Raw genomic sequence first — 48,517 nt, 5'->3', positions numbered from 1 at the left:
CCCCCGCCCACCCCGCACCCGGCCTACGGCCACCCGCAGCAACACCCCCAGCCCGCCCCCGGCTACGGCTATCCGCAACCGCCCGCGCAGCCCGCCCCGCCCGCCGCCGACTACGGCTACCCCCAGCTCCCCGCCCGGCAACTCGTCGGCTGGGGCGGGCAGGTGCCGTACAACCCCTACCCCCACAACAACGGCCTCGGCTCCACCCCGCCCTACGGCCCGGGGCCCTACCTGGAGCCGCAGGAGACGCGCCGCAGCAAGCGGTCGACCGCGCTGTTGGTCCTGGTCGCGCTGGTCGTCGCGCTGGGGGCGGGCGGTTCGGTGTACGCGCTGATGAAGGGCGGCGGCAACGGCAGCCGTACGGCGGCAGGTTCGGGAGGCCGGGCCACCAGCGCCGCGCCCACCACGCCGGGTCCGAGCACCGGGGAACCGTCGACGACGGACTCGCCGTCCCCCTCCGCGACACCGTCCGGCGCCGACGCCGTACCGAGCGGCTACCTCGGCACCTGGAACGCGTCCATCGACAACTCCACGGGCCACAACACGCGCCAACTCACCATCAGGCAGGGGAAGGTGGGGGACCCGGTGCTGAAGCTGGTCGCGGACGGCCCCGGCTACCACTGCGTGTTCAGCGCCGACCTCGCCCAACGGCCGGGCGGCAAGGGCCCGTTGGCGATCGGCGCCTCCACCGTCACTTCCGGACAGCCGCTGTCGTCCTGCAGCCCGGGCGCGGCCAGCGAGGTCACCCTGCTGTCGGACGGCAGCCTGGAGCGCGTGAACACCGGCAACGGCGAGAAGCTGACGTACACGAAGTCGGGCTGAAGTCCCTTTACTTCAGGGCCAGTTGAACGTCACCGGAACTTCGGCCGACAGCCCCTGCGGGTTTTCCGGGGCCGCTCGTACCGTGACCCCACGATCCGGCTGGGGAGCGGGGGCCCGCAGTGGAGTGGCTGAGCGCGGAGAACGTCGTCGCCGTGGGCACCGCGGTGCTCGGCATCGTCGCGTCCGGTGTGATGGTCTGGTACGAACGCCGGACGCCGCGCCGCAAGCGGATCGGCTACCGCGTCCAGATGGACAACCCCATTGGTGACGACGTCCGTTCGGGCCGCGCGAACAGACGCCTCGGCCTCTTCGACGAGGTCCCCGACATGTCCGACGCGACCCTCGTCCTGCTGCGCATCGAGAACGACGGTTCGCAGAGCATCGCCGACAACGACTACACGGGGCGTGAACTCCACGGTCTCACCGCGGTGTTCACCGACCGCACGATCCGCGGGGTCTCGGTGACCCAGCCGGTCGGCACCGACCATCTGATGGACCACTTCACCCCGGCGGCCGGCCTCGGCTACGACGCCAACACCCTGCGCATCCCGCGCGTCCCGCTCAACCCGCGCGACCACTTCAAACTGCTGGTGCTGCTGTCCGGCGGTGACGTCGGCTGCGACATACGGCTCATAGGGGGTATCCGCGACGGCGAGGTGCACCCCAACCGCAGCGCGACCCCGGATGACAAGGCGCCCCTGTTCAGCCGCGCCTCCCGGCTGATCACCATCATGCTCACGGTGTGCGTGGTGACGCTGGCGACGATCGTCGTGGCCCGCGACGACACCCCGCCGCCGATCGGCTGTGCGCACGGCACCCTCACGGTCACCGGTTCGACCGCCTTCGCGCCGGTGATGGAGGAGGCCGCGAAGAAGTACGAGAAGGACTGCGAGGGCTCCAAGGTCGTGGTGGATCCGCACGGATCGACGGCGGGCGTCAGGGAGTTGGACGCCAAGGGGCTCGCGTCGAAGAAGGGCTCACCGGCGGTCGTGGCCATGTCGGACGGACCGAAGCCGAGCGACATGCCCCAACTGAAGGAGCACCGGGTCGCGTTGTCGGTCTTCGCGATCGTCGTCAACAAGGGCGTCGGCCTCAAGAACCTGTCCACCGCGGACGTACGGCGCCTGTACCGGGGCGAGATCAAGAACTGGCGGGAGCTCGGCGGACCGGACGTGGCCGTGCACCTGGTCAGCCGGGACGCCAACTCCGGTACGAGACAGGTGTTCCAGCGCCGGGTGCTGAAACGCAGCGAGATCGCCAACTCCTCCGTCGACTGCGTCCACAAGGACGATCCGACGGCGCCCGTCATCCGCTGCGAACTCGACTCCACGGACCAGGTGCTGTCCGAGGTCGCCGAGGTCCCCGGCGCGATCGGCTACAGCGAACTCACCCTCGCCTCGGGCGCCAAGGGCCTGCACGTCCTCACCCTCGACGGCCACACCGCGTCCGTGGACGCCATCGAGCAGGGCACGAGCAGCTACCCGTACCGCGAGATCGAGTACGCCTACACCTACGGGATGCCCCCGTCCGACTCCCTCACGTCGAGCTTCCTGAACTATCTGACCCAGGGCGTCGGCCAGGACGTGATCCGCGTCCACGGCCACATCCCGTGCGGGACCGTGGAGGGCATCAAGCTGTGCACGTAGCCCACGTCAGCGGGGCTCGGGCGGACGCTGCCGCGGCATGTTCGGCCGGCTGCCGCCGCCCGGTCCGCCCGGGCCCGGCGGCATCGGGAACCTGCCGTGGACGACGGTCCCCTCCTGCCGCCCCCCGCCGGCCACCGTCGACTGGATGCCCAGCGGTGCCGAGCCCGTGCGGAACTCCACCATCCAGTCGGCCGTCTCCATCCGCACCAGCTCCGTCACGTCCTCCGAGAACCGCCGCAGCACCCCCAGACACCGGTCCGCGGCCTCGCTCGCCGTCCCGTCGGCCGGTCCCAGCACCTCCCGCACGCCCTCCGACGCCCAGTCGAACTGGAGCACCTGAAGACGCCGCTGCACCGCCTGCGCCGTAGCCACGTCCCTCATCCACCCGGACGTCATCCCGAAGAGCCGGTCCCCGGCCACGCACGCCGCCCCGAGCAGCAACGCGAGATAGCCCCAGGCGGCCAGCCCGGCCACCACCCCGGTGAGGTCGAGCAGCGGCAGCCCGGCCCCGGCGACCGCGCCCAGCACCGCGCCCGTACGCAGCACCCGCGCCCCGCGCCGCTTCCACACCCGGTCCGCGAGGTACCAGGCCGCCGTCTCCAGCGCCCCGCGCTCGACCCACCGGTACAGCTCGTCCAGCCGGGCCGCGGGCTCGCCCCAGTCACCGAGCGGAAACGTCCGCCCGGCCAGATCGCCACCCTCGGGCTGAATCTCCGGCTGACCCACCCGGCACTCCCTTACGTTGTGTGACACCTGATGCTGATGTGCCGGATCCTTCCTACCGCCCAATGGGTGGCGAAGGCTCCGGTTTCACCGCTTTTCCGCCCGGAAGTGGGTGTTGATCAGGTATAGGACGCGGTAAGGACTCACTCGAAAGAGTGCTGAAGCGATGACTGCTCGGACCACGTAGGCTCGTGCCGAGCGGGAAAAACCTCGCCCGGACAGCCGTACGAAACCAGGAGCTGATCGTGATTCCCGGTGGTGGCCAGCCCAATATGCAGCAGCTGCTGCAGCAGGCCCAGAAGATGCAGCAGGACCTGGCGAACGCGCAGGAGGAACTGGCGCGGACCGAGGTCGACGGACAGGCCGGCGGCGGCCTGGTCAAGGCCACCGTCACGGGTGCCGGCGAGCTGCGCGCGCTGAAGATCGACCCGAAGGCGGTCGACCCGGACGACACCGAGACGCTCGCCGACCTCATCGTCGCGGCCGTCCAGGCGGCCAACGAGAACGCGCAGACCCTCCAGCAGCAGAAGCTCGGCCCGCTCGCGCAGGGACTGGGCGGCGGCAGCGGTATTCCGGGTCTGCCTTTCTAAGACGACCCACGGCCAACTACGGTACGTACGTACGCACCGTAGGACCTCCAGGAAGGGCAGGCAGTCCGTTGTACGAGGGCGTGGTCCAGGACCTCATCGACGAGTTGGGGCGGCTCCCCGGCGTCGGTCCCAAGAGCGCGCAGCGGATCGCCTTCCACATCCTGCAGGCCGAGCCGACGGACGTCCGCCGGCTCGCGCAGTGCCTGATGGAGGTCAAGGCGAAGGTCCGCTTCTGCGCGACCTGCGGAAACGTTGCGCAGGAAGAGCTGTGCGGCATCTGCCGCGACCCGCGCCGCGACCTCTCGGTGATCTGCGTGGTCGAGGAACCGAAGGACGTCGTAGCGGTCGAACGTACGCGCGAATTCCGGGGCAAGTACCACGTCCTCGGCGGCGCGATCAGCCCGATCGAAGGTGTCGGACCGGACGACCTGCGTATACGAGAACTTCTCGCGCGGTTGGCCGACGGTACGGTCACGGAGCTGATCCTTGCCACGGACCCGAATCTGGAAGGCGAGGCCACGGCCACGTACCTCGCCCGCATGATCAAGCCCATGGGCCTCAAGGTCACCCGCCTGGCCAGCGGCCTCCCGGTGGGCGGAGACCTGGAATACGCGGACGAGGTGACCCTCGGCCGCGCCTTCGAGGGGAGACGACTCCTAGATGTCTGACGCCACACTGCATGCCACCGCGCAGGACCCGGACGACTTCGCGGTCCAGATCGCGGACCAGGTCGAGAGCTTCCTGGTGGCCGTGTCGGAGGTAGCGAAGGGCGAGGACCCCGACTCCGCGGTCCCCTTCCTCCTCCTGGAGGTCTCCCAACTCCTCCTGGCCGGCGGCCGGTTGGGCGCGCACGAGGACATCGTCCCCGACGAGCGCTACGAGCCCGACCTGGGCCCGGAGCCGGACGTGGACGAACTCCGCGAGCGCTTCGCGGTGATGCTGGAGCCGATCGACGTCTACTCGGAGGTCTTCGACCCCTACGAGCCGCGCAAGGCCCCGGTCCCGGCCCGCATCTCCGACGACCTCGCCGACCTCATCACCGACCTCCGCCACGGCATGGCCCACTACCGCGCGGGCCGCACCACGGAGGCCCTGTGGTGGTGGCAGTTCTCCTACTTCTCCAACTGGGGCTCGACGGCGTCGGCGACGCTGCGTGCGCTTCAGTCGGTGGTGGCTCATGTGCGGTTGAACCAGCCCCTCGCCGAACTCGACGGCTTGGACACTGACCAGAGCGTCATGGGCGACGAGACGCTGGAGTTCGAGGCGGGGCGGGTCATGGCGGAGGAGATCGGCGAGCCGCTGGGGATCAGGCCGGTCAAGTAGGGCTTTTCCACGGCACGTTGTGGGGCGCGGCGAGTACGCTGCGCCCCACAGTGCGTGTACGGGGACGAGGGGGACGCCCGATGGCCGATGAGGTATGGATGGGGCTGGCCGAGGCGATCGGGGCGATCCGCGCGGAGCTTCAGCAGGCGGCGCGGGACGGGGCGGGGCAGGAGATCCAGTTCCGGACGGGCCCGGTGGAGATCGAGTTCGCCGTGGACATGAAGAAGGACGGAGAGGCACGGGCGAAGGTCTTGGTGCTCCCGTTCGGCGCGGAGGCGAAGGTGGCCCGGTCGAAGGGCACGACGAGCCGCGTGAAGCTCACGCTCCAGCCGGTCGACGCCGACGGCGAGGATCGGCGTATCGCGGACGACTCCGGGGAACGCCCCAAGTAACGGGGAACACGGGGGTGTTGGCCTGTGGCTGTGGACGTGCGGCGGGTCGTGGAGATCTGGAATCCGGTCGGGAAGTGTTCGGGGACCGGTTACCTGGTCGCGGACGACATCGTCCTGACGGCTCTTCACAATGTGCTGGGCCGTGGGGTCTTGGAGGTCAGGGGTCTTGGCGGTGACTCCAAATGGCTTGCGGCGGAAGTGTTGTGGCCGCTGACAGAGCCACTGCCTGATCTGGAGCGGGAGCCGCAGGCTGACGGGGCGTTGGTCAGGATCACGGATCCGGGATGGGTGCCGCCGGCGGGTACTGAACCTGTCCGCTGGGGCCGGATCGACGGCGGCCCGGTCGTCGCGGATGAGGGGCGGCTTGTGTGCGTTGCGGTCGGCTTCCCCAAGTCCGAGGTACGGGACGGCATCCGGGACACGAAGGAGATCCGCGGCCACATCGAGAGGCTGACGGGGCTCAAGTCGGGTGGGCTGATCACGGCGTACGTCGACCAGGTCGCCGTGCCGGGTGTCTGGGCGGGCGCTTCCGGGGCGGCGCTCTTCGTGAGGGGGCGGCTCATCGGGGTCGTGACGATTGATCGGCGGCGGGATTACGACGGGGATCAGTTGACGGCGGTGTCGGTGGCTTCACTGGTGGCGCGGCCCGGGTTCGTGGCGGCGGTGGGGGAGTTGGTTCCGGAGGACGTTGCAACTGTTGAGCTTGAGGGGCCGCGGCGTACGGCGTACGACGTCGAAGTCCCGCCGGGCGTGAACAACTTGCCGGAGCTGCCCTCGCCGATCTTCGTCGGCAGGGTGGAGGTGATGGCCGAGCTGGAGCGGGCTCTGTCGGCGGAGTCGCAGACGATCACACAGACGGTGCATGGGCTTGGGGGCGTCGGGAAGACGACGCTGGCACTTCACTACGCGCATGAGCATGCGGGGGCGTATCGGCTGGTGTGGTGGATCCGCTCGGACACACCTGAGCTGATCGAGGCGGGATTCGCGGCGCTGACTGTGCGGCTGCGGGGCAAGGAGTCGTCAGACCTCACCACTACGCAGGCCGCCGAGTGGGCTGTCGGGTGGTTGCAGACGCACCCCGGGTGGCTGCTGGTTTTCGACAACGCGGAGAAGCCGGGGGATGTGCATGCCTGGACGGGTCAACTACGGGCATCCGGGCGTCACTTGATCACGAGCCGGTACAAGCGGGGTTGGGTGTGCGAGCCGATCTCGTTGCGTGTGCTGGATCAGGAGGCTTCGTTGGCCCTCTTGGCGGGTCTCGTCGGGGGCGGTGAGGAAGACGAGGCCCGTGCGCTGGCGGAGGAACTTGGTCATCTGCCGCTCGCTCTGGAACAGGCCGGCGCCTTCATCGCACAGAGGGAGGTCTCGATCGCCGCGTACCGGGCCATGCTGGAGCAGTATCCGGCGCGTGCGACGGCTGCGGCACCGGGCGGCTTTGACCCTGCGCGGACGGTTGCGCGGATCTGGCGCATCACGCTGGACGTGCTTGAGGAGCAGGACCCCAGGGCGGTGGAGATCTTGCGGATCGCGGCGTGGTACGCCCCGACAGGCATTCCGCGATCTCTGTTCAAACCGCTTGCTGAGGATCCGGTGGACCTTGCCCAGCTCCTGGGGTTGTTGGCCGACTACAACATGATCACGCTCGACCGGGCGGGGGTCGGCATCCACCGCCTGGTCCAGATGGTGGCCCGCACACTGTCGGCGGACGATCCGCATCGTGATCAGGTGCGCATCCTGGCCGCGCGTGAACGGGCCATGGAGCTGATGCTTGACGAGCTTCCGCGCGATCCCCGTAGAAACGTTGCGGGCTGGCCGACGTGGAGAGCTTTGCTTCCCCACGTCGAAGCCATCCTTGACGCGTACGATCCGGGCGAGGACACGGATGAGATTGATTCGATCCTCACTCTGGCGGGTCAGTTCCTCCAGGAGCAAGGGCAGTTGAGTCAGGCAACCGACTGCTTTGTCCGCTCTGTGGCAGCGGCTACCCGGCTCTTCGGTGAGGATGATCCGAGCACGCTGATTTCGCGGAACAACCTGGCCGGCGCGTACCGGGTGTCGGGGGATGTGGTGCGGGCGGTCCCGTTGTTTGAGCGGACGTTGGAGGATCGTGTGCGGGTGTTGGGTGAGGATCACCCGGACACGCTGATTTCGCGGAACAACCTGGCCGGCGCGTACCGGGTGTCGGGGGATGTGGTGCGGGCGATCTCGTTGTACGAGCGGACGTTGGAGGATCGTGTGCGGGTGTTGGGTGAGGATCACCCGGACACGCTGGCTTCGCGGAACAACCTGGCTTACGCCCATCAGGAGTCGGGGGATGTGGCGCGCGCGATCCCGCTCTACGAACAGGCACTTGCCGGTTGTCTTCGTGTACTGGGTGAGGACCACCCGACGACAAAGGCCGTCCGCGCGAATCTCGCCACCGCGCGCGCCCAACAACCCTGACCTACGCCCCCACCAGCGCCAGCACCGCCCCCAACCGCCCCGCCTCCACAAACGGCGCCGTAACCGTAGGCTCGCTGTACCACCGCAACGGCCACGTGTTCCCGTCGAGCGCCGGAATCCCGATGTACGTGACGGTACGAGTGCCCCGGCCGCCGAACTGCTGCACACCCAAAGGCCAGTTGTGCCGGTGCACCTCTCCGGGCGCCAGCAGGAAGTACATCCACCGGAACCCCGCCGCCTCACAGACAACAGGCCCCGCATCCCCGTCGGCGGCCTCGATGAGACGCGCGGCGACCCGTTCTCCCCGTACGCCTTCGATGCGTACGGCGTCGAAGTGGACGCCGGTGAGGCGGAGTTGGTGGCCGGACGCGGGGATCCAGTCCGGCAGGTGAATTGAGGCGGTCATGGTCACACGGTGGCGTACACGAAGCTACGCCCGGTAGTGACTGAGGTGATACACGCCGGGGTGTATCGGTCGGAGGTGGGTGCTGTGCCGGGTCAGCCCAAAGCCAAGTCCTTGCCGCCCGTGGCCTGGCGGTACAGCGGGAACCAGCTGAAGCGGTGGCGCACCAAGGCCAACGTGAGCCGGGAGGAACTGGCCGCTGCCTCCAACTACGCGCCGGACACCATCAAGTCGATGGAGCAGGGCGTACGGATGCCGACACCGCGCGTGCTCGACGTGGCCGATGGGATGTGCCGGGCTGAGGGGTTGCTGAGCGCGGCGAAGGACTACCTGAACAAGGAGAAGTTCCCGTCGCGGGCTCAGGACTTCATGGAGCGTGAGAAAGAGGCGATCACCCACTGGTCGTACGAAACCACGGTCGTTCCGGGGCTGTTGCAGACGCCGGGGTACGCGCGCACGCTGATCGAGAACCGCTGCCCGCCCCTGGACGAGGAGACGGTGGAGGAGCGGATCGAGGGACGCATCGAGCGACAGGCCATCCTCACAGGGCGGAAGCCGCCAGTGGCTCTGAGTTTCGTTCTCTACGAGGCGGTGCTGCGCAGTCCCCTGGTGGACACCGAACAGCTGCGTCGTCTGCTGGAGGTGTCCCGTCTGCGGAACGTCACGGTGCAGGTGCTCCCCTTCGAACGGGCCATCCCCTCGGCCCTCATGGGGTCCATGGTGCTGCTGGAGACCCGCGACCACGAGCGGTTCGCCTATGCGGAGGGCCCGTTCGCGAGCGAACTGTCGGCCGATCCGGAGGTTGTCAGCCGGGTGACCGAGCGACTTAGCATGATCCGCACGCAGGCTCTCAGTCCCGTTGAGTCGGCCCGTTTCGTCGAACGGATGGTGGATCAGCCATGAGTGACCAGCTGAAGTGGTTCAAGTCGAGCTACAGCGACGACGAGGGCGGCAACTGCGTCGAGGTCGCCCTCCCCACACCGCAGTTGACCGTCCACATACGCGACTCCAAGAACGCCACGGGTCCCGAACTGGCCCTCCCCGCCCCCGCCTGGACGGCATTCCTCTCCGGAGTCTCCGCAGCTCACCCCGGAGCTTGAGCCCCGGGCTTCGAGCTCTTTTCTTGGTTTCTGGGCTGGGTGAAAACAACCCAACCAACCAAGCCTGTACGTGAGTTGAGGGGGGTTTAATCCGAACGGGTGACATCCCGTGATCAGCTTGCGCCGCAACGTAAAGTCACTCTAGGTTCACGGCAAACAGCAAATAGATCGGCCCCGGTCGGTGCTACCAACACCGGCTCCGGGGCCTAGACCTACGGATCGAAAGAGACTCGATCGTGGCTTACGCCCAGCCTAGCCCTGCCCTGCCGTCCCCGTCGCACCCCATGGCCAAAACGGGCTACGGAAAACGCGCCACGGGTGACGAAGATCCGCACGCGGACCCGGACTTCGCACATCTGAGCCCCCGCGACGCCGAGTTCGCCGTCTTCATCGACCACCTCGACAACGGCCACGCCATGGGCCACAAGGTGATCGCGGCCGAGCATCCCCGTTACGGCCAACAGGCCTGCCGTACATCGCTCAAGAGCCTCACCGAGGCCGGCCACCTGCGCTGGATCAAGGAACACATCACCGTCGAGGACAACTCGATGCGGTGGGTGACGCGGACGTACTGGTCGCGTACGCCCAGGTCGGCGCAGTGGTGGGCGGAGTTCGCGCGCGAGCGCCACGGCAGGGACGTCACGCACGACTACCAGCCGGGCCTGGCGAGGACGGAAGACCCGACCCCGACCCCGACCCCTGCGCCGGAGAGCGACCGCGAGAGCGAGATCGACGGGACGCCGGAGACGGACCAGACCCCCGAGCCCAGCGCCGCGTACCGCGCACTCGCCCAACTCCGCGCCGCAGACCCCCGCATGTCCCTCTCCGAAGCCGAGTGCCGAGCCCTCGAACCCCTCGCCGCCGAGTGGCTGACACGAGGCGCTACCCCGGCCGACATGGCCCGCGCGCTGACCGACGGACTGCCACCCACCATCACGAACCCGGGCGGACTGGCCCGCAACCGATTGGAGACAAAGATGCCGCCGAAGAAGAACGACGCCGCCGAGACCCGCCCCCTCCGCGCCCGTGTGACCCGCGTGCTCATGGCGTGCGCCACCTGCGACGCCGACGAGCGGACGGCGAAGATCATCAACGGCATCTGCGAGGAATGCCGGGCGGAGCCGGACCTGAGCGAGGAGGAGGTCAAGAAGGGCTTCGAGGAGATCGCCTACCTGGGAACCACGACGGCCCGCCTCCTGAAGCAGAAGCTGGAGCGCCGTACGGGCGGGCCCGTGCCCGACACGTTCCGCCCCGTGCCGATCGAGGACCGCGTCCACTACCACTACCGCGACAACCGCGACCGCATCGCGAACGGCCTCCCGCCGAGGCGGTGGAATCCGTGACGGTTGGGAAGCGGCACGGAGGAGAGGGCGGCGGCGTATGAGCGGGCAGGAGGTGCCGGTCGGGCGCTTTGGAGCCGGGGGTCACAGCCCCCACAACCCCTTCCCCGCCGCCGTAACCCCACCCGCCAACGCCAACGACAACACCAGCAATCGCGCCCGCGGTTCGGGTATCCGCCCCGCCAGCCCCCGCCCGATCACCCCGCCCACACCCATCGCCGCGCCGACCGCCACCCACCGCGCCCCACTCAACGACGGCACCCCGTTCGCCGCCACCGAGAACGCGTTGACGATGACGCCGTAGAACTGGGCGTTGGGGACGAACTCCCGTACCGTCCAACCCGCGTTGACCGCGTAGAGGGAGATCGGCGGACCCCCGACCCCCGCCGCCGCGTTCATGAAACCGCCCGCCGCGCCCGCCGCGACGGCACCGCGAGTACCCCGAAGTGCCGACACCCGCGCGCCCTTCATCACCAGCAGGACAGCCACCGTCACCAACCCGCCCATCACCAACAGGAGGACGGGCGGCGGGAGTTGGCGGGTCAGCCACGCCCCCGCCGGCACCGTGCAGACCGCCGCCGCGCACAGCGGGACCATCGCGCGGGCCCGGACCCTGCGCCAGCCGCCCGCCAGGCCCACGACGCTGATCGCGCCCGCCGCGCAGTTGGCGAGGACGACCCCCTGTGTCGGGCCCAGCAGCAGCACCAGGGCGGGTACGGCGACCAGGGCGAAGCCCATGCCCGTCAGCCACTGGACGGAGGAGCCGAGCAGGACGATCGCGGCCAGCAGTATGTCCCCCGTCATGGGGCAACATCATCCAGGGTGAGGGTGTAGCCCGCTACACCCTCACTTCGGGACTGGGCTCCCTCGTTGCGGCACTCCGCAAACGGGATCGTTGGACGCATGAAGAACTTCCTCTCCTCCAAGCCCGTCCTCTGGTTCCTCTTCCTCTTCAACCTGGCCGTCGCCGCGGTCGCACCCTTCGTGGTCGACGGAACGCAGGGCGTGATGACCGCCGTCGGCATGGGTGTCGTGTCCCTCGGGGCCGGTGTCAGTCTCGTCCGGGACCGTGGTCAGTCGGCCACAGCGCGTTAATTGGAGCAGCCCTGGCCGCCCCCTGTACGTCCGCTGCACAGGCCCTAACCCGCCGGAAGCCAGTCTGGAGTCATCCCAAAACGCACCAGTACAACTGGAGTTGAGATGACCCGCCGGACCATGAGCAAGCGTGCAGCCGTCGTCACCGTCACCACCGCCCTGGCCCTCGGTACGCTCGGCACCGTCGCCGCGACCGCCGGGCCCCAGCACGACACCAAACCCTCCAAGAAGCAGATAGCCGCCCTCTTCGACGGCTGGAACGCGGCACTGCAGACCGGTGACCCCAAGAAGGTCGCGAACCGGTATGCGCCGGACGCCGTACTGCTCCCCACCGTCTCCAACGAGATCCGCACCGACCGTGCCGAGATCGTCGACTACTTCGAGCACTTCCTGCCGAACAAGCCGGTCGCGAAGAAGGTCGAGACGTACATCAACGTCCTCGACAGCAACTCGGCCATCGACGCGGGTGCCTACGACATCACACTCACCGACCCGAAGACCGGCAAGAAGCGTGTCGTAGAAGCCCGTTACACCTACGAGTACGAGAAGCGCGGCGGCAAGTGGCTGATCGTCAACCACCACTCCTCGGTGATGCCCGAAGGGTGATCGCGACGACAAGCCCTCCGCCGGCCGCGTCCCGCAGGGTCACCGTGCCGCCGTCGTCCGTCACCAACTGGCGTACGACGGCCAGGCCCAGGCCCGAACCGGAGCGCCCGGTGAGGCCCTGACCGCGCCAGAAGCGGTCGAAGGCGCGGGACTTGTCCGCGTCGGACATGCCGGGGCCCTCGTCCGTCACCGTCAACTCGACCTCGTCGCCCCGGGATTCGGACCGTACGGTGATCGTCGCGCCGTCCGGTGACACCTCCAGGGCGTTCGACAGCACGTTGTCCAGGACCTGTTCGAGATGACCGGGACTGGCCAGCACAAGCGGCCGGCCGTCGACAACACTCCCCCTGAGCGCGATCTCGACTCCGCGCTCGTCGGCGGCCGGTCTCCACACCGAGAGGCGTTCGGCCACGATCTCCCGCAGCGGCAGCGGTTCCGCCGCCGTCACCTTCGCCTCGGCCCGCGCCAGCACCAGCAGGCCGTTGACGAGGCGGCTCATGCGGACCACCTCGGCCGTCGCCTGATCGACGTCCTCCCGTACGAACTCGTCGTCCACGCCGTCCGCGATGTTGTCCAGCGAGAGTCTCAACGCCGTGAGCGGGGTGCGGAGTTGGTGCGAGGCGTCGGCCACGAAGATGCGCTGCGAGGCGATGAGGGTGTCGAGGCGTTCGCCCGCCTGGTTCAACGTCCTGGCCAGCGTCTGCGTCTCGTGCGGGCCTGTCACGGGCGTACGTGCCGTCAGGTCGCCGTCGCTGAACTTGCTCGCCATGTCGTTGAGTTGGCGGAGGGGGCGGGTCAGGCGGCGGGCGACCAGCGCGCCCAGTCCCGCCGCCACCGCCAGGACCGCGAGGGCGAGGATCGCGCGGAAACCCCAGATCTGGACCAGGCGCCGGGTCAGGTCGGAGGTCGGGTACGTGATGCGGACGGCGCCGACCGTCCGGCCGTCGCGCTGCGCCGGTGCCGTCACCTCGAGCTTTCCGTCGCCCCAGTGCGTCGCGGTCTTGGCGCGTGACGCGGGCAGTACCTCGGCCGTGCCGGGGGTCTCCTGCGCGTACGCCACCACCATGCGGTCCAGGGCCGCGCGCGAGGCCGCGTCGCCGCTCAGCAGCAGCGCCATCGTCTTCGCCTCGCGCCGCACCGACTGCTCGGTGTCGCCCCGGAGTTGGGCGGTCAGCGTGAAGGCGACCGGCACGGTGAACGCGGTCAGCGCCACGGCCACGAGCAGGACGTAGCTGACGATCAGCTGCCGGATCATGAGGCCGGGGGCCCCTCGACGATCTCCAGGCGGAAGCCCACGCCTCGTACCGCCTCGATCGTGATCGCGCCCGCCAACTTCCTTCGCAGCGCGGCCACATGGACGTCGAGGGTCTTCGTCGGGCCGAACCAGTTCGCGTCCCAGACCGCTTCCATGATCTGCTCGCGCGACATCAGCGCCCCGGGCTCCTCGGTGAGGAACGACAGCAGGTCGTACTCCTTGGGGGCCAGTGGCACCTCCTCGCCGTCGAGGCGGACGCGGGCGGCCTTGCGGTCGATGGTGAGGCGGGGGCCGTAAGCGTCGGGGCCGGCCGCTTCCGAAACCGCCCTCGGCTGTGCGCGGCGCATCACCGCCCTTATCCGCGCGATGACCTCGCGCACCCCGAACGGTTTCGAGACGTAGTCGTCCGCGCCCAGTTCCAGGCCGACCACCCGGTCCGTCTCGTCGCTGCGCGCGCTGATCACGATGATCGGTACGTCGCCGCGGGCGCGCAGCGCCTTGCACACGTCGAGGCCGTCGGTGTCGGGCAGGCCGAGGTCGAGGAGGACGACGTCGTAGGGGGCGGAGTGGCTCAGCGCCGCGCCGCCCGTGGTGACCCAGTCGACCTCGAAGCCGTAGCGGATCAGTCCGCGTCGTAGGGACTCGGCGACCGGCTCATCGTCTTCCACCAGAAGTACGCGCACACGGCGCACCTTAGTGCGGGAAACCCCCATCCCGGCTGTCACCTGTGACGCTCGGCACTTTTCCCGCACCCCTGGATTGGGCATGCGCTGACCTGGGCGTCCGAATCTCACCATGCGATACCTGGGAAGGGAATTTCGGGCGCTCGTTAAACTGAGCCGACACACCAGGACTGAGCGAGGAGCGCACGTGGGCCTTGTCGTGCAGAAGTACGGAGGCTCCTCCGTAGCCGATGCCGAGGGCATCAAGCGCGTCGCCAAGCGAATCGTGGAAGCGAAGAAGAACGGCCACCAAGTGGTCGTCGTCGTTTCCGCGATGGGCGACACGACGGACGAGCTGATCGATCTCGCCGAGCAGGTATCTCCGATGCCCGCCGGGCGTGAGTTCGACATGCTGCTGACCGCCGGAGAGCGGATCTCCATGGCACTGCTGGCCATGGCGATCAAAAACCTGGGGCACGAGGCCCAGTCGTTCACCGGCAGCCAGGCAGGCGTCATCACCGACTCGGTCCACAACAAAGCCCGGATCATCGACGTCACGCCCGGTCGGATCCGTACCGCGTTGGACGAGGGCAACATCGCCATCGTCGCCGGGTTCCAGGGTGTGAGCCAGGACAAGAAGGACATCACCACGCTGGGGCGCGGTGGCAGTGACACCACCGCCGTCGCGCTGGCCGCCGCCCTCGACGCCGAGGTCTGCGAGATCTACACCGACGTCGACGGGGTGTTCACCGCCGACCCGCGGGTGGTGCCGAAGGCGAAGAAGATCGACTGGATCGCCTTCGAGGACATGCTGGAGCTCGCCGCCTCCGGCTCCAAGGTGCTGCTCCACCGCTGTGTGGAGTACGCCCGCCGATACAACATCCCGATCCATGTGCGGTCCAGCTTCAGCGGACTTCAGGGCACCTGGGTCAGCAGTGAGCCGAAGCAAGGAGTCCAGCAGGTGGAGCAGGCCATCATCTCCGGTGTCGCGCACGACACCTCCGAGGCCAAGATCACGGTCGTCGGCGTGCCCGACAAGCCGGGCGAGGCCGCGGTGATCTTCCGGACGATCTCCGACGCCCAGGTCAACATCGACATGATCGTGCAGAACGTGTCGGCGGCCTCCACGGGCCTGACGGACATCTCCTTCACCCTCCCCAAGGCGGAGGGCCGCAAGGCCATCGACGCCCTGGAGAAGAACAAGGACGGCATCGGCTTCGAGTCGCTGCGCTACGACGACCAGATCGGGAAGATCTCGCTGGTGGGCGCCGGGATGAAGACGAACCCGGGCGTCACCGCCGACTTCTTCACCGCCCTGTCCGACGCGGGCGTCAACATCGAGCTGATCTCGACCTCCGAGATCCGTATCTCGGTCGTGACCCGCGCGGACGACGTCAACGAGGCCGTCCGCGCCGTGCACACGGCGTTCGGCCTCGACTCCGACAGCGACGAAGCCGTCGTCTACGGAGGCACCGGCCGCTGATGGCCACCACCGGAGCGACCGTGCGTCCGACGCTCGCCGTTGTCGGAGCGACCGGGGCCGTCGGCACGGTCATGCTCCAGATCCTGTCCCAGCACGCGGACATCTGGGGCGAGATCCGCCTGATCGCCTCTCCGCGCTCGGCCGGCCGCAAGCTGGCCGTGCGCGGGGAGCAGATCGAGGTGGTGGCCCTTTCGGAGGAGGCCTTCGACGGGGTCGACGTCGCCATGTTCGACGTCCCCGACGAGGTCTCCGCCCAGTGGGCGCCGGTCGCCGCCGCCAAGGGCGTGGTCGTCGTCGACAACTCGGGCGCCTTCCGGATGGACCCCGAGGTGCCCCTGGTGGTCCCCGAGGTCAACCCGCACAAGGTGCGCTGGCGCCCGCGCGGGATCATCGCCAACCCGAACTGCACGACCCTGTCGATGATCGTCGCCGTGGGCGCGCTGCACGCCGAGTTCGGCCTGCGCGAGCTGGTGGTGTCGTCGTACCAGGCGGTGAGCGGGGCGGGCCGGGCTGGGGTCGACACCCTGCGCCAGCAGCTCGCCCTCGTCGCGGGCACCGAACTGGGCACCAAGCCCGGTGACGTACGGCGGGCCGTCGGCGACAACACCGGGCCGTTCCCGGAGCCGGTCGCGCTGAACGTCGTACCGTGGGCCGGGTCCCTGCGCGAGGACGGCTGGTCCTCGGAGGAGATGAAGGTGCGGGACGAGACCCGCAAGATCCTCGGCCAGCCCGGGCTGCCGGTCGCCGTGACGTGTGTGCGCGTCCCGGTGGTCACCACGCACTCCCTCACCGTCCACGCCCGCTTCCAGGGCGAGGTCACCGTCGACAAGGCGCGCGAGATCCTCGCCACGGCTCCGGGTGTCGTCCTGTTCGACAATCCGGCCGCCGGGGAGTTCCCCACCCCCGCCGACGTGGTGGGCACCGACCCGACCTGGGTGGGGCGGCTGCGGCGGGCGCTGGACGACCCGACCGCGCTCGAACTGTTCGTCTGCGGGGACAATTTGCGCAAGGGAGCGGCCCTCAATACGGCACAGATCGCCGAGCTGGTGGCGCGCGACCTCGGGTGAGAACCGGACCCGCTCACTCCGCCCGGCCGTAAATCCGCTGGCCAGCGGCGCCCGGGTTTGTAGGATCACTGTGCGCGATGTGGCCGGATTAATGGTTGGGACCACTTGAATCCAGCCACCTCCGCATCCGAAGATTTCACTCCCCGCTTCCCGCAACCGCGCGGTGAGCGGGGAGCGTCTTTGCGGACGCCCTTCAGCGGGCGCGGGGATGCGGTGAGGGGCGTGGGGACGCCCCCGACATTCGTGACACAGGGGAAGAGCGGGTAGGCATGAGGGTGTTCGACGCACGGTCGGTTGTGCTGCCTGACACCAGACGGGTGGGTGGACTGTTTGTTTCGTCTGACATAAATGTGACGGTCGACGCGTACAACCCCCGAGGGGGGAAGCGCGTCCAACTTGCGTGGCTCAGGTACTCGACTTCACTGCGGCACGCGGCACGGCCCTACGGCCTCCGCGTGGATCCCGTGCGCCCGGCGGCATGCCGGTGATCGCGCCGATGCCCGCAGCGCGGCCCGCCCGCATCCCGAACCAGCGCGAAGGTGTCGACGACACCGTCGCGGCCGGAACGACCGTCGACCACCTCACCGAGACCTATCGGGCGCACTACCGCTCGCTGCTCGGCCTGGCCGCGCTCCTCCTCGACGACACGGCCTCCTGCGAGGACGTCGTCCAGGAGGCGTTCATCCGGGTCCACTCGGCGCGCAAACGTGTCCGTGACCCCGAGAAGACCCTGGCGTATCTGCGCCAGACCGTCGTCAACCTCTCCCGCTCGGCCCTGCGCCGCCGCATCCTCGGCCTCAAGCTCCTCTCGAAGCCGATGCCGGACATGGCCAGCGCGGAGGAGGGCGCCTACGACCAGTTGGAGCGCGACTCCCTCATCAAGGCGATGAAGGGCCTGCAGCGCCGCCAGCGCGAGGTCCTGGTCCTGCGCTACTTCGCGGACATGACCGAGGCGCAGGTCGCCGAGTCGCTCGGCATCTCGCTGGGCTCGGTGAAGGCGTACGGCTCACGCGGGATCGCCGCCCTCCGCATCGCGATGGAGGCGACGGCATGAGCGACAACGTCGACGGGAACGGCGCGCGTGCTCGGCGCGAGCCGGAAGTCCGGCGCGGTCCGACCTGGGCCCGCAAGGAAGAACCGAACGAATCGCACGCTGGGAACGGAATTGTGAACCACGGCCCCGACGAACAGAGCCCCACCGGGCCGAGCCTCGACGGGAACTCCGGAGGAGCCTCCGGAGGGGAGAACCCCGAGAACCCCGAGAACTCGGACAGCACCGAGAACCCCGAGACCGTTCAGGGGCGCGCCCCGGAAGGACTCGGGGGGCTCGCGGGGCTCGCCGCGCAACTCGGCGGACCCGCCGGCCTCGGCGACCACGACACCGAGGGATTCGCCCCGGACGAGCTGGCGCTGCGCCGGCTGCTGCACCAGGCGGTCCAGGAGGTCGAGCCGCGCGACGGCACGCTGGAGCACCTGCGCAAGGCGGTGCCGGCCCGCCGGGCCCGCAAGCGCCAGGCCGTCGTCGGCATGGCCGCCGCCGCGCTCTTCTTCGGCACCGCCATCCCGGCCCTCGTGCACGTCTCGAACTCGACGGGTTCCGTCGACCCGTCCATGGCGGGCAACAGCTCACAGGCCCAGGGCGGCACCAGCCAGGGCAAGAACCCGGACGGAGGTTCCAGCACCTCGGGCGGCTCCTCCGGGCAGACGTCGGGACAGAATCCGGGCGGCCACAAGAACGAGGGCGGGAGCAAGAACGAGGGCGCAGGCACCGCGAGCGCCAACCCCTCCTCCAGCACCGGGACGGCCGCGCCCATCTGCGGAGCCGCACAGCTCGGCTCGGCCACCTCGTCCGTGGCCGCCGCCGACGCGGGGGGCATCGTCTACGGCACGTTCACCGTCACCAACACCTCCGGCACCAGCTGTACCGTCGGCGGGCCCGGCACCGTGGGATTCTCCCCGCTGGGGGCCGCCGAGAGCAGCAAGATCTCCGTGAAGCAGCACGCCGCGGGGGACGTGGCGGCCGGTCTGCCCGACCCGTCGACGGAGCCCGCCGAAGTCGTGCTGCTGCCCGGCTCCGCCTACCAGGTCAAGTTCGCCTGGGTGCCCTCGGAGACCTGCCCCACCAGCAGCGGCGGCGACAGCGGCGGCACCACCAGCGGCGGCACCACGCCGAGTCCGTCGCCCTCGGAGGACGCCAGCACCACCAGCGGTTCCACGGCCGGTGACACCGGCACCTCCGCCCAGCTGCTCCCCGAGGACGGCACGCTCGACGGCAGTGTCCAGGTCTCCCACACGGCGCAGGCGGGCTCACCGACGACCTCGGTCGTCGTACCGAACGCGTGCGCGGGGACCATCTACCGGACGGGCCCGCTGCCGGGGTCGTAGGACACAGGACGGCCGTCGGTCGCCGGTCCACGGGGGAGCCGGCGGCGTCAGACGGTGACGCGGGCCGCCTGCTCGCTCTCGTCCTCGGGCAGCAGCCCGAGTTCCGCGTCCCGCGCGAACTCCACCTCGCGGCGCAGCAGCCGGAACCACATGAAGACGACGAAGCCCGCGAAGACGAACCACTCGCCGGTGTAGCCCAGGTTCTGGAACGCCTTCAGGTCGAGGCCGGTGTTCGCGGGCGCGGTCGCCGGTACGGCCGTCATCCCGGAGTCGGCCCTGTCGAGCGTGATCCACGCGTCGTACACGGGGTAGGGCACCAGGTTCACCAGCGAGGCCGCGCTGATCGCGGCGGTCTGGCCGGACGGCAGCCCGCCCTGGGCGCTGACGCCGTTGTCGCCGGGGGTCTCGGAGGCCTGGAGCGAGCCGGTGACGGTGACCTCGCCGGTCGGCGCGGCCGGTGCCTTCGCCGCGTCGGGCGTGCCGGGCAGCCAGCCGCGGACCACGGGCAGCGCCTTGCCGTCGTCGGTGCGCAGCAGGGTGAGGACGTAGTAGCCGTTCTTCCTGTCCAACTGGCGGTCGGGGACGAGGAGTTGTTTGCCGTAGCGGCCGGTCGCGGTGGTCTGCCGACCTGATGTGCTCTGGTCGACCGGCAGCAGTTCGGCGAGCGGGCGGGCGGCCTCCGTGCGGTCCGTCTCGACCTGCTTGGTGGCCTGGTGGCTGCTGTCCACGCGCGCCTGGAACCGGCTCAGCTGCCACGACCCCATGAAGATGCAGAAGGGGATGGCGAGCAGTACGAAGACGTTGATGCCCCACCAGCGCGATGTCAGCAGAAACCGGTACACGCCTTCCACGGTACGGGGCCGTCGCCGAGGCCTTGGCCCGGGGGTCGGCCCGGAGGTTCACCCGCCGTCGGCAATGCTCCGACCGGGTCTTGGTCGAAGTTATCCACAGGCTGAGGATCCAGTCAGTGCAATGTCTGTGAGGGCGGGCAGTATGGGGCCATGACTGAGAGCAACGGGTCCGCGTACACACCGGACTGGGAGAAGCGCTTCAGGGCGCCCCGAGTGTCCCTGCCCGACTGGGCGGAGGACGCACCCGACCGTTCCCTGTTCGTGTCGAACGCGACAGGGACGTATGAGCTGTACGCCTGGGACCGGGCGACGGGCGAGCAACGCCAGGTCACGGACCGGCCGAACGGCACGACGGACGGTGTGCTCTCCCCGGACGGGGAGTGGATCTGGTGGTTCGACGACAAGGACGGCGACGAGTTCGGCGTCTGGCGCCGCCAGCCCTTCAAGGGCGGCCCCGACGAACCGGCCGTCCCCGGCCTCGAACCGTCCTACCCGGCCGGGCTGGCCCTCGCGCGCGACGGCCGCACGGCGGTCGTGGGCCGCTCCACGGACGAGGACGGTACGACGATCCACCTCGCCCGCACCGGCGAGGAGACCGCACTGCTCTACCGCCACCGCGAGTCCGCGGGCGTCGGCGACCTCTCGCACGACGGCTCGCTGATCGCGATCGAGCACACCGAGCACGGCGACGCGATGCACTCGGCGCTGCGCGTCCTGCGCCCGGACGGCACGGCGGTCGCCGACCTGGACGACACCAAGGGCGGCACCGAGGAACTGGGCCTTGAGGTGCTCGGCTTCGCACCCGTGGAGGGCGACACCCGGCTCCTCATCGGGCATCAGCGGCGCGGCCGTTGGGAGCCCCTGGTGTGGGACGTGGTCAAGGGCGGCGAGACCGACCTGTCCCTGGACCTGCCGGGTGACGTGAGCGCCGAGTGGTACCCGGACGGCTCGGCCCTCCTCATCGCGCACAGCTTCGAGGCCCGCAGCGAGGTGTTCCGCTACGACCTCGCCTCGGGCGCCCTGGAGAAGGTGCCGACACCGCCCGGTTCCGTCTCGGGCGCGACGGCCCGCCCCGACGGCAGCGTCGAATACCTCTGGTCCTCGGCCGCCGAGCCGTCCGCCGTGCGCTCGACGACCGGCGAGGTCGTCCTGGACCCGCCGGGCCTGAAGTCACCCGGCTCGGTCCCGGTGGAGGACGTGTGGGTGGAGGGCCCCGGCGGCCGTATCCACGCCCTGGTCCAGAAGCCGGCGGGTGCGACCGGCCCCCTCCCGACCGTCTTCGACATCCACGGCGGCCCGACCTGGCACGACAGCGACTCCTTCGCGGCCGGCCCGGCGGCCTGGGTCGACCACGGGTACGCGGTCGTACGGGTCAACTACCGCGGTTCGACCGGGTACGGGCGGGCGTGGACCGACGCGCTGAAGGTCCGGGTCGGCCTGATCGAGCTGGAGGACATCGCGGCGGTCCGGGAGTGGGCGATCAGCTCAGGCCTCGCCGATCCCGACAGGCTGATCCTCACCGGCGGCTCCTGGGGCGGCTACCTCACCCTCCTCGGCATCGGCACCCAGCCCGACGCGTGGACGCTCGGCATCGCGGCGGTCCCGGTCGCCGACTACGTCACGGCGTACCACGACGAGATGGAAGCCCTGAAGGCCATGGACCGCACGCTGCTGGGCGGCACCCCCGAAGAGGTCCCCGACCGCTTCGAGGCGTCCTCCCCGCTGACCTACGTCGACAAGGTCACGGCCCCGGTCTACATCTCGGCCGGCGTCAACGACCCGCGCTGCCCGATCCAGCAGATCGACAACTACGTGGAACGACTGGAGAAGCGCGGCGCCGTCCACGAGGTGTACCGGTACGACGCGGGACACGGGTCGCTGGTGGTGGACGAGCGGATCAAGCAGGTGAGGTTGGAACTGGACTTCGCGGAGCGGCACTTGGGGGGTGGGACTCCGGTGTCCGCCTGACCGCGGGCAGTCGTGCCGCTGGGGCGGCCCGGGTGGGCGCGGACGGCACCCCGCAGCGCCGGGTCGCGGTCCCACCCGCGGCCGACCCCGGCGCAGGGCACCTGATCAGGTCGCGGCCCGGTCCCGCGGCCTGCGCCCCAGCAACTCCGCCAGCCCCCGCCGGGTAGCCGCAAGCACCACCCGGTCCGAGCCCCGCAGGACATACGTGTCGGGCAGGTCCCACACCAGCCCCGACCGCCGTACGTCCTCCGACGCGTCCCGGTTCGCCGTGTCCAGCGCCAGCACCCGCCAGGACCCGGCCCGGAACGCCTCGGCGACCGTCTTGCCCTCCAGCTGGGGATGCCCGCCCACGGTCATCGCCGCGAACAGCAGCACCCGCCGCTCGACGGGAATCGCGCCCAGGATCTGCCGCCCCATCATCGCCCCGGCGAACGCGGGCGCGGCCAGATGGGAGACGCTCCGGCTCCGGGTGAGGGCACCGGGGTGGGCGGCGCGCAGGGTGCGGTACACGGCGGTCGCGAAGTCGTCGTCGTAGAGGCGGAGCACGACGCGCAGATCGGACCGTACGGAGCGGGCGTAGAGGACGGCTTCGAGGTTGGTGGTGTCGGAGCTGGTGACCGCGAGCAGTGCGTGCGCGCGGTGGATCTTGGCGGACTCCAGGACGCCCTCCTGGGTGACGTCCCCGAGGATCACCGGCACCCGCAGCCGGCGCGCGACCGCGAGACCGCGCGCCTCGGGGTCGGCCTCGACGCACACCACGGGGATGTCGAGTTCGCGCAGCCGGGTCAGCACCCGGGTGCCGATCTTGCCGAGCCCCAGCAGCACCACATGCCCGCCGAGCCCGCGCGGCGGCTTGCGCAGCGCGGACGCCGTGCGGAAGGTGCCGAGGGCCTCGAGGACCGCGGCCAGCAGCACCGGCAGCATGAGCAACCCGACGAGACCGGAGAGGAGTTGAAGGATCTGCCGGCCCAGCGGCGCCCCGATCGCGGGGTCGTCGATCGCGAAGAGATCGAGCAGCGTCAGATAGAAGGCCCGCACGGGATGGATACCGGTCACCAGCCACAGCGACACGGCGAGCGCGATCACGCACGCCACCATGCCCGCCAGCGACCAGCGCAGCCGCCGCGAGAAGAGGGAGGAGAAGGGCGGTACGACACCGCCCCCGCGTCCGCCCGGCAACTGCGGCCCGGCGTACGACACTTGCTCGAGGACGACGGTCCCGCGCCCGGTGGCCGAGGCGACGGCCGCCGCGTCGGGCAGCAGGCGCGGGCCCTGTTCGCCCATGCCCTCGGAGCCGTCCGCGCCGGCCGGGTCGCTGCTGGTGGCCGACAGCAGGGCAAGGGTGGCAAGCCCGGGGTCGGCGACCTCGCCGGGCGCGGGCGGCGGCCGCTCCACCGCGCGCAGCAGCAGCCCGTCGGTCTGGACGACCTTGCTGGTGCCGGCGAGGGCGGTGGCGGCGAGCGCGGGCGCTGCGGTGTCCGCGTCGGAGAGGACGGTGGTGGAGGCGTCGAGCCCCGAGACGGTGCTGTCCCCGGTCGCCAACGCGGCCGCCTGGTCGAGGAGTTCCTCGATGTGCTGGCCCAGGCGCCGGTTGTAGAGGCGGAGCACGAGCCGGATACGGGGGTTGAGGCGGCGGGCGGTGAGGGCGGCGCGGATGTTGGTCTCGTCGTCGTCGTGCACGAGCGCCAGCGCGGTCGCCCGCTCCACGCCCGCCTCCGCGAACACCGCCTCGGTCAGCTCGGGGACCTCCAACACCCGCTCCCCGCGCGGAGGTTCGGGGGCGGGCGGTACGCCGTTGCCGTTCGCCCTGGCCACCGCCGCGTTGACCCGGTCGCGCAGCGCCACCGAGGCGGCACGCGCACGGCCGACGACCGGCGGCCGGGAGGTGGCCTCCGAGAGCGGTACGACGAGGGTGATCTGTTCGCCGTAGACAGCGCGCAGTTCGGCCGCGAGCCGGTGCGCGAGCGCGTCGTCGCCGCACACCACCATGTGTGCCCGAGGGGTGCCCGGAGGGGTCTGATGAGGAACGCTGCTCGCCACGAGGGGAAAGACTGCCCCAAGGAGGCGGGTGGTTCCAGTATTGCGCTGAACACCCGCGCCCCTGCTGCCGTATGCAGAGACAGGGAGCAAAACTCGCGAAACCCCGCACTTGCCGGAGGTAGCACACCCGTGGCCATCACCACCGAACCAGCCGCGCCGACCACGGAGACTCCGCCGACCCCGGAATCACCCCCGGAGCCGCAGGCACCGGCGAAGGAACCGCAGGCGCCGGCCAAGGACGGCTGGCAGCTCAACTCGCCGCTCGTGCTGACCATGGTGCTGCTCCTGGTGGTGCTGGCGCAGGGGCCGATCCGTACGGCCCTGTCCGCGCCCGTGATGCAGAGCTGGATGACGGTGTTCGTGGCCGTGGTCGTGCAGGCGCTGCCCTTCCTGGTGCTGGGCGTGCTGCTGTCGGCGGCCATCGCGGTGTTCGTGCCGGCCACGTGGTTCACCCGCGCGCTGCCCGACAACCCCGTGCTGGCCGTACCGGTGGCCGGGATGGCGGGCGCGATCCTGCCGGGCTGCGAGTGCGCGTCCGTGCCGGTGGCCGGGGCGCTGGTGCGCCGGGGGGTCACCCCGGCGGCGGCGATCGCGTTCCTGCTCTCCGCCCCGGCGATCAACCCGATCGTGCTGACCGCGACGGCCGTCGCCTTCCCGCGCAACCCGGAGATGGTCCTCGCCCGGTTCGTCGGCAGCCTGCTGGTCGCCTGTGTGATGGGCTGGCTGTGGACGCGGCTCGGCCGCACCGACTGGCTGAAGCTGCCCGCCCACGAGCCGCACGCGGGGGAGACCAAGGGGGCCGCGTTCTGGGGCTCGGTGCGGCACGACGTGATGCAGGCGGGCGGGTTCCTGGTGCTCGGCGCGATGTCCGCGGCGACGCTCAAGGCGGTGGCGCCCGCGAGCTGGCTGCGTACGGCGGCCGACAACCCGGTGGTGGCGATCCTCGCCCTCTCGATCCTGGCCGTCCTGCTGTCGATCTGCTCGGAGGCGGACGCGTTCGTGGCCGCGTCACTCACCCAGTTCTCCCTGACGGCGAAACTCGCGTTCCTGGTGGTGGGTCCGATGATCGACCTGAAACTCTTCGCCATGCAGGCGGGCACGTTCGGGCGCGGCTTCGCGCTGCGGTTCGCGCCCGCCACCTTCGTCCTCGCCATCGCGGGCGCGGTCGTCACCTCGGCGGTGCTCCTGTGAGCCGGCAGGCACAGGCGGCCGTCCTGTTCCTGATCGGCACGGCCCTGCTGCACGCGGGCCTCACCAACCTCTACCTCCGCTACGTCAAGGCCGGCCTCCAGCCGCTGCTGCTGCTCTCCGGAGGCGTACTCATCGTCGCGGCGCTGGCGACGGCCTGGTACGAGTGGCGCCGGGCGCGGGCGGAGAAGGCCCACGCGGAGGCTCACGCGGAGCCGGAGGGCGAGGGCCACGGTGGTCACGTACACCGCGAACCCCGCATCTCCTGGCTCCTGCTGCTCCCCCTCTTCGCCCTGATCCTGGTCGCCCCGCCCGCCCTCGGCTCCTACAGCGCGGTCCGCACCGGCACGGCCATCCAGCAGCCCTACGGCCTCTCCAAGCTCCCCGACAGCAACCCGCTCACCATCGGTCTCGTCGACTACGCGACCAGGGCGGTCTACGACCACGGGCACTCCCTCGGAACCCGTCAGCTCAAGGTCACCGGCTTCGTGGCCCTCGACAAGTCCGGCGCCCCCTACCTCGTGCGCATGGCCCTCAACTGCTGTGCCGCGGACGCCCAGCCGGTGAAGATCGCCCTGACCGGCAAGATCCCGCCGGTCCTGCAGCCCGACACCTGGCTGCTGGTCACCGGCACCTACTCCGCGAAGCAGACCAAGGACCCCGTCAACAACCGCCCCATCCCCTACCTCCAGGTCACCGAGGCCAAGCCGGTCCCGACCCCGAAGGACCCGTACGACGAGAGCTGGAACCAGTGACGCGGTAGGGCGCGGGGCCGTGGAACTCGGGATGCAGGAGCCGTAGGACGCAGGCTCGCTGAACCCCGCCCCAGGCCCGTGCCGCACGCCGACGCCGACCCGTGCCGGCCCCCCCGGTGCCTACCCGCGCCGGACCCCCCGCGCCGACCCGTGCCGGACCCCGGCCCAGGCCGTGCCGGACCCCGGCCCAGGCCGTGCCGGACCCCCGTGCCGACCCGTGCCGCACGCCGACGCTGACGCCGACCCGTGCCGGACCCCGGCCCAGGCCGTGCCGGACCCCGGCGCCGACCCGTGCCGCACGCCGACGCCGACGCCGACCCGTGCCGGACCCCCGCGCCGACCCGTGCCGGACCCCGGCTCCAGGCCGTGCCGCGGCTCGCGGGCGTACCGTGAAGGGACCGAGGATTTCTCGTGTGCCGGATCGCGCCGGTGCCGTCCTCGGCGAAGGACGACGCCGGGGCGGACGTGTCCGCACCCGGGGCAGGGCTCGCCCCATGACCGTGAATGTGCCCGGTCGGCCGATGACCGCGGACCTCGTCGGGCACGGCGGTGCGGACGCGCACGCCGGTGCCGACGCGGCCCAGGGGGAGAAGCCGTGGGCGCCCGGCCGGGAGCGCGGCCCCTCACCCCGGCAGGGGGACCGGCTCCGCCCGCTCAGCCGGCGCCAGGTCGAGGACCGGTTCGAGGACCTCGGCGATCTGTACGAGGAGACCTCCGGCGGCACCCGCGCCGGGACCCGCTCCCGCGCCGAGTTCCTGCGCCGGCTCGCGGGCGAGGTCCGGCGGCCCGGCTTCACCCTGCTGATCGCCGAGAACACCACCCTGACGGCCTTCGCCCACGGCTTCCCCGTGCGCGGCGCCGATCCCTGGTGGCAGGGCTGCGACACCCGTCTGCCCCGGACCGTGCGCGGCCTCGCGGTCACCGGCGGGCTCTTCGCGGTCTCCGGGATCGTCGTCCCGACCCGGGTGCGCACCCACTACCAGGACCGGGACTGGAACCTCGCCCGGCGCCTGCAACGCCGGCTGCTCGACGATCACGCGCCGGCCCTCGGCGTCGCCCTGCTGCCCGCCGCCGACACCGACACGCTGGCCGCGTACCGGGCCTGGGGCTGGCGGGACGTCGTGGCGGAAGCGCGTGATCCGCGGCCGCCCGCCGGGGCCTGCCGCGTCCTGCTCCTCGGTCGCTGAGCGCGTCAACCGGCGTCCACGGCCGTCAGGACATCTGTGCTCGCCGCGACAGAGATTCCCCGGGTGCGACTAGAGTTCCCGTAGGGGGAAACACGCTCCCCTGCGGCGGGCCGTCCCTCTCCGGTGGCCCGCAGGAAAGGTGTACATGCCCGCTGAAAGCCAGCAGCCCGCGGCCGACCGGCTCGACGACGACGACTACCCTGCCTACACCATGGGCCGGGCCGCCGAGCTGATCGCCTCCACCCCCGGTTTCCTCCGGTCACTGGGTGAGGCCGGGCTGATCACGCCGACGCGGTCGGACGGCGGGCACCGCCGCTACTCGCGCCATCAGCTCCGTACGGCCTCCCGCGCCCGCGAGCTGGTCGACCAGGGGACGCCCATCGAGGCCGCCTGCCGCATCATCAGCCTGGAGGACCGGCTGGACGAGGCGCTGCGGGTGAACGAGGAGCTGCGCCGCTCGTCCCATCGTTAGAAAATCTGATGTCGGCGAAACAGAAATTCACTGTTTCGGGCGGCGCTTTTCTCCCACAATTCCGCCGCCGCCGAAATGGGTTCCGTGCTAGGCTGACTTCAGTTGCAGTTGTGGTTGCCAATTTTGAACCGGTTCTCCGGGCAGGTGATCATCACGGCGATGGAGGAGATTCGTAAAGTGCGGATCTCGTGCACTGCCTAGGAGTTAAGACATGGCCACCGGTACCGTGAAGTGGTTCAACGCGGAAAAGGGCTTCGGCTTCATCGAGCAGGACGGCGGCGGCGCTGACGTCTTCGCCCACTACTCGAACATCGCCACCCAGGGCTTCCGCGAGCTGCAGGAAGGTCAGAAGGTGACCTTCGACATCACGCAGGGCCAGAAGGGCCCGCAGGCGGAGAACATCGTTCCCGCCTAAGCACGCGAAGCTGCGAAACAGGGGCCCGCACCTTGGGTGCGGGTCCCTTTTCGTATCTGCTCATTTACTCGCCGTTCCATCTGCCGCTCTTCGGCCACCCGCTGTTCTTCGGCCGTTCTCCGGCTTCCCTGTTTTCCCCGAGGAGAAATCCTCCCCTCTCCTCCCGCTCGAACCCCTTGGTGAGGCACCATGCGCTGCGTGATCGCCCGTTACCCCTTCGATCTGACGAAGAGCGAGGTGGAGGAGATGCTCAAGGGCATCCGCCCGGAGCAGCCCGTCAGCGGCCCCTGCGCCGTCATCAGCCGCAAGCTGTACCCGGTCAAGCAGGTCGGTGAGGTGATCACCAAGCAGGACCGCCGCGACTTCACCGCCTTCGAGGTCACCCGCGCCCTGACCCGCCTCGGCTTCACCTGCCACGAGACGCCGCCCGCGCCGGCCACCCCCGCGCCCGCCGCCCCCGCCGCCGAGTCCGACTCCGGCCCCGAATCGACGTCGTACATCGGCACCACCCTGGGCTGACGCCTCCGCCCCCGCACACCTCCGCACCACCCCAAGCGACCACGCCGCCGACGCATCATCCGGGCGCGGGGTCGCTTTTTTCTGCGCCCGCTCAGGGGTCCGCGCCCCGCCTCACAGCTCCTTGTCCGGCCAGTCCAGCAGGCGTGCGCCGATCACCGCCGTCTGGAGCATGTAGCGCTGGCCCGGGTCCGTCGGGTCCGCGCCGGTCAGTTGGTGGATGCGTTCGAGGCGGTACGTCAGGGCGCGCACGCTCAGGGAGAGCCGGCGGGCGGCCTCCGCGGCCACGCAGCCGCAGTCGAAGTAGGTCGAGAGCGTGTCCAGCAGGGGGCGCGGACCGCCGCGCGCCTTGGTGAGCGGGCCCAGCGCGTCGAGGACCAGGTCGGCCATCGCCTGCCGGTCCCGGGTGAGCACCGGGTAGACCAGCAGGTCGGCGGCGCGCAGCAGCGGGCCCTCCAGGGTGAGCCGCTCGGCCAGTTCGAGGGTGTTGAGGGCCTCCTCGTACGACTGGACGATCCCGCCCGCGCCCGGCTGCGGCCGGCCGATCGCCACCCGGGTGCCCTCCGCCGCCGCGTACGACTGCTTGGCGAAGTGGGTGAGGACGTCGTCCTGGTCGCCGGGCGCGACGCACAGCATCCGGCCGGCCTTCGTGGTGAGCAGGATGTTGCGGTCACCGAAACGGCTGATCATCGCGCGCTCCACCTGACGCGGCACCGGCGCGCTCTCGTCGTAGGGCATCGGCCCCTGGACGACGGCGACGGCGTGCGAGTGGGACAGCCGCAGGCCGAAGCGTTCGGCGCGTTCGGCGAGTCGGCCCAGGTCGCTGCGGCCGTAGAGCAGGTCGTCGATGAACTCCCGCCGGGCTGCCTCTTCTTGGCGTACGGCGACACGCTGGGCGCGTTCGTAGCCCTCGGCGAACGCGTCGACCACCTGCTGTACCGCGGCGAGTGTGCAGTCGGCGGCGCCGGGAGTCTCCGGCCAGGCGGTGCGGGTCGCGGCGAGATGGGCGTTGACCAGGGCGCGCAGTCCGTGTCCGGCCTCGGCCGCTTGTTCGCCGAGGGTGCGGCGGGCCTCCAACTCGGCCCGGGTCAGCCGCCGTCCGGTGACGGCGACCTCCGCCAGGAGCTGCGCGTACCCCGTCAGATACTGCTCAGGTCTTCCGCGCTCCGGCAACGCCGCCCCCTGTTTTCTTGACGCCCTGGTGACGCTTTCTTAGCGCGTCACCGGCATCAAGACCCTAATGAACACTGCCGGGTTCCGGCAATGCGCGGGCGTGCACCCCGCGTGCACCATGGCGCCAGGGGAGCACCACGGATGGTTCGGGTGCCGGACACCGGCAGGTTTCCGGCACCGGAGCCGCGATCCGGGCCTCCCCGTCGACAGTCGGGCGAGTAAGAGAACGGGGGGCCGGGATCATGGGGGCGTTCATCGCTGCCGCGACCGGTTTTCCCGCCGTCGTCTTCACCGCGGCGCTCGCCGTGGTCGTCCTCTACTGGCTGCTGGTAGCCCTCGGCGCCGCCGACGCGCACGGCCACGGGCACGGTCACTTCCACTCCCGTGCGCACTCCGGCGGCCGGTGGCTCGGCGGGGTCCCGGTGACCCTCGCCTTCTCGCTGTTCGTCGCCGTCGGCTGGCTGATCAGCTTCTGCGCGAGCGTGCTGCTCGTTCCCTCGGGCCCGGCCGGCGTCCTGGTCGGGGCGGTCGTGCTGATCGGCACCGGGTTTGTCTCCTGGTACGCGACCAAGCTGCTCGTACGGCCGCTGCACCGCCTGTTTCCCGACGAACACGGGCCGTCCCGGCTGGACTTCGTCGGGCTGACCTGCACGATCCGTACCGGGCGGGTGGACGCCGACTTCGGGCAGGCCGAGGTCAGGGCGGCGGACGGCTCGGCCGCGACGGTCCAGGTCCGGCAGACGGGCAACGACGCCCTCGCCGGCGGCAGCACCGGACTGCTCTACGCCTACGACGAACCCGGCGAGTTCTTCTGGGTCGCGCCCTACGACAGCGCGCTGGACCCGAGGACCGGACCCGGCACGACGGGATAGGCCGCCAACTCCGGCCACCCGCACGCCCATTGGTCTCCACTCGCTGACCTCTGCCTGCCTGTCGATCACCCTTCTCTCCTCAGAGGACCCATGTCATGAACGCCATCACCGTGGGCATCGGTGTGTTCGTCGCCGTTGTCCTGCTCATCGCGCTCGCCCTGCTCCTGCTGGTCGGGCGGCTGTTCCGGAAGGTGGAGCAGGGGCGGGCGCTGATCGTCTCCAAGACGAAGAAGGTCGACGTCACCTTCACCGGGGCGGTCGTCCTGCCGGTGCTGCACAAGGCCGAGTTCATGGACATCTCGGTGAAGACGATCGAGATCCGCCGCACCGGGCGCGAGGGCCTGATCTGCCAGGACAACATCCGCGCCGACATCCACATCAGCTTCTTCGTGCGGGTCAACAAGACCGTCGAGGACGTCATCAAGGTCGCGCAGGCCATCGGCACCCAGACCGCGAGCGACCCGGTGGCGATCCAGGACTTCTTCGCCGCGAAGTTCTCCGAGGCGCTCAAGACCGTGGGAAAGCAGCTGGACTTCGTCGATCTCTACACCAAGCGCGAGGAGTTCCGGGACCGGATCATCCAGGTCATCGGGACCGACCTCAACGGCTACCACCTCGACGACGCGGCCATCGACTTCCTCGAACAGACGCCGATGACCCAGCTCGACAACCAGAACATCCTGGACGCGCAGGGCATCCGCAAGATCACCGAGCTGACGACGATCGAGCACGTCCGCACCAACGAGTTCCAGCGCACCGAGCAGAAGGAGATCACCCGGCAGAACGTCGACGCCCGGGAGACCATCCTGGAGCTGGAGCGCCGGCAGGCCGAGGCGGAGATCAAGCAGCGCCGCGAGGTGGAGGTCCTGCGGGCGCGCGAGGAGGCCGCCACCGCGAAGGTGCAGGAGGAGGAACGGCTCGGCGCGCAGACCGCGTTCCTGCGCACCGAGGAGCAACTCGGCGTCCAGCGCGAGAACCAGGCCCGCGAGATCGCCGTGGCCCAGAAGAACCGCGAGCGGGTCATCGCCGTCGAGAACGAGCGCATCGAGAAGGACCGCCTCCTCGAAGTCATCGCCCGCGAACGGGAGACGAGTCTGTCCGGGATCGCCCGCGACAAGGAGGTCGAGGTCGAACGGCGCGAGGTCGCGGACGTGGTCCGGGAACGGATCGCCGTGGACCGTACGGTCGCCGAGCAGGAAGAGGCCATCAAGAAGCTGCGGGTGGTCGAGGAGGCGGAGCGCACCCGGCAGGCGGTGATCATCGCCGCGGAGGCCGAGGCGCAGGAGAAGCTGGTCAAGGACATCAAGGGGGCCGAGGCCGCGGAGGCCGCCGCCAAGCACCGCGCCGGCGAGCAACTCACCCTTGCCGAGGCCCGGTTGAAGTCCGCCGATCTCGACGCCCGCGCCAAGCTCCGGCTCGCCGAGGGCATCCAGGCGGAGGCCGCCGCGGCCGGACTCGCCGAGGTCCAGGTCCGCGACAAGGAGGCCGAGGTCACCGTGAAGGCGGGCCGCGCGGAGGCCGAGGCCACGGGGGCGCGGCTGCGGGCGGAGGCGGAAGGCACCGAGGCCCGGCTGCGCGCGGAGGCCGAGGGCACCCGGGCCATGGCGCTCGCGGAGGCCGAGGGCGCGCAGGCGAAGCTGCTCGCGGAGGCCGAGGGCGCCCAGGCCAAGGTGCTCGCGCAGGCCGAGGGCGTACGGGCGAACGCGCTCGCCGAGGCCACCGGTATCGGCGAGAAGTTGAAGGCCGAGGCGGAGGGCCTCACCGAGAAGGCCGCCGCGATGGCCGCCCTCGACGACGCCTCGCGCGGCCACGAGGAGTACCGGCTGCGGCTCCAGGCCGAGAAGGAGATCCGGCTGGCCGGGCTCGATGTGCAGCGGCAGGTCGCGGAGGCACAGGCCACGGTCCTCGCGACCGGTCTCGAGCACGCCGACATCGACATCGTCGGCGGCGACACGGTCTTCTTCGACCGGCTCGTCTCCGCGGTCTCGTTCGGCAGGAGCGTCGACGGCTTCGTCCAGAACTCCGATACGGCACAGGCGTTGGCGCGCCCGTGGCTGGACGGTACGTCGAACATCGCCGAGGACCTCGGGCGGGTGCTCGGCTCGGTCTCCACGGCCGATGTGCAGAACCTCACCGTGTCCGCGCTGCTGATGAAGCTGATGCGGGCGGACACCGCGAACGCCGGGCAGCTACGGCAACTGCTGGACAGGGCCGGTGAGTTGGGCCTCGCGGACACTCCGCTGACCGCGCTCAACGGGCACCCGGCGAAGGCCTGACATCTGGCCGAGGCCGACGCCCGGCCCCACAGACGGTCCGGAACTGCCGCACAGGGGACGGCAGTTCCGGACCCACCACTCCCGATCACACCGCCCGAGATCCTGAGAGGGACCCATGACCACCGGCCTGGACACCGGCACCTACGAGGTCCTGCGCGACCGCCTCGCCGCACAGGCCGCCGAACTCGCCCGCCGCGCGGAGGCGCTCAACGCCCGCCGCACCGAGGAGTTCGGCTCGACCCGGCTGGAACTCACCGGCACCGGCCGCCTCACCACCGAGCACCCGGCCGCACCGAGGGACATCGTCGCCGTAGGAGACGCGCTGCTCCTCGGCCACGAGACCTCCCTCGGCGTCACCCGGGAGACGGCGGTGGCCGACGTCCTCGCCCTGTACGACCGCCACGACCTGCGCAGGCTGCCCGAGAACGCCGTGCCCGGACTCCTCGACGACCCGGAGTTCGTACGGGAGTTCACCGCTCTGCACCGCTACTACCGGCAGGCGCGACTCCTCCAACTCCAGCGCATCGAAGGCAAGTTGCTGGCCGTATTCCGCACCGGCGAGAAGGCCGACGACATCCGGGTACTGCGCTGGGCGCTCACCGACGACGGCCGGGCGGCGACCTTCCTGGACGCGCACGGCGAACGCGACCACGTCTTCCCGCCGCCGTACGACTTCGACTGGACCGGGACGGGCCGCGAGGACCTCGTCCCCGGCCGGCACCCCCATGTGCGGATCCAGGACGGGCTGTACGTCGACACACTGGGCGGCACGCTCACCGTGAAGGTGGAGGACAACACCGGGACGGGGGAGGGGATTTACTCCGAACCGGTGGACGAGCCACTCCAGTCGCCGGCCGACGCGGAGATCGCGTACGCGCGGGTGGGTGCGCTGGTGCTGCTGCGGGTGCTTCCCTACAAGGAGGACGCCCACCGCTACCTGGTCTTCAACACGCTGACCAAGGGTGTCGTACGCCTCGACGGGATCGGGCGCTCGTGCCGGCGGCTGCCGGAGGAGCAGGGGATCGTGTTCCCGGGCGGGTACTGCCTGGCCACGGGGGAGTGCAAGACCTTCGAAATCACCACCGACGGGCTGGAGTTGGAGCGGATCGTGCGCTCGCCCAACGGGGAGGACGTGCTGTTCGGGTACCGGGCGCGGGGGTCCGGGCGGAGCCTGCTGCTGCCGTACAACATGATCCGCAAGGAGGTCGCGGCGCCGCTGCCCGGGCAGGGGTGGGCGCTGTTCGACGACGGCACGCTGACGGTACTGGGGGAGGGGGAGACGGCTCGGGTCCATGCGGTGCGGAGCTGGCGCAGCCCCTTCGTCTCCGACACCCATGCCGCCGCTCGACTCACCGGCTCCGGACCGCTGTTCCGGGTCGGGAACGCCGATCTCGTACGAGGGATCTCCGACTGTCTGTCGCTCACGGGCGCGGTCGCCGGGATGGAGCCGACGGCGGAGGTGTACGAGGCGCTGGTCGCCGCGTGTGTCCGGGCGGCCGACACGCATCACTGGCTGGGGGATGCCGAACTCGGCGATCTGCGGAGCCCGTTGGAGGAGGTACGGGGTACGGCGGAGCAGGTCCTGACCGAGTTCGAGACGGTCCGGACTCTCACCGGGCGGGCCGCCGACGCCGTTGCCGATGCGACGGCCCATCTCGCCTCCCTCGTACGGCGGTTGCGGGGCGAGGCGCCCCGGGACGCGGCGGGATGGGTCGCCGGGCTCACCGAACTCCGGCAGGCGCAGGGGCACTTGCTGACGTTGAAGGAGCTGCGATACGCGGACACCGCGCGGATCGAGGAGGCGGCGGCCGGAGTCGAGGCGGATCTGGGGGTGTTCGGGCAGCGGGCGGTGTCGTTCCTGGCGCGCGAGGACGCGTTCGCCGGGCACCACGAGCTGATCGACACCCTGGTCGCGGAGGCCGGGGCGCTGGCCAAGGTCGCCGAGGCTGCCCCGGTCGCGGCCCGCCTGGACGAACTCACCGAAGGGCTGCGGACGGTGACCGAGGTGGTCGCCGGACTCGACATCGGTGACACCACGGTCCGTACGTCGATCCTGGAACGGGTCGCCGAGGTACTGGGCGGCGTCAACCGGGCCCGCGCCACCCTGGACGCCCGGCGCGCGGAACTCCGGGACCGGGAGGGCCGGGCGGAGTTCGCGGCCGAGTTCGCGCTGCTGGCCCAGTCGGTGACGGGAGCGCTCGCGGACGCGGCGACCCCGGAGGCCTGCGACACGCAACTCGCCCTGCTGCTGGTGCGGTTGGAGAACCTGGAGGCCCGCTTCGCGGACTTCGACGACTTCCTCACCGAACTGGCCGGCAAACGCACCGAGATCCACGAGACCCTCTCGGCCCGGAAGCAGACCCTGGTCGACGAACGCGCCCGCAGGGCCGAGCAGTTGGCGCGGTCGGCGGTCCAGGTGCTGGAGACCGTCGGGCGGCGGGCGGTCGCACTCGCCGACGCCGACGCGGTGAACACGTACTTCGCCTCCGACCCGATGGTGACGAGGATCCGCCGCACCGCCGACCGACTCCGCGAACTCGGCGACCCGACAAGGGCGGAGGAACTGACGGGCCGCCTCACGGCCGCCCACGCGGAGGCGGTCCGCGCCCTGCGCGACCGCACCGACCTCTCCACGGACGGCGGCCGGACCCTCCGCCTCGGCCGCCACCGCTTCGCCGTCCACACCGAGCCCCTCGACCTCACCCTGGTCCCCTCCGGCGACGGCCTGGTCTTCGCCCTCACCGGCACGGACTACCGATCCCCGGTCAGGGACCCGGAGTTCGCGGCCACCCGCCCGTACTGGGACCGCCCACTGCCCTCCGAGTCACCCCGGGTCTACCGCGCCGAACACCTCGCCGCCCGCCTCCTCGACGAACACGGCGCACGGGCCCTCGCTCAGGAACCCGACCTCGCCGGCCTGGTTCGCCGGGCCGCGCAGGAGTCGTACGACGAAGGCTACGAACGCGGGGTGCACGACCACGACGCGACCGCGATCCTCACGGCCCTGCTCCGCCGGTACGAGGACGCGGGCCTGCTGCGCCACGAACCGGCCGCCCGCGCAAGCGCGTTGCTCTTCTGGACGCACGGCACGAACCCGCGGGCGCGCGAGAACTGGACCCGCCGCGCGAGGTCCCTGGCCCGGGCCCGCGACCTGTTCGGACCCACCCCCGCCGACGCCGAACTCCGCGCGGAACTCGCGAAGGAGCTCGACGGCGAGCCCGCCGCGGCCTACCTCCTCGACGAACTCACCACCGCCCCCGAGGGCTTCGTGATCAGCGCGGGCGCCCGCACCCTGCTCGACAAGTTCCGGCGGGCGGTGGGCAGTTCGGCCTACGACGACGATCTGACCGCCCTCGACGACGACCTGCCCGCGCGCCGGCAGCTGGTGGAGGCCTGGCTGACGGCCTACACGACGGCGTCCGGGACGTGCGTCGACCCGGGGGACCTGGCGGAGGCGGTGGCGGCCGAACTCTGCCCCGGCGCACCGCGCTACGAGTCGGACGCCCGGCTGACCGAGACGGTCGGCGGACTGCTGGGCAGCCATCCCCGGGTCGTGGCGGGTGAGTTGCGTATCAGGGTCGACGAACTCCTGGCCCGTACACGGGAGTTCCGTGCCACGGACGTTCCCGGCCACCGCGCGTACCAGCGCCGCCGTACCGCCCTCGTGGCAGCGGAACGTGCCCGGCTGCGCCTCGACGAGTACCGGCCGCGCGTCCTGTCGTCCTTCGTCCGGGGCCGGCTCGTCGACGAGGTGTACCTCCCGCTGATCGGCGACAACCTGGCCCGGCAGCTCGGCACGGCCGCGGAGGACGGGCAGACGGGCACCGGCGGGCTGCTCCTGCTGATCTCCCCGCCGGGCTACGGCAAGACGACCCTCATGGAGTACGTCGCCGACCGGCTCGGGCTGGTCCTGGTGAAGGTCAGCGGCCCGGCCCTCGGGCACGGTGTCACCTCACTCGACCCGGCCGAGGCGCCGAACGCGACCGCCCGACAGGAAGTGGAGAAGGTCAACTTCGCGCTCGCGGCGGGCAACAACGTGCTGCTCCACCTGGACGACATCCAGCACACGTCACCCGAACTCCTGCAGAAATTCATCACGTTGTGCGACGCGACCCGGCGGATGGAGGGCGTGTGGGAGGGCGCGGCGCGCACCTACGACCTGCGGGGCAAGCGGTTCGCCGTCTGTATGACCGGCAACCCGTACACCGAGTCCGGCAGCCGGTTCCGGGTGCCCGACATGCTGGCCAACCGCGCCGACGTCTGGAACCTCGGTGACGTACTGACCGGCAAGGAGGCGCAGTTCGCCCTGAGTTTCGTCGAGAACGCGCTCACCTCGAACCCGGTACTGGCCCCGCTCGCCGGCCGCGACCGCGCCGACCTGGACCTGCTGATCCGGCTGGCCCGCGGCGACGCGACGGCTCGCGCGGACCGCCTCTCCTACGCCTGCGAGCCCGCCGAACTGGCCCGTATCGTCGCCGTGTTGAGACATCTGCTCGCCGCCCGGGACACCGTCCTCGCGGTCAACGCCGCGTACATGGCGTCGGCGGCGACCACGGAAGCGGCCCGCACCGAACCGCCGTTCCGGCTCCAGGGGTCGTACCGCACGATGAACCGGATCGCGCGGCGCATCGAGCCGGTGATGAACTCCCGTGAACTGTCAGCGGTGTTGGACGACCACTACACGGCCGAGGCACAGACCCTGGGGACGGAGGCGGAGGCGAACCTGCTGAAGCTGGCGGAGCTGCGGGGCGCGCTGTCCGACGAACAGGCCGTGCGCTGGGGCGAGTTGAAGGCGGCGTACGCGCGAATGAGCTAGAGCTGGAGCAGGCGCTGGGTGATCTCGCGGTACTGGCGCAGCGCGTTGCGGTGTTCGTCGGACTGGGACGTGAGATCCGCGGGTTCCGCGCTTTCCGCAGCGGTGGCGGTGCCCTGGTCGGCCCAGGCGGCGCGGAGGAGTTCCCGCCGGGCCGCGAGGGCGCTCACCAGCTGGGCGGTGGCCTCGTCGTAGGCGCTCTCCGCCTCCGCCAGCGCGTCGTGCGGGGTGTCGGCGAAGGTGTTGAGGGCATGCCGCAGCCGCTGGAGGACCTGCTCCCGCTCGGCCGACGGGAGCAGCGGCTCCGGGCCCGGAGTGCGGCGTTCGGTGGGGGGCCGGCTCTGGCCGGCGGGCTGCTGGGCGCGTGTCTGGTCGTACATCAGGATGCCGCTTCCGTTCCGCCTGAAGGCGTTCGTGCCTCGTCGGTCTGCTCGACGGCCTGTTCCAGACCCCCGGAGACCCGGTCGGTCGTACCCTTCAACGACTGCGCAGTGCTGCCAGTCAACGTCCGGCGCGGGTCGGTGTCAACGCGAGGTCGGGCGGGGCGTGCGGTCGCCCGTGGCTCAGTCGGCCCGGTGGGGCACCCACTCGCTGGTGTCCAGGGAGTAGCCGTACTGCGGACGTCCGCTCATGCCGCTGGTGCGGAACGGCTTCCCCTGGTCGTCGATGCGCAGCACGCCCTTGCGGCCGCCGCTGGACCACGTCAGCTCCAGATACCAGCGCACATCGTGCGAGGCCGCGTCGGCCGTGATGTACAGGACCTCGGGCTCGCTCTCGCTCACCTTGTACGGCAGGCCCGTCTGCCCGGCCTTCGGCGTGGCCACCGGGCGCGGCGCGTCCAGCCCGATGCCGAAGGAGTGCGTGGGCACCCCGCCGCCGCAGCCGACGCCGATGTACCCCATCGCGTACGCGTTCCAGGCCAGTGGCGCGCCGCTGCCGACGACCCGGACGTTCAGGGACTCCAGCACCACGGTCTCCTGGCCGGTGCCCTGCACGGTGAGCTCGAGGTACTGGCTGCCGGCCGAGACCGCGCCCAGCGCGCTCACCCAGCTCGGCGCGTCCTGCTCGGTCGGCGGCGGCGGCACCTTGGCCGCGTCCCGGTCCACCAGATAGGTCTGGCTGCACGGGCTCTCCCAGGCATACGGCCGGGTCGTCACCGTCAGCGGAACGGCGGCCGCCGCCACATCCGCGGCCCCGCCGGACTTCGCGCCCGGTGAGGCGGACGCCCCGCTCTTCGCCGTAGCGGACCCGGAAGGACTCGCGGAGCCGGAGGCCGAGGCCGACGCGGACGCCGAGGAGGTCGACTTCGCGGACGCGGAGGAGGAAGGGGTGCCGCGTCCGGTGGAGGTCACGGAACCGGCGTCCTGCTGACGGTCGCCGCCGCCGTTGCCGTCGCCGGACATCAGGTGGGGGACGAGGGCGGTGGCGGCGAGCACTACGGCCACCGCGGCGGCGGCGAAGAGGGCGGTGCGGCGGCGGTTGCGCGGGGCGGGTTCGTTTGCGGGGGCGGGGGCGGGGAGGTCTGCTTCGGGGGTCGGGGCGGGGAGGTCTGCTTCAGGGGTGGGGGCGGTGGCCGCTTCCACGGCCGTGGGCGTGGCCGTGGTCGTGACGGTCGCCGCGGACTTCCGCTCGCGCTGGCGGGCGCCGTCGGCCAGGATCCAGCGGCGGTGGGCCTCGACGAGTTCGTCGGGGGTCGCCTTGCAGAGGCGCGCGAACCGCTCCACGGGGGCGTACTCGGTGGGTACGGCGTCGCCGTTGCAGTAGCGGTGCAGCGTCGACGTGCTCATGTGCAGCCGCTTCGCGAGCACGCCGTAGCTCAGCCCCGAACGGTCCTTGAGCTCCCGTATCAGCGCCGCGAAATCGGCCGTCTCGTCCACCACTGCCACCCAGCCCCCGTTCCAGTCCAGCGTTCCAGGGAAGCCCTGTTCCCCCAGGTAAGAGCCGGTGCGAACGTTCCAGGTTCCCGTAAGTCACGGCTGCCGTGGCGGGTGGGACGGAAAGCGGCACAAGCTCTGGCCATCAAAGCACGCCGCCCGCCGACCGGTTGGACGGCGGGCGACTTCCCGCCTCTCCGAAAGGGAGCACAGCCATGTCCGCGTTCACCGCCCGTCCCCGTACTCGCACTCGTCTCCTCGCCGCCGCCACTGTCGCGCTCGCCGCGCTCTCGCTCACCGCCTGCAACGACAAGCTGGGAGTACAGGACGCCGGCGCGGCCTCCCCGAACTCCTCCCCGGTGACGACGTCGGCACCGTCACCGTCGGGGACGGGGACCGGCCGGAGCGGGGGCAGCACGGAGGGCTCCTCGACGGGGGGCTCCTCCACGGGCGGTTCCTCGAATGGCGGTTCCTCGACCGGCGGCGGCAAGGGATCGGGCGGCAGCAAGACGAGCGGCGGCTCGGGCTCGACGTCCGGCTCGGGCTCGGGTTCGGGCAGTTCCACGACACGCGTCACCTGCAGCGGCGCCAACACCAAGGTGACCGCCCAGCCGGTCAGCCGCCCCATCAACCACATGCTGCTCACCGTCACCAACACCGGCTCCAAGACCTGCGACCTCTACTACTACCCGGCCGTCAACTTCGGCGACGCCCAGTCCGTACCGCCGGTCATCGAGGACTCCCAGCCGCAGGCGGTCACCACTCTCGCCCCGGGCGAATCCGGCTACGCCGGCGTAGCCCTCTCCGGCGGCAACGACGGCACCGGCACCAACGGCCGCACCGCCAAGTCCCTCTCCGTCTACTTCTTCGACCGCAACGAGAACAGCATCAGCCCGGCGGCGACTCCGGCCCTTCCCACGAAGGGCGTGTACGTCGACGACTCGCTGCGGGTGACTTACTGGCTGGCCAGTGCGCAGGATGCGTTGACCTACTGAGACGGGGGCGTATGGGGTGGTGGAGGGCCGGTACTGGATGTGGATTCGGTACCGGCCCTCCGGATGACTGCCTGGCTGTCGCCCACGACGACCGCGGGGACCCCGGCCCGCCCGTCGGGAAGAGACGTGGAGATCCACGTCCACGACAAGCCCATGTGCGAAGACGGGCTGTGCAACAACTCGGGTCTGGTTCAACAGACATGGCATCAAGGCCTCGGAGATCGAGGTCCCGCCCGGCGTGGAGAATGTCATCAAGGGGCGGATGATCTGGAGCTGCGGAAGGCCGACCGCATCGCTCCCAAGGGGACAGAGGACATCACCGGAGACACGTCGAGGCGGCCGCCTCTCGCTGCGGAGGGTTGCACATGAAGTACGTCACGGCCGTCTGGGACGACGGAGGATTCTTCGTCGATCCCGGGGCCTATCTGGCCGAACTGCCGCGCCTGCGCACCGACCTGCCCCCAGGCGCCCGGTCCTTCGCCACCGACCCCGGCCACTACGACATCGCGGGCGCGACCCGCTGTGTCAAGGACCTGGAACTGGCCGGGGTCCACCTCGCCACCGACAAGAGCGGCGGCCTGGTCCTGGACTTCGCGCCCAACAAGTTCAAGCACGACGCCGGCCTGCGCATCAGCTACTCGGGCGTGACGCACTTCTCCGTCGACTACGAACACTCCATCGACTGGATGCCGGCCGACGCCGTCCTCCTCGACGAAATCCTCCCGGACGAGGACGGCGGCTGCACACACGAGATCGCACTGACCGACGCGACCGTCCTGGTCCGCTGCCGGGACCTGGAAGCGGTGTGGGGCGGCAGGGGCTGACGGAGACGGCCTCGGGGTCCCACACCGCTTGGACCGACTCTCCGATGAGGACGGGGCCGATTCCGCCACTCTCGGGGAGCCAACCCGGGAGACGGATCCCGAAGATCACACCCAGTTGGCTCCCCAACGGTTCCCAAACAGGCACGCAACGCAAATCAGACCCGGCGCTGATCCCTCAGCACCGGGCCTGACCTGGTGTCTAGCTGTCGGGGTGGCGGGATTTGAACCCACGACCTCTTCGTCCCGAACGAAGCGCGCTGCCAAGCTGCGCTACACCCCGATGTCGCCGCTCATCTTGCCGGTGTTGCTGCTCATCGCGGCGACGTCGTTTACTTTAGCCCACCGGTGGCTGGAGACGAAATCCGGTTTTGGCGCGGTGGCGGATCGGGTTGGGGCGGGCGTGGTCGAGGGCCACGAGGAGGACGGAGAGGGCGTAGAAGGCGAGGCCGAGGAGGAGGGCGTTGCCGAGGACGCTCTTGTAGCCGTGGTGCTCGACGTCCAGGAATGTGTAGAGGTAGCGGCCCGGGGTGCCGGGGAAGATCAGTTCGCCGCGGGCGAGATACACCGCCAGGTACGTCGCCGGGTACAGCAGCCACGTCGCCGCCATCCGCAGGTGCAGTCGGCCGGGTGCGGTCAGCAGCAGCCAGTCGAGCACCGCCGCGATCGGTGTCACCGTGTGCAGGACCTGGTTCGTCACCGCCTGCCACCCCGTGAGAGCGCCGCCCGTCATCGCGAACGGGCTCGACGCGTGCGCCAGGATCAGGTGGTACACCAGGCCGGTGATCGTGATGTACAGCAGGGACGCGCCCGTCACCAAAGGAGAAAGGGGGCGGCGGGCCGTCCAGGCCCGGCGGGCGGTGGCGAGCATGACCAGGGCCAGCAGGATGTTGCTCTGGATCGTGAAGTAGGTCAGGACCCTGATCGGGCTGCCGAGGAACAGGTCGGCGGTCACCGCCGCTGCCGTCACCAGCGCGACCAGCAGTCGGTACACGGCCGCCGCCGGGCGACGGTACGGAGCCACCACCGCGGTGGCCGGAACGGGTGAGGCGAACAGCGCGGGCATGCCGGGTACCGCGGGGAGGTCCGGGATGTCCCTGGGTATCGGAGCGGTCATGCCCTCACGCTAGGCAGAGGGGACGAACCGGGCGATACGGGTGGGCCGCACGAGCTACGCGGGCACGCCGTACGGGCCGAGCGACGCGGGCCGGCCGAGCCGCACCGCCCGCGAGCCCCCCTCGGCGCAACGGCGTATCGCCCGCCTACTCCCGGCCCACCAACGTCATCAACGTAGCCTCCGGCGGACAGGCGAACCGCACCGGCGTGTACCGGCTCGTCCCGCACCCCGCCGACACGTGCAGGTACGACGTCCGGCCCTCCGCCGTATGCGTGGAGAGGCCCTTCACGCGGTCCGTGTCGAGGTCGCAGTTGGTCACCAGGGCGCCGTAGAACGGGATGCAGAGCTGGCCGCCGTGGGTGTGGCCGCCGAGGATCAGGGGGTAGCCGTCGGCGGCGAACGCGTCCAGGGCGCGGAGGTACGGCGCGTGCACGACGGCCATCGAGAAGTCGGCGTCGTCCGACGGGCCGCCCGCCACGCGCGCGTACCGGTCGCGCTTGATGTGCGGGTCGTCGAGGCCGGTCAGTTCGACCGACGCGCCCTCGATCTTCAGCGTGCCGCGGGTGTTGGTGAGGTTGAGCCAGCCGCCCGCGTCGAAGCCGTCCCGCAGGTCCTCCCACGGGTTGTGGACGGCTCCCACGATGGGCGGGTTGCCGTTCAGACCGTGGCGGCCCGCGGTCTTCTCGAACAGGTACCGGGCCGGGTTGCGCAGGGTGGGGCCGTAGTAGTCGTTCGAGCCGAAGACGTACGCCCCCGGGAACTCCATCAGCGGGCCGAGCGCGTCCAGGACCTCGGGGACGCCCTCGGGGTCGGAGAGGTTGTCGCCGGTGTTGATCACGAAGTCGGGGCGCAGGCCCGCGAGCGAGCGCAGCCAGCGCTGCTTCTTGCGCTGGCCGCCGACCATGTGGATGTCGGAGACCTGGAGGACTCTGAGCGGGCGCATCCCTGCGGGCAGCACCGGGACCGTGACCCGGCGCAGACGGAACGAGCGGACCTCGAAGCCCGCCGCGTAGACCAGACCGGCGGCGCCGGCCGCCGCAATTCCCAGGGGTACTCCGTATCGCGCGCGCATGCCTCCATCGTGTCAGACCCCACTGACACGCCTGACACCCCGTCGGCCGCCGCCTCGTAAATCGGCGGGCGGCCGGGCTCACGCACCTGCGAGAATCAAACCCATGACCACCACGCTCAAGTCGAAGCTGCAGGAAGACCTCAACACCGCGATCAAGGCGCACGACAAGCTGCGTTCCTCCACGCTCCGGCTGACGCTCGCCGCGATCACCAAGGAGGAGGTCGCGGGCAAGGAGAAGCGCGAGCTCTCCGACGACGAGGTCCTCAAGGTGATCACCAAGGAGGCGAAGAAGCGCCGCGAGGCCGCGGACGCCTTCGCCCAGGGCGGTCGCCCGGAGCAGGCCGCGCAGGAGAAGGCGGAGGGCGAGGTCCTCGCCGAGTACCTGCCCAAGCAGCTCGGCGACGAGGAACTGACCGCGATCGTCTCCCAGGCCGTCGAGGAGGCGAAGGCGGCCGGCGCCGAGGGCCCGCGCGCCATGGGTGCCGTGATGAAGATCGTGAACCCGAAGGTCGCCGGCCTGGCCGAGGGCGGCCGCGTCGCCGCCGTGGTGAAGAAGCTGCTCGCCGGCTGACCCACGAACACGTTTCTACGACGACGGGGGCGCCCCTTTCCACAAGGGGCGCCCCCGTCGTCGTAGACGAGAAGCCTGAACGGCCGATGGCCGCAGGGGGTTGTCCGGGCTATCCCCTGTTGCCGCCGTTCCCGTTGCCGTTGTTGCCGCCGTTCGTCGTGCCCTGGATGAAGCCGTCAGGGAAGGAGAACGTCGGGGTGGGGGTGGTGCCTCCGTCGGTGGTGCCGCCGTTGTCGTTGCCCCCGTTGTCGGTCCCGTTGGTGTCGCCGTTCTTGCCGCCGTCGTTGTTGCCCTTGTCCTTGACGGGGTCGGGGATGTTGACGAGCTGGAAGTTCTCGACCTGCTTGCCCTCCAGGGCGCCGGTCATGGCGTCCTTCCAGATCGGGCCGGGGGTGTCGGCGCCGTAGACCTGGTCGTGCCAGACGCCGCCGATGCGGATGTTGGTCATCTCGACGTTCTGCTTGGCGCTGCCGACCCAGACCGCGCCCGCGAGCTGGGGCGTGTAGCCGACGAACCAGGCGTTCTTGCGGGAGTCCGTCGTACCCGTCTTGCCGGCGCTCTGGCGGTCGGTGAGGCCGGCCTCCTGGCCGGTGCCGGAGTCGACCACGCCGCGCAGCACGGTGTTGATGGTGTCGGCGGTCTTCTTGCTCATCGCCCGCGAGCAGGTGGACTTGGGGACGGCGAGCGACTTCTGCTCGTTGCCCACCTTCTGGGTGATGGACTCGATGGCGATGGGCGTGCAGTACGTGCCCTCGTTGGCGAAGGCCGCGTACGCGGAGGCCATCGTCAGCGGGGAGAGGCCCTTGGAGCCGAGCGCGATGGCCGGGACCTCGGGGATCTTGTCGCCGTTGCCCTGCACGACGCCGAGCTTGTTGGTCATGCTCACCACGGGGCACAGACCGATGTCGGAGATCATCTGCACGAAGTAGGTGTTGACCGACTTGGCCATCGCCTCCTTCAGGGCGTACGGACCCTTCTCCGACTCGCTCTCGTTCTCCACCGTCGCGCCGTCGGTGTTGACCCAGTTCTTGCCGCTGCAGGTCGAGACGGGGCTCGGGTAGTCCATCGAGTACGGCGCAGGGTACTGCTGCGTGGCCGGCAGGCCCTGCTCCAGCGCGGCGGCGGCGACGAAGGGCTTGAACGTCGAACCGGTCGGGAAGCCGAAGTTCGAGCCGCCCATGTCGGCGTTGACCGAGTAGTTGTACTCCGTCTCGTTCTTGCCGTAGCCGTACGGCTTCGACTGGCCCATGCCGAGGATCTTGCCGGTGCCGGGTTCGACGAGCGTGGCCGCCGCGGCGACCTTGTCCGACTTGTAGATGTGGTCCTTGAGCGAGGCCTGCACGGAGTCCTGGGCCTGCGGGTCCAGGGTCGTACGGATCGTCAGGCCGCCCTGGTTCCAGATCTTGGCGCGGGCTTCTTTGGTCTTGCCGAAGACCGGGTCGCTCAGGAAGACCTTCTCGACGTACTTGCAGAAGAAGCTGGCGCCCTTGACCGCGGTGATGCAGCCGTTCTTCGGCTGGCTGACCTTGAGGCCGAGGTCGGTCTTCTCGGCCGCCAGGGCCTCCGCCTTGGAGATGTCGCCGACCTCGGCCATGCGGGCCAGCACGGTGTTGCGGCGCTTCTTGGCCTCGGCCTCGTCGTTGATGGGGTCGTAGCGCGTGGGCGACTGGACGATGCCCGCGAGCAGCGCCGACTGCTGGAGGTTCAGGTCCTTGGCGTGCTTGGAGAAGTAGCGCTCGGACGCGGCCTCGACGCCGTAGGCCTGCTCTCCGAAGAAGGTGATGTTCAGGTAGTTCTCGAGGATCTTCTTCTTGCCGAGTTTTTCCTCGATCTGGATCGCGTACTTCAGCTCGCGGACCTTGCGGCCCAGCGTCTGCTGGGTGGCCTCGGCGACCTTCGTCGGGTCGTCGCCGGCCTCCTCCACGAAGTAGTTCTTGACCAGCTGCTGCGTGAGCGTGGAGGCGCCCTGGGAGACGCCACCGCTCTGCGCGTTCTTGTTCAGGGCGCGCAGGACGCCCTTGAGGTCGATCGCGCCGTGCTGGTAGAAGCGCGAGTCCTCGATCGCGACGATCGCCTTCTGCATGTACGGCGAGATGTCCTTGAGCTCCACCACCGTGCGGTCACGGGAGTAGACCGAGGCCAGCTGGTTGCCCTTGCTGTCCAGGATCGTGGTGCGCTGGCTCAGCTGAGGGCTCTTCAGGTTGTCCGGGATGTCGTCGAACCCCTGGACCGATCCCTTGGCCGCGAGCCCCAGCGCTCCGGCCGCGGGCAACGCGATTCCGGCCATGACGGCACCGGCGAGCACACTGACACCGAGGAACTTGGTGGCCTGCTGCAGAGGGGACAGACCACCACCCGAGCGCTTTTTTGGCATGGGGGCAGCCTAATCCCTCACCCTGGGCGTCCCGGAGGAGCGGGTGAGTCTCGGGATGTTCGGGTGCGGGATCGTGACATGCATGGGCGGGCGCCTTGTCGTAGGCAGTGGCATCTACGGCTCTGCGACCGCGCAGTGAACGGAGGACCCGTCCCGGGAACATGACGGCGCGGCAATAGGAGCCGTCTACGTTCTCATTCGCCGGACAGGTGTATAGGCCTTGGCCTAAGCTGCTCTCAACTGTCACAGCAGAGCGGTCACGTATCAATACGTCCGGCGACCCCGAATCGTTCCGGTCGTCCCCTAGTTTTTTGTGGGAGGCGTGTCCGAATCCGCCTCCTGTGTCACCTGGCGTCCGTTGTGACGCAAGACAACTGTCCCGCTCTGTCGGGAAAGTCATGTATGTCGCGGGCTCACTCCCCCGGGTGATCTGCCGCTTACGCATAGTCCGTTCGGGCCATTCAAGATTGGGCCCGAAGGGGGTGTTGCGCTGTGCCCACCTTCCGTAACGTCCTCAACTGGCGGCGGTGAATATGCCGCTGCCGCCGTGGGGGAGCCTCGATTCGGGAGAGGACGGCGCCGGTATGGGCTGGGTAACCGACTGGAGTGCGCAGGCGGCCTGCCGCACTACCGATCCGGATGAACTGTTCGTTCAAGGAGCAGCGCAGAACAGGGCGAAGGCAGTGTGCACCGGATGTCCGGTACGCACGGAGTGCCTCGCCGATGCGCTCGACAACCGCGTCGAATTCGGCGTGTGGGGAGGCATGACGGAGCGGGAGCGCCGCGCACTGTTGCGCAGGCGGCCCACTGTCACTTCATGGCGCCGGCTACTGGAGACCGCGCGCATCGAGTACGAGCGAGGGGTCGGCATCATCCCCCTCGACGACGACGAGATCTACGAGAACTACGCGGCGGTGGGCTGACGCCGGTCCCGTAGGGGCCGATCGACCCCGGGCGATCCCCGGGGCACGCGTCACACCTTCGTCCCGGGCGTCAGACCGTCGTCTCGGGCAGCTCCGGCCGACCGGCCGCGAGCCGGTTCCCGATGTCCCGCAGCCCCGCGAGGTCGTGCACATCGCCGGGCAGCGCGGCCACTTCGGCGACGGCCACCTCGGGGTGGCGCGCGGTGAAGCGGTCACGTGTGCGCTGCTCGCGGGAGAGCAGCCGCATCCGGTCGGCGTGCAGTCTGAGCAGGCCTGCGGTGAGTCGGTCGACGGATGGCTCGTCGTCGGGTCGCTTGTCGGCGGGGCGCTCGTCGTCCGTGGCGGCGGGGGAGCCTTCGTCACGAGCTGCTGCCCGGGAACCGGGAGATCCGGTACCGGCGGATTCTGAACTGCCGTACGTGTCGGGAGAGTTACGAAGTCCAGCTTTCCCGCCCACCTGATCGACAATGCGGGACTCCTCAAGATTTTCCGCGGCGGCGAGTGCCCGCTCGGCCGACAGCCGGGCGGCTCCGCTGCCGTGCACCCGGTTGAGCACCAGACCGGCCAGCGGCATGTCCTCGGCCGCCAGCCGCTCCACGAAGTACGCGGCCTCGCGCAGCGCGTCCCGCTCCGGGGCCGCGACCACCAGGAACGCCGTCCCCGGGGCCTGGAGCAGCTTGTACGTCGCGTCCGCGCGGGTGCGGAACCCACCGAAGGTGGTGTCCATCGCGGCGATGAACGTCTGGATGTCCTTGAGGAGTTGACCCCCGAGCAGCTTGCCGAGGGTGCCGGTCATCATCGACATGCCGACATTGAGGAACTTCATCCCGGCCCGGCCGCCCAGCTTCGCCGGCGCGGTCAGCAGCCGGATCAGCTTGCCGTCCAGGAACGAGCCGAGACGTTTCGGCGC

The 48,517-nt window shown here is 70.3% G+C and carries 43 protein-coding genes, 1 tRNA gene and 1 pseudogene (1 of these 45 only partly in view); 30 read left to right on the top strand and 15 right to left on the bottom strand.

All coding sequences use genetic code 11. From position 1 onward, the window contains the following. Together SSP08S_RS24835 and SSP08S_RS24830 are read left to right on the top strand one after the other, a co-directional pair. Window positions 1-822, top strand: a pseudogene (locus SSP08S_RS24835) (serine/threonine protein kinase); the annotation flags it as partial. 119 nt (window positions 823-941) lie between these two features. Beyond that, window positions 942-2,468, top strand: a complete 1,527-nt coding sequence (locus SSP08S_RS24830; RefSeq protein ID WP_019070342.1) for a substrate-binding domain-containing protein — start codon at window positions 942-944, stop codon at window positions 2,466-2,468. A 6-nt stretch (window positions 2,469-2,474) separates the two neighbouring features. On the opposite strand, the gene SSP08S_RS24825 is transcribed toward SSP08S_RS24830, so the two are convergent. After that, window positions 2,475-3,194 carry an SLATT domain-containing protein gene (locus tag SSP08S_RS24825; RefSeq protein ID WP_019070341.1) on the bottom strand — a complete coding sequence of 240 codons (720 nt, stop codon included), beginning with the start codon at window positions 3,192-3,194 and terminating at the stop codon, window positions 2,475-2,477. 242 nt (window positions 3,195-3,436) lie between these two features. On the opposite strand from SSP08S_RS24825, the gene SSP08S_RS24820 reads away from it, so the two are divergent. From SSP08S_RS24820 to SSP08S_RS55770, 5 genes are all read left to right on the top strand, one after another. Then, window positions 3,437-3,781 carry a YbaB/EbfC family nucleoid-associated protein gene (locus SSP08S_RS24820; RefSeq protein ID WP_026178802.1) on the top strand — a complete coding sequence of 115 codons (345 nt, stop codon included), beginning with the start codon at window positions 3,437-3,439 and terminating at the stop codon, window positions 3,779-3,781. Between the two features lie 68 nt (window positions 3,782-3,849). Then, on the top strand, window positions 3,850-4,449 hold the full coding sequence (gene recR, locus SSP08S_RS24815; RefSeq protein ID WP_019070339.1) for a recombination mediator RecR: 600 nt from the start codon (window positions 3,850-3,852) through the stop codon (window positions 4,447-4,449). Further along, window positions 4,442-5,104 (top strand): DUF5063 domain-containing protein, encoded by a 663-nt coding sequence (locus SSP08S_RS24810; protein ID WP_019070338.1) that lies wholly within the window; start codon window positions 4,442-4,444, stop codon window positions 5,102-5,104. The genes recR and SSP08S_RS24810 overlap by 8 nt, the downstream gene beginning before the upstream one ends. An 80-nt stretch (window positions 5,105-5,184) precedes the next feature. Next, the gene (locus SSP08S_RS24805; protein WP_043259659.1) at window positions 5,185-5,496 is read left to right on the top strand and encodes a trypco2 family protein; all 312 of its coding nucleotides are present in this window, start codon (window positions 5,185-5,187) and stop codon (window positions 5,494-5,496) included. A 24-nt stretch (window positions 5,497-5,520) separates the two neighbouring features. Continuing rightward, complete coding sequence (locus SSP08S_RS55770) at window positions 5,521-7,938, top strand: tetratricopeptide repeat protein (RefSeq protein WP_019070336.1); 2,418 nt, start codon at window positions 5,521-5,523, stop codon at window positions 7,936-7,938. Between the two features lies 1 nt (window position 7,939). Here the strand turns inward: SSP08S_RS55770 and SSP08S_RS24795 are convergent, their stop codons facing one another. Continuing rightward, window positions 7,940-8,350 carry a hypothetical protein gene (locus tag SSP08S_RS24795; RefSeq protein ID WP_019070335.1) on the bottom strand — a complete coding sequence of 137 codons (411 nt, stop codon included), beginning with the start codon at window positions 8,348-8,350 and terminating at the stop codon, window positions 7,940-7,942. A gap of 78 nt (window positions 8,351-8,428) precedes the next feature. Here SSP08S_RS24795 and SSP08S_RS24790 point away from each other — a divergent pair, with 78 nt between their 5' ends. From SSP08S_RS24790 to SSP08S_RS24780, 3 genes are all read left to right on the top strand, one after another. Beyond that, window positions 8,429-9,244 (top strand): helix-turn-helix domain-containing protein, encoded by an 816-nt coding sequence (locus SSP08S_RS24790; RefSeq protein ID WP_019070334.1) that lies wholly within the window; start codon window positions 8,429-8,431, stop codon window positions 9,242-9,244. Continuing rightward, on the top strand, window positions 9,241-9,441 hold the full coding sequence (locus SSP08S_RS24785) for a DUF397 domain-containing protein (RefSeq protein WP_019070333.1): 201 nt from the start codon (window positions 9,241-9,243) through the stop codon (window positions 9,439-9,441). Before SSP08S_RS24790 ends, SSP08S_RS24785 begins: the two co-directional genes overlap by 4 nt. Before the next feature lie 284 nt (window positions 9,442-9,725). Further along, window positions 9,726-10,784 carry a hypothetical protein gene (locus SSP08S_RS24780; protein WP_019070332.1) on the top strand — a complete coding sequence of 353 codons (1,059 nt, stop codon included), beginning with the start codon at window positions 9,726-9,728 and terminating at the stop codon, window positions 10,782-10,784. Window positions 10,785-10,865: 81 nt separating this feature from the next. On the opposite strand, the gene SSP08S_RS24775 is transcribed toward SSP08S_RS24780, so the two are convergent. Next, window positions 10,866-11,585 carry a sulfite exporter TauE/SafE family protein gene (locus SSP08S_RS24775; protein ID WP_019070331.1) on the bottom strand — a complete coding sequence of 240 codons (720 nt, stop codon included), beginning with the start codon at window positions 11,583-11,585 and terminating at the stop codon, window positions 10,866-10,868. 99 nt (window positions 11,586-11,684) lie between these two features. On the opposite strand from SSP08S_RS24775, the gene SSP08S_RS24770 reads away from it, so the two are divergent. After that, window positions 11,685-11,876, top strand: a complete 192-nt coding sequence (locus SSP08S_RS24770; RefSeq protein WP_019070330.1) for a hypothetical protein — start codon at window positions 11,685-11,687, stop codon at window positions 11,874-11,876. Window positions 11,877-11,981: 105 nt separating this feature from the next. Then, complete coding sequence (locus tag SSP08S_RS24765) at window positions 11,982-12,482, top strand: SgcJ/EcaC family oxidoreductase (protein WP_019070329.1); 501 nt, start codon at window positions 11,982-11,984, stop codon at window positions 12,480-12,482. On the opposite strand, the gene SSP08S_RS24760 is transcribed toward SSP08S_RS24765, so the two are convergent. Next, the gene (locus SSP08S_RS24760) at window positions 12,448-13,737 is read right to left on the bottom strand and encodes a HAMP domain-containing sensor histidine kinase (RefSeq protein WP_019070328.1); all 1,290 of its coding nucleotides are present in this window, start codon (window positions 13,735-13,737) and stop codon (window positions 12,448-12,450) included. The genes SSP08S_RS24765 and SSP08S_RS24760 overlap by 35 nt on opposite strands. Then, window positions 13,734-14,420: a response regulator transcription factor gene (locus SSP08S_RS24755; RefSeq protein ID WP_019070327.1), complete on the bottom strand. Its 687-nt coding sequence runs from the start codon at window positions 14,418-14,420 to the stop codon at window positions 13,734-13,736. The genes SSP08S_RS24760 and SSP08S_RS24755 overlap by 4 nt, the downstream gene beginning before the upstream one ends. Before the next feature lie 187 nt (window positions 14,421-14,607). Between SSP08S_RS24755 and SSP08S_RS24750 the strand changes: the two genes are divergently transcribed. The 4 genes from SSP08S_RS24750 to SSP08S_RS55765 all read left to right on the top strand — a co-directional run bounded on the left by SSP08S_RS24750 (window position 14,608) and on the right by SSP08S_RS55765 (window position 19,334). Further along, window positions 14,608-15,882: an aspartate kinase gene (locus SSP08S_RS24750; protein WP_019070326.1), complete on the top strand. Its 1,275-nt coding sequence runs from the start codon at window positions 14,608-14,610 to the stop codon at window positions 15,880-15,882. Beyond that, window positions 15,882-16,949 (top strand): aspartate-semialdehyde dehydrogenase, encoded by a 1,068-nt coding sequence (locus SSP08S_RS24745; protein WP_019070325.1) that lies wholly within the window; start codon window positions 15,882-15,884, stop codon window positions 16,947-16,949. Before SSP08S_RS24750 ends, SSP08S_RS24745 begins: the two co-directional genes overlap by 1 nt. Window positions 16,950-17,427: 478 nt before the next feature. Further along, a complete protein-coding gene (locus tag SSP08S_RS24740) occupies window positions 17,428-18,003 on the top strand; it encodes a SigE family RNA polymerase sigma factor (RefSeq protein WP_019070324.1) in 576 nt (191 codons plus the stop codon). Beyond that, window positions 18,000-19,334 (top strand): hypothetical protein, encoded by a 1,335-nt coding sequence (locus tag SSP08S_RS55765; RefSeq protein WP_019070323.1) that lies wholly within the window; start codon window positions 18,000-18,002, stop codon window positions 19,332-19,334. Before SSP08S_RS24740 ends, SSP08S_RS55765 begins: the two co-directional genes overlap by 4 nt. A gap of 47 nt (window positions 19,335-19,381) precedes the next feature. Here SSP08S_RS55765 and SSP08S_RS24730 read toward each other — a convergent pair whose 3' ends face one another. Further along, entirely contained in the window at window positions 19,382-20,176 is a 795-nt protein-coding gene (locus tag SSP08S_RS24730) for an SURF1 family protein (RefSeq protein WP_019070322.1), read from the bottom strand. Between the two features lie 159 nt (window positions 20,177-20,335). Between SSP08S_RS24730 and SSP08S_RS24725 the strand changes: the two genes are divergently transcribed. Further along, entirely contained in the window at window positions 20,336-22,153 is a 1,818-nt protein-coding gene (locus tag SSP08S_RS24725) for a S9 family peptidase (RefSeq protein WP_026178800.1), read from the top strand. A 105-nt stretch (window positions 22,154-22,258) separates the two neighbouring features. Here SSP08S_RS24725 and SSP08S_RS24720 read toward each other — a convergent pair whose 3' ends face one another. After that, window positions 22,259-24,142, bottom strand: coding sequence for a potassium channel family protein (locus SSP08S_RS24720; protein ID WP_026178799.1), 1,884 nt, complete (start codon window positions 24,140-24,142; stop codon window positions 22,259-22,261). Between the two features lie 180 nt (window positions 24,143-24,322). Between SSP08S_RS24720 and SSP08S_RS24715 the strand changes: the two genes are divergently transcribed. From SSP08S_RS24715 to SSP08S_RS24690, 6 genes are all read left to right on the top strand, one after another. Continuing rightward, window positions 24,323-25,384 (top strand): permease, encoded by a 1,062-nt coding sequence (locus tag SSP08S_RS24715; protein WP_019070319.1) that lies wholly within the window; start codon window positions 24,323-24,325, stop codon window positions 25,382-25,384. Further along, window positions 25,381-26,136, top strand: coding sequence for a TIGR03943 family putative permease subunit (locus SSP08S_RS24710; RefSeq protein ID WP_019070318.1), 756 nt, complete (start codon window positions 25,381-25,383; stop codon window positions 26,134-26,136). The genes SSP08S_RS24715 and SSP08S_RS24710 overlap by 4 nt, the downstream gene beginning before the upstream one ends. Before the next feature lie 494 nt (window positions 26,137-26,630). After that, complete coding sequence (locus SSP08S_RS61805; RefSeq protein WP_158697193.1) at window positions 26,631-27,323, top strand: hypothetical protein; 693 nt, start codon at window positions 26,631-26,633, stop codon at window positions 27,321-27,323. A gap of 145 nt (window positions 27,324-27,468) precedes the next feature. Beyond that, entirely contained in the window at window positions 27,469-27,795 is a 327-nt protein-coding gene (locus tag SSP08S_RS24700) for a MerR family transcriptional regulator (RefSeq protein ID WP_019070316.1), read from the top strand. 211 nt (window positions 27,796-28,006) lie between these two features. Continuing rightward, window positions 28,007-28,210 (top strand): cold-shock protein, encoded by a 204-nt coding sequence (locus SSP08S_RS24695; protein WP_019063123.1) that lies wholly within the window; start codon window positions 28,007-28,009, stop codon window positions 28,208-28,210. A 189-nt stretch (window positions 28,211-28,399) separates the two neighbouring features. Beyond that, a complete protein-coding gene (locus SSP08S_RS24690) occupies window positions 28,400-28,729 on the top strand; it encodes an SCO5918 family protein (RefSeq protein ID WP_019070315.1) in 330 nt (109 codons plus the stop codon). Window positions 28,730-28,840: 111 nt separating this feature from the next. Here SSP08S_RS24690 and SSP08S_RS24685 read toward each other — a convergent pair whose 3' ends face one another. Beyond that, window positions 28,841-29,899, bottom strand: a complete 1,059-nt coding sequence (locus tag SSP08S_RS24685) for a PucR family transcriptional regulator (RefSeq protein WP_019070314.1) — start codon at window positions 29,897-29,899, stop codon at window positions 28,841-28,843. Between the two features lie 242 nt (window positions 29,900-30,141). Here SSP08S_RS24685 and SSP08S_RS24680 point away from each other — a divergent pair, with 242 nt between their 5' ends. The 3 genes from SSP08S_RS24680 (at window position 30,142) to SSP08S_RS55760 (ending at window position 37,863) form a co-directional block, all read left to right on the top strand. Further along, window positions 30,142-30,771 carry a hypothetical protein gene (locus SSP08S_RS24680; RefSeq protein WP_019070313.1) on the top strand — a complete coding sequence of 210 codons (630 nt, stop codon included), beginning with the start codon at window positions 30,142-30,144 and terminating at the stop codon, window positions 30,769-30,771. A 95-nt stretch (window positions 30,772-30,866) separates the two neighbouring features. Further along, the gene (locus tag SSP08S_RS24675) at window positions 30,867-33,047 is read left to right on the top strand and encodes a flotillin family protein (RefSeq protein ID WP_019070312.1); all 2,181 of its coding nucleotides are present in this window, start codon (window positions 30,867-30,869) and stop codon (window positions 33,045-33,047) included. Between the two features lie 115 nt (window positions 33,048-33,162). Then, window positions 33,163-37,863, top strand: a complete 4,701-nt coding sequence (locus SSP08S_RS55760) for a DNA repair ATPase (RefSeq protein WP_019070311.1) — start codon at window positions 33,163-33,165, stop codon at window positions 37,861-37,863. On the opposite strand, the gene SSP08S_RS24665 is transcribed toward SSP08S_RS55760, so the two are convergent. Continuing rightward, complete coding sequence (locus SSP08S_RS24665) at window positions 37,860-38,240, bottom strand: hypothetical protein (RefSeq protein ID WP_019070310.1); 381 nt, start codon at window positions 38,238-38,240, stop codon at window positions 37,860-37,862. The genes SSP08S_RS55760 and SSP08S_RS24665 overlap by 4 nt on opposite strands. A gap of 183 nt (window positions 38,241-38,423) precedes the next feature. Then, the gene (locus SSP08S_RS24660) at window positions 38,424-39,740 is read right to left on the bottom strand and encodes a helix-turn-helix domain-containing protein (protein ID WP_019070309.1); all 1,317 of its coding nucleotides are present in this window, start codon (window positions 39,738-39,740) and stop codon (window positions 38,424-38,426) included. Between the two features lie 209 nt (window positions 39,741-39,949). On the opposite strand from SSP08S_RS24660, the gene SSP08S_RS24655 reads away from it, so the two are divergent. Then, window positions 39,950-40,729, top strand: coding sequence for a DUF4232 domain-containing protein (locus tag SSP08S_RS24655; protein ID WP_019070308.1), 780 nt, complete (start codon window positions 39,950-39,952; stop codon window positions 40,727-40,729). Between the two features lie 365 nt (window positions 40,730-41,094). Next, window positions 41,095-41,553, top strand: a complete 459-nt coding sequence (locus SSP08S_RS24650) for a hypothetical protein (protein ID WP_019070307.1) — start codon at window positions 41,095-41,097, stop codon at window positions 41,551-41,553. A gap of 206 nt (window positions 41,554-41,759) precedes the next feature. Here SSP08S_RS24650 and SSP08S_RS24645 read toward each other — a convergent pair. From SSP08S_RS24645 to SSP08S_RS24635, 3 genes are all read right to left on the bottom strand, one after another. Further along, window positions 41,760-41,833: transfer RNA gene (locus SSP08S_RS24645), tRNA-Pro, on the bottom strand. Between the two features lie 54 nt (window positions 41,834-41,887). Further along, on the bottom strand, window positions 41,888-42,667 hold the full coding sequence (locus tag SSP08S_RS24640) for a Pr6Pr family membrane protein (RefSeq protein WP_019070306.1): 780 nt from the start codon (window positions 42,665-42,667) through the stop codon (window positions 41,888-41,890). 145 nt (window positions 42,668-42,812) lie between these two features. Further along, a complete protein-coding gene (locus tag SSP08S_RS24635) occupies window positions 42,813-43,739 on the bottom strand; it encodes a metallophosphoesterase (RefSeq protein ID WP_019070305.1) in 927 nt (308 codons plus the stop codon). Between the two features lie 103 nt (window positions 43,740-43,842). Here SSP08S_RS24635 and SSP08S_RS24630 point away from each other — a divergent pair, with 103 nt between their 5' ends. Continuing rightward, entirely contained in the window at window positions 43,843-44,310 is a 468-nt protein-coding gene (locus SSP08S_RS24630) for a GatB/YqeY domain-containing protein (protein ID WP_019070304.1), read from the top strand. Window positions 44,311-44,419: 109 nt separating this feature from the next. On the opposite strand, the gene SSP08S_RS24625 is transcribed toward SSP08S_RS24630, so the two are convergent. Next, window positions 44,420-46,684 carry a transglycosylase domain-containing protein gene (locus tag SSP08S_RS24625; protein ID WP_019070303.1) on the bottom strand — a complete coding sequence of 755 codons (2,265 nt, stop codon included), beginning with the start codon at window positions 46,682-46,684 and terminating at the stop codon, window positions 44,420-44,422. 584 nt (window positions 46,685-47,268) lie between these two features. Here SSP08S_RS24625 and wblA point away from each other — a divergent pair. Beyond that, window positions 47,269-47,607, top strand: coding sequence for a transcriptional regulator WblA (wblA, locus tag SSP08S_RS24620; protein ID WP_019063745.1), 339 nt, complete (start codon window positions 47,269-47,271; stop codon window positions 47,605-47,607). Window positions 47,608-47,677: 70 nt separating this feature from the next. Here wblA and bagB read toward each other — a convergent pair whose 3' ends face one another. Beyond that, on the bottom strand, window positions 47,678-48,517 hold the 3' portion of the coding sequence (gene bagB / locus SSP08S_RS24615; protein WP_019070302.1) for an ATPase BagB. Its footprint extends 528 nt past the window's final position; 840 of the gene's 1,368 nt are visible here — the last part of the coding sequence; its start codon lies beyond the right edge, outside the window — the gene reads right to left on this strand; its stop codon occupies window positions 47,678-47,680.

Origin of the sequence: Streptomyces hokutonensis, assembly GCF_000376565.1 — a bacterium.
Taxonomy (GTDB): Bacteria; Actinomycetota; Actinomycetes; order Streptomycetales; family Streptomycetaceae; genus Streptomyces; species Streptomyces hokutonensis.
Note: the sequence above shows the minus strand (reverse complement) of the source record. Positions and strands in the feature narration are given on the sequence as shown.

What these genes read in the sequence shown, in the direction of transcription:
- SSP08S_RS24630 (WP_019070304.1), top strand. Translation starts at nt 43,843, where the DNA reads ATGACCACCACGCTCAAGTCGAAGCTGCAGGAAGACCTCAACACCGCG.
- SSP08S_RS24695 (WP_019063123.1), top strand. Translation starts at nt 28,007, where the DNA reads ATGGCCACCGGTACCGTGAAGTGGTTCAACGCGGAAAAGGGCTTCGGC.
- SSP08S_RS24625 (WP_019070303.1), bottom strand. Translation starts at nt 46,684, where the DNA reads ATGCCAAAAAAGCGCTCGGGTGGTGGTCTGTCCCCTCTGCAGCAGGCC.
- SSP08S_RS24720 (WP_026178799.1), bottom strand. Translation starts at nt 24,142, where the DNA reads ATGGTGGTGTGCGGCGACGACGCGCTCGCGCACCGGCTCGCGGCCGAA.
- SSP08S_RS24770 (WP_019070330.1), top strand. Translation starts at nt 11,685, where the DNA reads ATGAAGAACTTCCTCTCCTCCAAGCCCGTCCTCTGGTTCCTCTTCCTC.
- SSP08S_RS24775 (WP_019070331.1), bottom strand. Translation starts at nt 11,585, where the DNA reads ATGACGGGGGACATACTGCTGGCCGCGATCGTCCTGCTCGGCTCCTCC.
- SSP08S_RS55765 (WP_019070323.1), top strand. Translation starts at nt 18,000, where the DNA reads ATGAGCGACAACGTCGACGGGAACGGCGCGCGTGCTCGGCGCGAGCCG.
- SSP08S_RS24810 (WP_019070338.1), top strand. Translation starts at nt 4,442, where the DNA reads ATGTCTGACGCCACACTGCATGCCACCGCGCAGGACCCGGACGACTTC.
- SSP08S_RS61805 (WP_158697193.1), top strand. Translation starts at nt 26,631, where the DNA reads ATGACCGTGAATGTGCCCGGTCGGCCGATGACCGCGGACCTCGTCGGG.
- SSP08S_RS55760 (WP_019070311.1), top strand. Translation starts at nt 33,163, where the DNA reads ATGACCACCGGCCTGGACACCGGCACCTACGAGGTCCTGCGCGACCGC.
- SSP08S_RS24635 (WP_019070305.1), bottom strand. Translation starts at nt 43,739, where the DNA reads ATGCGCGCGCGATACGGAGTACCCCTGGGAATTGCGGCGGCCGGCGCC.
- SSP08S_RS24725 (WP_026178800.1), top strand. Translation starts at nt 20,336, where the DNA reads ATGACTGAGAGCAACGGGTCCGCGTACACACCGGACTGGGAGAAGCGC.
- SSP08S_RS24780 (WP_019070332.1), top strand. Translation starts at nt 9,726, where the DNA reads ATGGCCAAAACGGGCTACGGAAAACGCGCCACGGGTGACGAAGATCCG.
- wblA (WP_019063745.1), top strand. Translation starts at nt 47,269, where the DNA reads ATGGGCTGGGTAACCGACTGGAGTGCGCAGGCGGCCTGCCGCACTACC.
- SSP08S_RS24680 (WP_019070313.1), top strand. Translation starts at nt 30,142, where the DNA reads ATGGGGGCGTTCATCGCTGCCGCGACCGGTTTTCCCGCCGTCGTCTTC.
- SSP08S_RS24650 (WP_019070307.1), top strand. Translation starts at nt 41,095, where the DNA reads ATGAAGTACGTCACGGCCGTCTGGGACGACGGAGGATTCTTCGTCGAT.
- SSP08S_RS24745 (WP_019070325.1), top strand. Translation starts at nt 15,882, where the DNA reads ATGGCCACCACCGGAGCGACCGTGCGTCCGACGCTCGCCGTTGTCGGA.
- SSP08S_RS24760 (WP_019070328.1), bottom strand. Translation starts at nt 13,737, where the DNA reads ATGATCCGGCAGCTGATCGTCAGCTACGTCCTGCTCGTGGCCGTGGCG.
- SSP08S_RS24785 (WP_019070333.1), top strand. Translation starts at nt 9,241, where the DNA reads ATGAGTGACCAGCTGAAGTGGTTCAAGTCGAGCTACAGCGACGACGAG.
- SSP08S_RS24640 (WP_019070306.1), bottom strand. Translation starts at nt 42,667, where the DNA reads ATGACCGCTCCGATACCCAGGGACATCCCGGACCTCCCCGCGGTACCC.
- SSP08S_RS24690 (WP_019070315.1), top strand. Translation starts at nt 28,400, where the DNA reads ATGCGCTGCGTGATCGCCCGTTACCCCTTCGATCTGACGAAGAGCGAG.
- SSP08S_RS24805 (WP_043259659.1), top strand. Translation starts at nt 5,185, where the DNA reads ATGGCCGATGAGGTATGGATGGGGCTGGCCGAGGCGATCGGGGCGATC.
- SSP08S_RS24675 (WP_019070312.1), top strand. Translation starts at nt 30,867, where the DNA reads ATGAACGCCATCACCGTGGGCATCGGTGTGTTCGTCGCCGTTGTCCTG.
- SSP08S_RS24700 (WP_019070316.1), top strand. Translation starts at nt 27,469, where the DNA reads ATGCCCGCTGAAAGCCAGCAGCCCGCGGCCGACCGGCTCGACGACGAC.
- SSP08S_RS24665 (WP_019070310.1), bottom strand. Translation starts at nt 38,240, where the DNA reads ATGTACGACCAGACACGCGCCCAGCAGCCCGCCGGCCAGAGCCGGCCC.
- SSP08S_RS24655 (WP_019070308.1), top strand. Translation starts at nt 39,950, where the DNA reads ATGTCCGCGTTCACCGCCCGTCCCCGTACTCGCACTCGTCTCCTCGCC.
- SSP08S_RS24765 (WP_019070329.1), top strand. Translation starts at nt 11,982, where the DNA reads ATGACCCGCCGGACCATGAGCAAGCGTGCAGCCGTCGTCACCGTCACC.
- SSP08S_RS24740 (WP_019070324.1), top strand. Translation starts at nt 17,428, where the DNA reads ATGCCGGTGATCGCGCCGATGCCCGCAGCGCGGCCCGCCCGCATCCCG.